43 protein-coding genes (1 of these 43 only partly in view) are annotated in these 54,368 nt (G+C 45.9%); 20 read left to right on the forward strand and 23 right to left on the reverse strand.

Translation table 11 applies throughout. From position 1 onward, the window contains the following. From LZZ85_RS23945 to LZZ85_RS23960, 4 genes are all read left to right on the forward strand, one after another. Positions 1-268: the 3' portion of a head GIN domain-containing protein gene (locus LZZ85_RS23945; RefSeq protein ID WP_237876072.1), read on the forward strand. Its footprint begins 440 nt before the window's first position; only the last 268 of its 708 coding nucleotides appear in the window; its start codon lies beyond the left edge, outside the window; it ends in the stop codon at positions 266-268. Between the two features lie 163 nt (positions 269-431). After that, complete coding sequence (locus LZZ85_RS23950; RefSeq protein WP_237876074.1) at positions 432-1,274, forward strand: dienelactone hydrolase family protein; 843 nt, start codon at positions 432-434, stop codon at positions 1,272-1,274. Positions 1,275-1,359: 85 nt separating this feature from the next. After that, complete coding sequence (locus LZZ85_RS23955) at positions 1,360-1,920, forward strand: LemA family protein (RefSeq protein ID WP_237876076.1); 561 nt, start codon at positions 1,360-1,362, stop codon at positions 1,918-1,920. A 68-nt stretch (positions 1,921-1,988) separates the two neighbouring features. Further along, on the forward strand, positions 1,989-2,903 hold the full coding sequence (locus LZZ85_RS23960) for a M48 family metallopeptidase (protein ID WP_237876078.1): 915 nt from the start codon (positions 1,989-1,991) through the stop codon (positions 2,901-2,903). A gap of 78 nt (positions 2,904-2,981) precedes the next feature. Here the strand turns inward: LZZ85_RS23960 and LZZ85_RS23965 are convergent, their stop codons facing one another. Beyond that, positions 2,982-4,226: a T9SS type A sorting domain-containing protein gene (locus LZZ85_RS23965; RefSeq protein ID WP_237876080.1), complete on the reverse strand. Its 1,245-nt coding sequence runs from the start codon at positions 4,224-4,226 to the stop codon at positions 2,982-2,984. 691 nt (positions 4,227-4,917) lie between these two features. Here LZZ85_RS23965 and LZZ85_RS23970 point away from each other — a divergent pair. Next, positions 4,918-5,733: a glutaminyl-peptide cyclotransferase gene (locus tag LZZ85_RS23970; RefSeq protein WP_237876082.1), complete on the forward strand. Its 816-nt coding sequence runs from the start codon at positions 4,918-4,920 to the stop codon at positions 5,731-5,733. 188 nt (positions 5,734-5,921) lie between these two features. On the opposite strand, the gene LZZ85_RS23975 is transcribed toward LZZ85_RS23970, so the two are convergent. The 4 genes from LZZ85_RS23975 to LZZ85_RS23990 all read right to left on the reverse strand — a co-directional run bounded on the left by LZZ85_RS23975 (position 5,922) and on the right by LZZ85_RS23990 (position 12,311). Further along, complete coding sequence (locus tag LZZ85_RS23975) at positions 5,922-6,827, reverse strand: class I SAM-dependent methyltransferase (RefSeq protein ID WP_237876085.1); 906 nt, start codon at positions 6,825-6,827, stop codon at positions 5,922-5,924. A gap of 127 nt (positions 6,828-6,954) precedes the next feature. After that, positions 6,955-7,596, reverse strand: coding sequence for a hypothetical protein (locus tag LZZ85_RS23980; protein WP_237876086.1), 642 nt, complete (start codon positions 7,594-7,596; stop codon positions 6,955-6,957). 12 nt (positions 7,597-7,608) lie between these two features. Next, a complete protein-coding gene (locus LZZ85_RS23985) occupies positions 7,609-9,252 on the reverse strand; it encodes a TonB-dependent receptor (protein WP_237876088.1) in 1,644 nt (547 codons plus the stop codon). A gap of 20 nt (positions 9,253-9,272) precedes the next feature. Continuing rightward, a complete protein-coding gene (locus LZZ85_RS23990; protein WP_237876090.1) occupies positions 9,273-12,311 on the reverse strand; it encodes a tetratricopeptide repeat protein in 3,039 nt (1,012 codons plus the stop codon). A 382-nt stretch (positions 12,312-12,693) separates the two neighbouring features. Between LZZ85_RS23990 and LZZ85_RS23995 the strand changes: the two genes are divergently transcribed. Genes LZZ85_RS23995 through LZZ85_RS24005 form a run of 3 tightly spaced genes read left to right on the forward strand, consistent with a single transcriptional unit; the run spans position 12,694 to position 14,539 of the window. Continuing rightward, positions 12,694-13,101 carry a DoxX family protein gene (locus LZZ85_RS23995; RefSeq protein ID WP_237876092.1) on the forward strand — a complete coding sequence of 136 codons (408 nt, stop codon included), beginning with the start codon at positions 12,694-12,696 and terminating at the stop codon, positions 13,099-13,101. Positions 13,102-13,108: 7 nt separating this feature from the next. Next, positions 13,109-13,519, forward strand: coding sequence for an acyl-CoA thioesterase (locus tag LZZ85_RS24000; protein WP_237876094.1), 411 nt, complete (start codon positions 13,109-13,111; stop codon positions 13,517-13,519). A 9-nt stretch (positions 13,520-13,528) separates the two neighbouring features. After that, the gene (locus tag LZZ85_RS24005; RefSeq protein WP_237876095.1) at positions 13,529-14,539 is read left to right on the forward strand and encodes a site-2 protease family protein; all 1,011 of its coding nucleotides are present in this window, start codon (positions 13,529-13,531) and stop codon (positions 14,537-14,539) included. Between the two features lie 4 nt (positions 14,540-14,543). Here the strand turns inward: LZZ85_RS24005 and dacB are convergent, their stop codons facing one another. Next, entirely contained in the window at positions 14,544-15,926 is a 1,383-nt protein-coding gene (dacB, locus tag LZZ85_RS24010; protein WP_237876150.1) for a D-alanyl-D-alanine carboxypeptidase/D-alanyl-D-alanine endopeptidase, read from the reverse strand. Between the two features lie 510 nt (positions 15,927-16,436). Here dacB and LZZ85_RS24015 point away from each other — a divergent pair. From LZZ85_RS24015 to LZZ85_RS24030, 4 genes are all read left to right on the forward strand, one after another. Next, on the forward strand, positions 16,437-17,702 hold the full coding sequence (locus LZZ85_RS24015; protein WP_237876097.1) for a competence/damage-inducible protein A: 1,266 nt from the start codon (positions 16,437-16,439) through the stop codon (positions 17,700-17,702). Between the two features lie 108 nt (positions 17,703-17,810). Next, a complete protein-coding gene (locus LZZ85_RS24020) occupies positions 17,811-19,160 on the forward strand; it encodes a dihydrolipoamide acetyltransferase family protein (protein ID WP_237876098.1) in 1,350 nt (449 codons plus the stop codon). A gap of 153 nt (positions 19,161-19,313) precedes the next feature. Continuing rightward, complete coding sequence (locus tag LZZ85_RS24025) at positions 19,314-20,024, forward strand: DUF2490 domain-containing protein (protein ID WP_237876100.1); 711 nt, start codon at positions 19,314-19,316, stop codon at positions 20,022-20,024. 325 nt (positions 20,025-20,349) lie between these two features. After that, positions 20,350-21,069, forward strand: coding sequence for a hypothetical protein (locus LZZ85_RS24030; protein WP_237876102.1), 720 nt, complete (start codon positions 20,350-20,352; stop codon positions 21,067-21,069). A gap of 115 nt (positions 21,070-21,184) precedes the next feature. Here LZZ85_RS24030 and LZZ85_RS24035 read toward each other — a convergent pair whose 3' ends face one another. The 15 genes from LZZ85_RS24035 to hisG form a co-directional block, all read right to left on the reverse strand. Continuing rightward, positions 21,185-24,118: an alpha/beta hydrolase family protein gene (locus LZZ85_RS24035; protein WP_237876104.1), complete on the reverse strand. Its 2,934-nt coding sequence runs from the start codon at positions 24,116-24,118 to the stop codon at positions 21,185-21,187. 59 nt (positions 24,119-24,177) lie between these two features. Continuing rightward, entirely contained in the window at positions 24,178-25,149 is a 972-nt protein-coding gene (locus LZZ85_RS24040) for a DMT family transporter (RefSeq protein WP_237876106.1), read from the reverse strand. Positions 25,150-25,210: 61 nt separating this feature from the next. Next, a complete protein-coding gene (locus tag LZZ85_RS24045) occupies positions 25,211-26,002 on the reverse strand; it encodes a polyprenol monophosphomannose synthase (RefSeq protein WP_237876108.1) in 792 nt (263 codons plus the stop codon). 82 nt (positions 26,003-26,084) lie between these two features. Beyond that, positions 26,085-26,852, reverse strand: coding sequence for a 3'-5' exonuclease (locus tag LZZ85_RS24050; protein ID WP_237876110.1), 768 nt, complete (start codon positions 26,850-26,852; stop codon positions 26,085-26,087). 465 nt (positions 26,853-27,317) lie between these two features. After that, positions 27,318-27,953, reverse strand: coding sequence for a response regulator (locus LZZ85_RS24055; protein WP_237876112.1), 636 nt, complete (start codon positions 27,951-27,953; stop codon positions 27,318-27,320). Between the two features lie 163 nt (positions 27,954-28,116). Next, positions 28,117-30,033 (reverse strand): TonB-dependent receptor plug domain-containing protein, encoded by a 1,917-nt coding sequence (locus LZZ85_RS24060; protein WP_284698433.1) that lies wholly within the window; start codon positions 30,031-30,033, stop codon positions 28,117-28,119. Between the two features lie 136 nt (positions 30,034-30,169). Then, positions 30,170-30,760, reverse strand: coding sequence for a bifunctional phosphoribosyl-AMP cyclohydrolase/phosphoribosyl-ATP diphosphatase HisIE (gene hisIE, locus LZZ85_RS24065; RefSeq protein ID WP_237876114.1), 591 nt, complete (start codon positions 30,758-30,760; stop codon positions 30,170-30,172). A gap of 4 nt (positions 30,761-30,764) precedes the next feature. Continuing rightward, positions 30,765-31,523, reverse strand: coding sequence for an imidazole glycerol phosphate synthase subunit HisF (hisF, locus tag LZZ85_RS24070; protein WP_237876116.1), 759 nt, complete (start codon positions 31,521-31,523; stop codon positions 30,765-30,767). A 1-nt stretch (position 31,524) separates the two neighbouring features. After that, the gene (gene hisA, locus LZZ85_RS24075) at positions 31,525-32,241 is read right to left on the reverse strand and encodes a 1-(5-phosphoribosyl)-5-[(5-phosphoribosylamino)methylideneamino]imidazole-4-carboxamide isomerase (protein ID WP_237876118.1); all 717 of its coding nucleotides are present in this window, start codon (positions 32,239-32,241) and stop codon (positions 31,525-31,527) included. After that, positions 32,241-32,648, reverse strand: coding sequence for a GNAT family N-acetyltransferase (locus LZZ85_RS24080; protein ID WP_237876121.1), 408 nt, complete (start codon positions 32,646-32,648; stop codon positions 32,241-32,243). The genes hisA and LZZ85_RS24080 overlap by 1 nt, the downstream gene beginning before the upstream one ends. Positions 32,649-32,650: 2 nt before the next feature. Further along, positions 32,651-33,232: an imidazole glycerol phosphate synthase subunit HisH gene (gene hisH, locus LZZ85_RS24085; RefSeq protein WP_237876122.1), complete on the reverse strand. Its 582-nt coding sequence runs from the start codon at positions 33,230-33,232 to the stop codon at positions 32,651-32,653. 67 nt (positions 33,233-33,299) lie between these two features. Next, positions 33,300-34,433, reverse strand: coding sequence for a bifunctional histidinol-phosphatase/imidazoleglycerol-phosphate dehydratase HisB (gene hisB / locus LZZ85_RS24090; RefSeq protein ID WP_237876124.1), 1,134 nt, complete (start codon positions 34,431-34,433; stop codon positions 33,300-33,302). 19 nt (positions 34,434-34,452) lie between these two features. Next, entirely contained in the window at positions 34,453-35,523 is a 1,071-nt protein-coding gene (gene hisC / locus LZZ85_RS24095; RefSeq protein ID WP_237876126.1) for a histidinol-phosphate transaminase, read from the reverse strand. A gap of 105 nt (positions 35,524-35,628) precedes the next feature. After that, positions 35,629-36,903, reverse strand: a complete 1,275-nt coding sequence (gene hisD, locus LZZ85_RS24100; protein WP_237876128.1) for a histidinol dehydrogenase — start codon at positions 36,901-36,903, stop codon at positions 35,629-35,631. Positions 36,904-36,920: 17 nt separating this feature from the next. Further along, complete coding sequence (gene hisG / locus LZZ85_RS24105; RefSeq protein WP_237876129.1) at positions 36,921-37,772, reverse strand: ATP phosphoribosyltransferase; 852 nt, start codon at positions 37,770-37,772, stop codon at positions 36,921-36,923. A 1,161-nt stretch (positions 37,773-38,933) separates the two neighbouring features. Between hisG and susR the strand changes: the two genes are divergently transcribed. From susR to LZZ85_RS24135, 6 genes are all read left to right on the forward strand, one after another. Then, a complete protein-coding gene (susR, locus tag LZZ85_RS24110; RefSeq protein WP_237876131.1) occupies positions 38,934-40,550 on the forward strand; it encodes a SusR family glycan utilization regulator in 1,617 nt (538 codons plus the stop codon). Between the two features lie 764 nt (positions 40,551-41,314). Further along, on the forward strand, positions 41,315-44,401 hold the full coding sequence (locus tag LZZ85_RS24115; RefSeq protein ID WP_237876133.1) for a SusC/RagA family TonB-linked outer membrane protein: 3,087 nt from the start codon (positions 41,315-41,317) through the stop codon (positions 44,399-44,401). A 23-nt stretch (positions 44,402-44,424) separates the two neighbouring features. Next, positions 44,425-46,236 (forward strand): RagB/SusD family nutrient uptake outer membrane protein, encoded by a 1,812-nt coding sequence (locus LZZ85_RS24120; protein WP_237876135.1) that lies wholly within the window; start codon positions 44,425-44,427, stop codon positions 46,234-46,236. 141 nt (positions 46,237-46,377) lie between these two features. Next, complete coding sequence (locus tag LZZ85_RS24125; RefSeq protein ID WP_237876138.1) at positions 46,378-48,045, forward strand: endo-1,3-alpha-glucanase family glycosylhydrolase; 1,668 nt, start codon at positions 46,378-46,380, stop codon at positions 48,043-48,045. A 17-nt stretch (positions 48,046-48,062) separates the two neighbouring features. Continuing rightward, positions 48,063-50,210: a glycoside hydrolase family 97 protein gene (locus LZZ85_RS24130; RefSeq protein WP_237876140.1), complete on the forward strand. Its 2,148-nt coding sequence runs from the start codon at positions 48,063-48,065 to the stop codon at positions 50,208-50,210. A 63-nt stretch (positions 50,211-50,273) separates the two neighbouring features. Continuing rightward, a complete protein-coding gene (locus tag LZZ85_RS24135; protein WP_237876142.1) occupies positions 50,274-50,819 on the forward strand; it encodes an RNA 2'-phosphotransferase in 546 nt (181 codons plus the stop codon). 74 nt (positions 50,820-50,893) lie between these two features. Here LZZ85_RS24135 and LZZ85_RS24140 read toward each other — a convergent pair whose 3' ends face one another. Beyond that, on the reverse strand, positions 50,894-51,874 hold the full coding sequence (locus LZZ85_RS24140; RefSeq protein WP_237876143.1) for an ABC transporter ATP-binding protein: 981 nt from the start codon (positions 51,872-51,874) through the stop codon (positions 50,894-50,896). Positions 51,875-51,877: 3 nt separating this feature from the next. Between LZZ85_RS24140 and LZZ85_RS28525 the strand changes: the two genes are divergently transcribed. Next, the gene (locus LZZ85_RS28525) at positions 51,878-52,000 is read left to right on the forward strand and encodes a hypothetical protein (protein ID WP_255724244.1); all 123 of its coding nucleotides are present in this window, start codon (positions 51,878-51,880) and stop codon (positions 51,998-52,000) included. Here LZZ85_RS28525 and LZZ85_RS24145 read toward each other — a convergent pair. After that, positions 51,997-52,365 (reverse strand): response regulator, encoded by a 369-nt coding sequence (locus tag LZZ85_RS24145; RefSeq protein WP_237876145.1) that lies wholly within the window; start codon positions 52,363-52,365, stop codon positions 51,997-51,999. The two genes, LZZ85_RS28525 and LZZ85_RS24145, sit on opposite strands and share 4 nt — an antisense overlap. A 157-nt stretch (positions 52,366-52,522) precedes the next feature. On the opposite strand from LZZ85_RS24145, the gene LZZ85_RS24150 reads away from it, so the two are divergent. Next, positions 52,523-54,112: a sensor histidine kinase gene (locus LZZ85_RS24150; protein WP_237876147.1), complete on the forward strand. Its 1,590-nt coding sequence runs from the start codon at positions 52,523-52,525 to the stop codon at positions 54,110-54,112. Positions 54,113-54,368: the final 256 nt, after the last annotated feature.

Below are 54,368 nucleotides of genomic sequence, written 5' to 3' on the forward strand. Positions count from 1 at the left end.
GTTTGATATTTCAGGCGCAAGTAAGTTATTACTGAAAGGAGCAACGGAGACGCTTAAAGGATTTGCATCCGGAGCGAGCGTCCTGAATGCCTTTGATGCCCCCGCAGACGATATCGACATCGCAGTTTCGGGAGCCAGCAAAGCGAATATACACGCCACCCGTCTGCTTACTGCTGACGCAAGTGGTGCCAGCCAGATAATTTACAGGGGAAATCCTGTTCAGAAAGATCTGTCCACAAGCGGTGGAGGCAAGATCTCAAAAGAATAATCAGGCTACGATTTTTAGCAGGTGCAGTTAAGGTTGAAGTAAGCGAGCAGTCCCCGTTGATAATGTCAGACATTTTCGGCGCGGGACTGACCGCATAAAAATAATCCCATCTCACCAAAACTTTCCGGAACTTTACCAGATCATTTATTCAAAATCATCTCAAATGAACCGGAAACATATTTTTTACACCGCGATCTTTGCCGCGGGTTTTTCTCTCACTGCATGTAACAACGAAGACAAAAAACCTGAAGTCCAAACGGAGAACGTTACAAAAGAACCAAAGATCAAAGAAGAGAACATCTCTTATACGGGCGATGGTATTTCAATGAATGGCTTTGTTGCCTATGATGAGAACAAGGAGGGAGTCCGTCCGGCAGTGATCGTTATACCGGAATGGTGGGGCCTGAACGACTATCCCAAACACAGGGCAAAGCAGCTGGCAGAACTTGGTTATATCGCGATAGCCATCGACATGTATGGAAACGGCAAAACAGCGGACAACCCTGACTCTGCCGGTAAATATGCCACTCCATTTTACCAGGATCCCCAGATGGCAAAAAGAAGGTTTGACGCCGCACTGCAAAAGCTGAAGTCTTACAGCCAGACTGATACGGGCAGGATCGCTGCGATCGGTTATTGCTTTGGTGGTGCGCAGGTGCTGAACATGGCGCGTCTTGGTGAAAACCTCAAAGGCGTGGTCAGTTTTCATGGCAACCTGATGGGCGTACCTGCCGACAAGAATACGCTGAAAGCGGCAATCCTCATTTGCCACGGCGCCGCTGATTCATTCGTTCCCGCAAAAGAAGTAGAGCTGTTCAAAAAAGAAATGGAAAAAGTGGGTGGAAACTACACTTTCAAAGCATATGACAGCGCTACTCACGCATTTACAAACCCTGACGCAACCGAAGCCGGAAAGAAATTCAAACTCCCTATCGCCTATAACGCTGCTGCAGATTCAGCGTCCTGGCAGGATATGAAAGCCTTCTTTGGCAAGATCTTCCAGTAAACGACTCAATAATTCTACTGTATACAAACCAGGAAAGTCAATTCCTGGTTTTTTTATTAATTTCAGTTATCCTAAAACCTGCTATATGTATATTGCTCTTATTGTGCTGGTCGTTATTATCGTCTGGCTTATCTCCTTATACAACTCTCTCGTTAAGCTACGTAACCGCCGCCAAAATGCGTTTGCCGATATAGATGTTCAGCTTCGTCAACGGCATGATCTTGTACCTCAACTTGTGCAAACAGTGAAAGGTTATGCATCTCACGAAAGCGATGTACTGCTGCAAATAACAGCGGCGAGATCAGCTGCGGTCAATGCCAAAACCATCGATGAAAAGATCGTTGCAGAGCAACAACTGTCTGGTGCTTTGCAGGGTTTGAAAGTACAGGTGGAAGCTTACCCTGATCTTAAGGCAAACCAGAACTTCCTTCAGTTACAGGAAGAACTAAGCGATATCGAAAACAAACTTGCCGCGTCAAGACGATTCTTTAACGGCGCTACAACAGAATACAACAATACAGTTGAATCATTCCCGGGAAATCTTGTTGCCCGAAACTTCGGCTTTAAACGTGAACTATTTTTTGATCTTGGGAATGATTTCAGGAGGCAACTTGAAGAACCGCCGAAAATCGATTTCAAATCATAAGAAACCAAACATCTCACCCTTTTCAAACATCTACTATTATCAGCCAGGGCTCCTCTCCATACATTGGGTTGCATTCGCAGATCACGCGAAACAATCGCTATTCTATTTTACTGCTGCTGGCATTCCCGGCCCTGCTGCTGGCATTGTGCTATGCGATCATTCTTTATTCAACCAATGCAGAAATAGAATCCGCTAATATCTCCTTCATGGAGATCCTTCCATATGTACTGATGGTCACCGGTAGCTGGTTCCTGATCGCCTGGCTTGGACATTCAACGATGATCAGGCTTGCGACGGGAGCAAAATCGCTGGACCGTGCAACCAATAAGCGCGTGTATAATCTGCTGGAGAACCTCTGCATATCCGTTGGCATGAAAATGCCAAAGCTGTATATCATTCCAGATGATTCATTGAACGCATTCGCAAGTGGCATCAGCGAAAGAAGCTATTCCATTTCGTTGTCTTCAGGCATCATAGAAAAGCTGAATGATGAAGAACTGGAAGGTGTGATCGCGCATGAGTTAAGCCATATCCGCAACAGGGACGTCCGGCTGCTGATCGTCTCCATTATATTCGTTGGGATCTTTTCCTTTCTTGCGGAGCTTGCGTTCAGGGGCCTTCGCTTTACCGGAAGAAAAAGTGATAAAGACAGTAAAGGAGGAGGCGCCATAATCCTGTTTGCGATCGTGATAACCGCTATCGCCTACCTGATCTCCATCCTGCTCCGTTTTGGGATCAGTCGCAAGCGGGAATACCTCGCCGATGCCGGCGCCGCAGACCTTACAAAGAAACCTTATGCCCTTGCGTCCGCACTTCGCAAAATATCAGGCGATCCACTGATAGAAGCTGTCGAAAGCCGTGATGTGGCCCAGCTATTCATTGATAACCCAAAACCCTCTATCCACAAATCTGCTTGCTGGGATAACCTGTTTGCAACGCATCCTCCGATTGAAAAAAGAATAGCCCTTCTGTCCCAATACTAGCCACAGTATAAAAAGTAAAAGGAGGTCTCCTGAACGGAAACCTCCTTTTACTTATACGCTCTATACTCTTTGCCTTCGTTAATCTCCCAGCCTGAGGAATTTCTTTTTGATAACAGCTCCGTCTTCCCTTTTACCCAGGATGAAATACATGCCTGGAGGGAGTTTGCTGATATCTATTTTCTGTACCGTTGCTTTGATGGATTGCTGCATAACAACCAGTCCCTGTGAATTCGCGATATTGATCACTTTACCGATCCATTGCTGGTCATTACCCAGATCTATCGTTATATCCTGGCGGGCAGGGTTTGGATAGACAAGAGCCTGTGTTTGTTCTTCCTTTACAGGTTCCACCGGATCTACTGGTAAGGGGATTTCGGTGTAAAGCGGTTCGTCCAGGCCTTTGGATGCAAATAATGAGTAACGGACGCCTCCGGGTTGAAACAGTGCGAGCATCCGTTTCTTCTGGCCAAGGGTGAACATATTTACGCAGGCATCCTGTGTCTGGTCCATATAGTTCATATACATATCGCCATCCGGGCCATTATTACAAGACGGGCGGATCCCGGAGGGGCAACCTGGCGTTCCGGTAGCCTGCTGCGGCGTGTCGGCAACGCCATCATCCCCGCAGTACTGATCGCCCCAGATATGCTTAAGCCCAAGCCAGTGCCCTACTTCATGAACGATTGCTTTGCCTAATGCCCCGGTTGCGAGTACAATACCATCATTTACCGCGGCATCTCCGGGAACACTGGAATACCCTGAAATGAAACGGACATTACAGATCCAGATGTTGAGATAACTGGATGGATCCCAGGCGTCATCACCAGACTGGCTGGATAATTTCATCTTATCATCCATATCCCACTGAGTTCTGGCGGAATATTTCCTGACGATCCCATTCGTGGCCCGTTTCTGCGGATCAGAGCTCGCGAGCTGGAATTCAATTTCCGTATCAGCCGATAATTTCCAGAACCGGGCAGGCGTTTTTATCGTATCTGGATGCAGTCTGCGGAAACACAGGTTCAGTGTTTCGATCATGTTCTTAATTGCTTGCTCGCTAACATTCTCATTCTGTTTGTTATACAGAACGTGTACGACTACAGGTATGGTAATAACAGGCTTTCCCCGTGACGTGGTCTGGGTTGGAAAAGCAGCTTCTCCCTGAGTTTGTATGAATTGTTCTACCTGTTGGACAACATCCGATAAGACCGGGTTTGCCCGCAAGGCATCCTGCCGGTAATCAAACGAATAGCAGGTCGGTTGCGCAATTACAGGGCTCATTGCCACCAATAGCAGCATGATTCCTATAAATAAATTCCGCATGAGTGAACATTAAACATTGGCGCATAGCAATAAGCTACCACCAGCATTCACTGGATCTGGAAAACAATAAAAAGGATTTGGGAAATAAGGTATTCGAAGGGATATGATTTCGAAGGGTTGAGATTCTGGTCCAATGACCTCGGGTCAAATATATAATCTAAACCTGAAAGTTTTTAGAAAATCCCCTTCGTATTTCTACCCATATTGAGTCTTTCTTTTGTCCTTTTCTCATTGACTAACACTTTCCTCATACCTGGAACGTGAAAACACGTAGAATTACTAGCGCTAAAATCGTCGCATGTGGGTCTGGGACGGTCGTTTACCGGGTTTTGCTGCCGGTCAGGAGTGCTTTGCTGGTCAGCCGAAAGCTTATTTTTGGTGCCATCCTCCGTTCATCCTTCGCTGTTCTTCCCCGGCTGCCGGATAGCCAAAGAGGAGGTTTCGGGGAGGCAAAGAGGAGGCAAAGAGGAGGATCCGGGGAGGAATGACCGATTACCATGACTTTTCGGGCAGGTGGCCCCCGTGTTTGAGCGTTTCACCCACCATTTCACCGTTCTTTTTAAGAGACCCGGACAGACACATACCAGGGCAACGCCGGTAACAGCGGGAATACTAACGTTTTTTTGCTTTTAAGCATCCGGATTACAACGTAATTTCGCGGCACTTCAGGCCTCATTAACAGACGACAATTATGAAAAAAATCTTCTTTTTTACCACTATCGTTGCTCTCTTTTCAGCATGTACCAACGGTGATCAAAACGCAGGTGATGGCGGCAGCAAAACGGCCGACCCCGCTCCGCAGCGCAATTCACCAAAATCCATCAGCTACTCGATCCTGAATACCTATCCCCACGATACCTCTTCCTTTACCCAGGGGCTCGTTGTATATAATGGCGACCTGTATGAGGGTACCGGAGAGTACGGTCACTCCCATTTGCTAAAAACAGATATTACAACCGGTAAGATCCTGAAAAAGACCCCACTCGATGCTAAGTATTTCGGTGAGGGCATCACGATCCTCCATGACACGATCTACCAGCTCACCTGGCAGGAAAAAGTGGTATTTGCCTATACATTGAAAGACTTTAAAAAAGTTAAGGAATTCAGCATCAATACGCAGGGCTGGGGCATTACCACCGATGGGAAAGACCTTCTTGTGAGTGACGGCAGCAGCAATATCTATTATTATAACCCTTCCACGTTCCAGTTACAGCGTACCCAAACGATCACCGAGAACGGTAGCTTATCCTTCAATCTGAATGAGCTGGAATATATCGATGGCTTTTTGTACGCCAACCAGTGGCAGGCTCCTTATATCCTGAAGATCGAACCCGGCAGCGGGTCCATCGTCGGCAAAATCGACCTTACCAATATCTGGAACCGCGTCAAAGCAAATGACCCTGCTGCCGACGTCCCTAACGGGATCGCCTTCGACAGCACCACCAAAAAGATCTACATCACCGGAAAGAGATGGCCGGAGTTGTATGAGGTGCAGTTGGGAGAGTAAGGAGTGATCGTTGTCCGTTGTCCGTTGTCCGTTGTCCGTTGTCCGTTGTCCGTTGTCCGTTGTCCGTTGTCCGACACAAATTAAAAGAAGGGGGGTATCGTTTTTAAACGATACCCCCCTTCTTTTAATTTGTATACGAAGATGCAATTCTATTCCACCTCCCTTGAACTCCGGACAACGGTCAACGGTCAACGATCCCCCTTCCCTATTACATAAATCACCGAACTGCACTTCTTCACGTCACCTAAGGCTTTCAGGTTCGAAGTGAACCCGCTCCAGGCAGCGCCGGGCCAGTTGGTCTGGCCATTCTTGTACTTGCTGCTGAGAAGTGAAATATAAAAGCTGTCGTACCACATGGGTTTATGTTCAATTACTTTCAACCCGTTCTTCTGCATCAGCACCTGTATCGAAGCAGGAGAGAAATGATAGAGATGGCGGGGCACATCGAAGGCGGCCCAGTACTCTTTATAATCCTGTGCGTCTTTTGAAGTATAGTTAGGAACTGCGATAAAAAGGCGGCCTTTATCGGTGAGCAGATTTCTTAATTGCTGCACGTATGCATGCAGATCATGAACATGTTCCAGCACATGCCAGAGTGTAATGGCATCGAATTTACCTGCAGGCAGTTGATAGAATTCATTGATATCGGTGAGCTGCAGCTTGTAGTCGCTCAAAGCCACTGCTCTTGCATCAGCATCCGGTTCGAGGCCGGTGACCTGCCAGCCATGTTGCTTCATTTCGTGAACAAATGCGCCCGTACCACTGCCTACATCCAGCAGGTTACCCTGTTGTTTGCCAGTGGCAGAGATGATCAGTTTTCGCTTGGCGGCGAGGGTTCTTTTTCTTACGGCATGATAAATACTGTTCACAAGGCCCCTGGACGTGTTGGAATGGGAAATATAATTCTCCGACTTATAATAAGGACCTATGCTTTCCGTATCCGGAACATCCTGTGTAAACGCCAGTGTGCACGAAGTGCAGGCCACGATATCGAATAACTCACCGCTTACCGTATAATCTTTCGCCTTCCATAAGCTCCTGAAATCAGCAGCACCACAGACAGGGCATGTTGTATAATGGATCGTTGTTGCCATAAAGCATGCAAAATACTGAATGCTCGCTAATGAATGCTTGCTAATGGCCGGATGTTTATAAGCTCCCGTTCAAAAAAAAATCCTCCTTCAATAATGAAGGAGGATCGTATAATCAGGTCGATCGTCGTCAAAGACGGGTTTCAGTAAAAACAGCCCCCTGCTGCGTCTGTACTCTCTGCTGGTTGCCGGTGGAACTACCCAGTCCTGTTTGCATAAAATGCCAAACCAGGAAAGCGAGCGCGAGTATGGCAACGATCAGAGTAATGATCCATTCGTAAGATCGTTTCTTTTCTGCAGGCTGAAGGAATTCGATCATTTCCTCCGAAGTCTTTTCCTGCTCTCCCACCCTTACGGTATGTGCGGCTTTCTCACGTAATACTTTGGCTGCGGGAACCGGTTCTCCTGCGGGGCTATCTTTCAATTCGGCCTCAAAACGGATCTCGCCGGCAAGTCCTTTTGAAAGCGTACCGATGCCGGCCCATTGCATCTTTTTACCATTGACGATCTCGTTTTTCAGCTGGGCTGTAAACCTGCTGATCGTATCAGCAGCCTCAGCTCCGGGAATGCCGAGGAGATCTGCAAACCAGTTGAGCTGTTTCGCGGGAATGCCTTCATTTCCATGATGCAGTGCTACCGTATAGGAAGGTGGCTGGATCATCTTATTGGCAAAATCAAGGTCTGCAGGCTTGCGTTCAAGCTGGAACACACCCACTCCCGGGAGGCTTACCTGCCGGTGCAACACCAGATACTGATACAATTCATTGAACATGTTCTGCCTTTTTTAATCGAACGAATATATGATACCGCCGACAAAATTAAAGCCGTATACACGATATTGATTCCAACGCTGGTATTCTTTGTTGAAAATATTATTGAATTGTGTCCAGAGATTTACATTTTTGGTGATCCGGAACTCCAGCCCGGCATTCAGATCGAATGCACCACCCATTACCCCGTCAGTGCCATCCTTTTTGAGGTATCGTGGCCCCTTCCAGGCAAAGAGGTCAGTTTTGATCCAGAGGTCTTTGATCACCTGTAAACGCATCGCGGTGTTGAATTCAACCGGGATCATTCCCCAGGCTTTCTGCTGACCGCGGATGCCGGTGAACTGATTGAAGTTCAGACTTGCCAGCACGGAGAATTTCTCCTCCACATTGTACCCCAGTTCGCCACCAAGATTGAGTACGTTGACACGGTCAGCATACACTACATTGAACGATTTTCCATCGCCGGCTGCCGTTGTATCGTTGATGAATAGAGACTGGTGATTGAGCTTATTGAAGGCCACTTTTGCGCTGTAGGTAAAATGATCACCCAACGATCCTTTGAATCCCGCATAACGCTCCTCTATCCAGGTGTTACGCTGGTCAGTAGGCAGCCACAACCATGGGTTCTGTGAAGCAAGTGTCTGATAATTTGTTTTGCGCAGGTAACCGGTCCATCCCGCCTGGAAAGTGAAGCGCTGGTCATCGGTCCCAACTTCCGCCAGGATATTCGGGAACATCTTGAATTCGCCGTTATCCCATGATGGACGGATCCCACCCTGAAGGCGTAAGGTGGATGTGTGATACAGGACTGCCGGAGAAATATACCACATGTTATTGTTCACCCTTTCTATATTCTTATTATCAGGAGACAACCGGGTAAGATCGAAGGTCAAACCAAGGTTGATCGACACCTGGTCGCCAAGATTCTTTTGCAATGGCAAATCCACCACCGCATTGCTTTCATGATTCTTCAGCTTGTCGTTGAAAAAGCTCAGTGAAATAGTGGGCGAATAATCCAGACCGAATGCAGTACGATTGATATTATGCATGTTCACCCTGGCTGTAAGTGTTTGATAACTCACACGAAGTGAGTCATTCGGGTAAGACTGGGGCTTGGGTTCAAAGCCATACTTATAGGTCTTATCCTGCTTCATACCCAGGCTTGCATTCCATTCCAGGTTATTAGCGGATTTATAATAACCGCTCAGTTTTACGTCTGTATTGCTGAAGTCCTTGAACTCTTCTTTGCCCTGGGAAGAAACGTGTTTCGCATAGATATTCAATCCGGCATTTGTGCCGTCTCCAAAGGAGAACCCACCCTGTATGTACGGAGTGCGCAGGCTACCGAAGCCAGCTTTGATATAATTGCTGTTATTGAATTTGCCAATGGAATCGATCTGCAAAGCCAGTGGCTTCAATGATCCCGGCTGATAGGCAAACAGTAGGTTTGGGTTAGGTATATCATATTGCAGGCGCGGCTTTGCGGTATCGGCCACAGGCGGCGCAGCATTGAAATTGATCTTGGCCGAAGCCTTTAATTCAGGTTTGAAAGCGGAGGTGATATCCACCGATTTATTCCTGATCGTATCTCTCTGGGCTGCTGCAAAGATTGCAGGCAGCATTGCATTCACCAATAATATAATCCGGACGTGTTTCATCTTCATTTTTTATTGATTGATCATTGTCCTCCTATCTTGCTGCTTTTGCTTTCCTCGTCTATGGCCTGGCTGAGTTTTGACTGAGCTTCCGCTTTGAGGTTTGGCTCCACAGTATTATCTACTACGCTCTGGAATGTTGCTTTCGCATTAAAGTAATCTTTCTGTTTGAAGTAAATATCGCCCAGCAGGATATATGCTTTTGTGATCCAGAAATCATACGAACCGGATTTATTGATCACTTCAAATGCAGCTTTTTCAGCGTCGCTAAGTTTATTCAACTGGAACCATCCATTGGCAACGCCATAGCGCGCCTCAGCGGCGAGTGCTGATTTTGTCAGCTGTATCACAGATTTGAAACTGGCAATTGCCTGATCATATTGTTTGCTTAATTCGTAAGATTTTGCGATAGCCATATTGGCAAGTGCCTTATCATCTGTGCTTGCGTTTTTCTGCGTCGTCAGCTCTTTCGCATTGGCGGCAGCTTCAGTCCATTTTTGTAACTGATACTGGCTACGCAGTAATCCGCGCATTGCTTCCAGGCGGTTCTGCTGGCTGCTTGCCTCTTGTGCGAGTTGCCCGTAGTATTTCTCTGCCAGCTGATAATTCTTCATTTCGAAAAATTGAATGCGTGCGGCTTCGAGGATCGCGCGTTCAGCATATTTGTTTGGTGCCTGCGCTGCTACAGGTTCATAGCCCGCGAGTGCGTTCTTCCAGTCTTTCTTATCATTATAGATCTCTGCGCGGTAGAAATTCGCATCGATCGCATACGCGCCATTCGGGAACTTCGCGAGATAGTTGTTCAGGGACGTTAAGGCGGCAGAAGTATTATTGTTGCTCAGCTGTGTCTCTGCAGCTGTATACAGTAATGAATCCTCTGCGCTCACACTGATCGGCTTACCTGCCTGGCGCATGAAGTTCGAATATTCATCTGTATTGCCTGCCTGGATGTAAATAGTTTTTACATTATCCAACGCATCTTCTGCTTCCTGTGAATTGGGATATTGTGAAACCAGTGTTTTGTATTGTGCTAATGCCGCAGTATTGTTGTTCAGGTTGTAGTAAGCCGTACCGAGCTTCAGATAAGCCTGTGGTTTCAGACTTGCATTACCGGAACCTTTGATCACGTTATTGAGGAAAGGGATCGCCTCATTGAACTTTTCATCAGACATATAAGTATTCGCGATCTCCATATTGGCATCTGTCACCAGTGCTGAAGAAGGGAATTTCCTGTTCATCGTATTCAGCAGGCTGATCTTGTCTTTAGGGCTTTTGATACCCGAGATCATGGAGCTTTGGAACGTCGCATAATCTTCCGAAGGCCATGAATATCTGATCACGTTATCATACATCGTTTTTGCCTTTGCATAATTACGCTCCATATAGTAGCAGTCTGCCGTACGCAGATAGGCGTCCTGCGTCAATTCATCTGAACTGATACTTGCAGTTCTGGATAATGGCTCAAAGAAGTCCCTTGATGCGGCATAGTTTTCTTTTCTGAGGTAGCAGTATCCGAGGTTATAGCGGGCGTGGGTCAGGTTTGCTTCGCCGCTGGAAGGTGCGCCTCCGCTTACATAGGCGTTGTAGAATTTAATGGCATCATCCAGTTTATTCTGACGGTAGGCGATCTCTCCTTTCCAGAAATTGATCAGTGGCAGTACGCTGCCATTGCTGGGATCTTTCAGTGCTTTATCAAGCAGGGTATTTGCCTCGGGAAGCTGACCATCATTGATCAGTTCGGTTGCGCGGCCATACAGAATTCTCGGATAAAGACGCTTCGCATTGGGCGTCGGGTCTTTCATACCGTCCAGCAGTGTAATTGCTTCGCGATAGTTATTTGTATTCGCCAATACCGCCACCAGCAGGTCTTTTGCTTCGGTGATATAGGTAGAATTGGGATAATCTGTAACGAATGTTTTGAAGCCGTTCAATGCTTCATCGGGGAAGCCCAGTTCATAGGAAAGTTTTGCAAACTGGAACCGGGAGATCTCCTGCTGCTTTTTATCGCTGCTGTTGGATGCGCAGAACAGGAATGCGTTCCGTGCATTGGTCTTCTGACCTGTTTTCAGGTATGCATCTCCTAAAAGATACATGGCGTGCTGACTAAGTGTATCCTGTTTTCCGCTCAGCTGCCTGAAGCCTTCGATGGCTTTGGGAAGCTGATTCACCTGGTAGTAGCAATAAGAAAGCTCGTACAGGTCTTCGCGGCGGACCTTCTCCGATCTTTTCACATAATCCTCCAGGTAAGGAAGAGCTTTTGCATATTCCCTGGCTTCAAAGTAGGCATGCCCGATCATCTGTTTCATTTCAAGATCGTAGTACTGTGACTGGCCGGTCTTGATCTTTGATTCGGCATATTTCAGTGCTTCGTCCTTTTTCCCCTGTATATAATAGATCTGGGCGATATAATACGGAACGACTGTTGCGTAGTTCTTTTCATTCTCCACGATCCGGAAGCTTTGTAAGGCATCATTATACTGGCGGTCCCGGAAAGCGAGAAAGCCATAATAATAATTTGCATCAAGATAATTAGGATCGTCCTTGATGCTGCGGATGGTATTGAAAAGAGGTTTGGCCTGGGCGAATTGCTGGAGTGTGAAATAAGAATATGCCTGATGGAATTTCATCGTGGCGATCTCCTTATTGCTCAGGTTGGCGATATTCGCTGTTTCATAGCGGCTGATCGCTTTCTGAAACTCCTTGCGGCGGAAATAGTATTCTGCCAGCTGGTAGTTCATCATCTGAACACGGGCTGTATTCTTTTCCTGGGCGATATAGGCGATCGCCTGCGTTTCGGAGCTGCCTTCATCCTGCTTCAAACCACAGGCGATTGCGTAGTAGTTGATCTCCTGAACCGTCACAGGGTGATTGGCTATATCCGTCTCCTTCACCGATTGTTTTAACTCTTTCAGCAACGGATAAGCAAGGCTGTATTGTTCCCGCTGGAAATACTCCTTAGCTTCTTTGAATTTGGTGTCGGGGTCAGTGTAATAAGCTGTTTGTTGCGCAAACACTGCTCCGCCACAGATAGTGGCCAGGGCCAGTAAAATAGATTGCTTCATGAAGGATATCCTTTAAAAACCGTTGTTGACTAAACGTTGCAATATTCAAAATTATTTCAAGTTTTGATCCAAGATCATCTCAACAGGTGTGGAAAAGTCTGTTTATGAGAGATGTTTAACATTTTATTGTTGGTCAACTACTGGAATCGTTGTCCGTTGACCGTTGTCCGTTATCCGTTGTCCGTTGTCCGTTATCCGTTGTCCGTTATCCGTTGTCCGTTATCCGTTGACCGGGTTTAGCGGATACAATAAAGTTTATCGATCACGTTTGCAGACACCACGGTCAACGGACAACGGTGAACGGTGAACGGTCAACGGTCACCGATAATTCGTCACAACATTTTGCATAAATTGCACCCGACACCAAAATCAATCGTTCTTTATGAAAAAACTATTCAGCACAAACTATTCTGATGGGGCGTTCAACTTCTCTTTGCTGTTGCTTCGGGTGGCTGCCGGTGCCATGATGATACCGCACGGGTATGGGAAATTGATGAAGTTTAGCAAAATGTCTGCAAAGTTTTCAGATCCCTTTCATATTGGTAGCACGCTTTCGCTGTCCCTGACAATTTTTGCGGAGTTTTTTTGTGCAGCACTGATCATTTTAGGGCTGCTGACGCGCTTTGCCTGTATTCCCCTGATCATTGCGATGTCAGTAGCTGTATTTATAGCACATAAGGGACAAATATTCGGTGACGGAGAAACAGCGGCATTATACCTGACGATCTTCGTGGGAATTCTTTTTGTTGGCCCGGGCCGCTTTAGTGTTGATGCGATGATCGGAAAATAATTGTAAAATGTTTGTTACAGAATCAAAGGTCAGGGTTCGCTACGCCGAGACAGACCAGATGGGCGTGGTTTATCACGGTCATTATTTCCAGTATTTTGAAGTAGCCCGTGCGGAAGCGATCCGCGAACTGGGTTTCACTTACGCAGATATGGAGAAAATGGGCACGATCATGCCTGTGATCGAAGTACAGTGCCGGTATTTGCGGCCGGCATTGTATGACGACCTGCTGACGGTCAGGGTTATACTGAAAGAATTGCCTGCCCATCATAAAATAGAATTCCACCAGGAAGTGTACAATGAAAAAGGCGAATTGCTCGTTACGGGTAAAGTGATCCTATATTTTATGGAAGCGAAGACGATGAAACGGTCGTCCATGCCGGAAAAATTACAGGAAAAACTTCAGCCTTTTTTTTACTAATTTTAAGCGATGGAGCATAATCCAATATCCACCCACGGAATTCCTGAAGAACAACCGATCGCTTCTGCTGCGGCTGAAGTAACTTATCCGCCAAAATTTACGCGGGAGAAAAAGCCGGTCAATGTCTGGCTGCAATCCGCCGTAAGCCTGGCCGCCTATCTCGTTCTCGGTTATTACATTTTCAATAGCTACAAAATGCTGCTCGTGGTCACGGGTATTGTGCTCATGCATGAGCTCGGGCATTTTTTTGCGATGAAATATTACCGTTACCGGGATCTTGGCATTTTCTTTATTCCTCTGCTCGGCGCATATGTATCGGGATCAAAAAGAGAGGTTTCGCAAAAGCAATCGGCGGTGATATTACTGGCGGGTCCATTACCCGGTATGATCCTCGGCATCGGTTTTTTATTGCTGGAACAGTACACACAGCAATCTTACTTTCCGTTCAATGTAGCACTTTCACAGATCGCGGCATTCCTCATTTTCCTGAACCTGATCAACCTGTTGCCCATTTATCCGCTCGACGGAGGGCAATTGCTTAACCGGGTCTTCCTGGATGAGGATGGCATTTTAAGCAAGATCTTTGTCTTCGTTTCGATCGCCCTGATGTGCCTTGCCGCATGGAAGATCCATTACATTCTTCTGATTTTCCCGGTAATGATGCTTTTACGGTTGAGGGGAGATTCGCAAATGAATACGCTCGACAAGCGGATCGATGAATCTGATATCAATGCAGATGTTTCCTACGAAGAAATGTCTGATAGAGACTATTGGGAAATGCGTAAGATCCTGATCGAGGAACACGCGGATTTTAAAAATCTGAACCCCGGGCCTCCATATCAATACAGCGAAAGAGAAGAAAAAGTAATGACCACGATACAGAGTCTGCTGCACCGCCACCTGATCCAGGACGTATCGATCGCGGGCAAGATCTTTATCTTCCTTATATGGGTGGCCGCACTGGCTTCTCCCTGGCTGATCGAAATGGACCTGAGCGCCTTCAGCAAGTTTGGCTTTTAGCAGATCATTTCAGTACGTCCAGCACTTTATACATTTTATTCACCAGCGATGATGCTGTGCCGCTGTAGTTGTTCACCAGGAAAGAAAAGATGTATTCATTGCCATCCTTTGCTTTGTGATAACCGCAGAAGCCTTTCGCCCCGCTGATGGTTCCGCTTTTCATCTTCATGGCGTTGTATTCCGGTAGCGCAGCATAGAAAGAGGGATACCATGATCTTGCTTTCGCATAGTGGAGAATAGTCACCTGTGCGTGAGTGGTTACCCGGTTCAACGGAGAGAGCCCGGAACCATCCACCATATTCAGCTCTTCATCGTCAAGTCCCTTTTCTTTCCAGAATGAACGAAGGATCTTAATTCCTTCACGCGTATATCCTTTCTTATTCTTCTCGAAACCGATCGTTTTGATGAGTGCTTCACCATAGAGATTGATACTTTTCTTATTGAACCAGTAAATGATGGAGTCAAGTGGCGGAGAAACTTCCTCATGGAGATAAACCACACCTGTGCCGGGTTTGGCAATAAAATCTTCAAGACCTGCTGCTTCATATCCGTTCTTAGTCGTACGAAAAAACAAACTTTTGAATTCACTGAAAGGGTTTAACATCGACCCTGAGATCCTGAATGCTGATTCTCCGGCGGGAATGGTTCCTTTCACCACAGAGCCGGCAATCGTTCCATATTTTGCATAGCGTTCACCGGGTTTGTAGATGTAGGCATTATCACCTGATCCTTTAGGGCCGGCAGTTGCCATAGAGAAGACCGTATCTGCGTAAAGCCTGGGTTCGGTTTTCACTACTTCAACGGGATCGCCGGTATTGGGGCCTGCTTTTAGTATAAGATCATACTGATTCTCCCGCCAGTTCAAACTACCCGCACCGGCACCGTAATAGTTACCGATATCCTGCCAGATCCAGCCGTCCGGAGTACCTGTATCGCTCCAACCTGTTGTATCAAAGCGGACATTGCGTATGGTTGATGCATTCACCCCGATAGCTTTCTTTATCCGGTTTGTCACTTGCTCTTCTTTGGTGTTTTCCCAGCGCCAGCTACCAAGGGTTGGATCGCCTGAACCTTTCACATACAACACCTGTCCTTCAGGTACGACAGTGACACCAAAATTTGTTTTATACCGGTAATCTTTCCCAAGTAGCTCAAATGCCGTAACGCTGGTAATGATCTTCTGTGTGGACGCCGGAGCGAGCCCAATCTGACTATTCCTGTCGAATACAACCTTTCCGGTTTTTGCATCTATGACATACAATGAAACCAATGCGTGTTTCACCTGATCATCTGATTCAAATTGCCGGAAAGCATCCTGTACATGCGTTGTTGTGTTTTGCCCAAAAACTGTTGAGGAAATCATCAGCAAACTCATGTAGAAAAACATCCTTTTCACGTTGGAACACATTTGATGGATCATGGTTTATAACTAGGTTTGAAATACAATGCCGTTTAGTTAAGATATCTTTCTACAGTAGCTCGATGGCCGATGACTGATGGCCGATTGCAGCATTTGTATGGAAGCTATTGCTGCTAGTTGGTATGGGGTATCTCGATTAATAGGTATATGTTTTTTGATATCGGCCATCGAATAAACTTTCGGGAAATTCCGTAACTAAACCACATTAGAATGAAATATGGAAAATGAAGTTAAAGAACCGCCGCCAATATACAACAGGATGAAGCCGATGAATACCTGGCGAGGGAGCGCGCCGCGGAAACAAAGCATCTGCCGAGAGTTGCTGCCGGAAAATGAGAAATTTGACACATTATTAAACCCGTCATTGCTTTTTGAAATACTGTCTCCGTCGGCACGAAAGGCTGATAAAGATAACAGCCGCAAAATGACCTGATTTCTTTATCAAACCCCTGTAACTTTGCCACAAAATCATCTCACTTGGGTAATACAATCAATGCATCTATTATCACGATAGGCGATGAATTGCTGATCGGGCAAACAATAGACACGAATAGCGCCTTCATCGGGCAGGAATTAAACAAAATAGGCATCTGGGTGCGCCGCCGCGTTGCCGTTGGTGATGTATGGGACGATATCGTAAATGCGCTGGATGAAGAAAGCCGGATATCGAAACTGATCATCATCACCGGCGGACTTGGACCGACTGCGGATGATATCACCAAGCCCTTACTGGCGGAATATTTCGGAGGCAAGCTTGTGGTCGATGAAAACGTGCTGGCCCATGTAAAATATTTGTTTGAAAAAGTTTACCGCCGCCCCGGTCCGATCCTGGAACGAAACCTGAAACAGGCGGAAGTTCCGGACGTGGCAACGGTCCTGCACAATACCTGGGGCTCGGCGCCCGGCATGCTGTTCAAAAAGAATGATGCCATCTTTATTTCGCTCCCTGGCGTACCTCATGAGATGAAAGGGCTGATGCAGGAACAGGTGATCCCCTACCTCCTTCAGCACATGGTGCTACAGGCGATCGTACATCGCACCGCGTTTACTTTCGGACAGGGAGAATCCATGATCGCAGAAAAACTGGTCGATTTTGAAGCCAGCCTTCCGGCACATATCAAACTGGCATACCTGCCGGGTTATGGAATGGTAAAATTGAGACTGACCTCCAAAGGGCCTGATAAGGAACTGGTTGAAAAAGAGCTACTACCCTATTTCGAAGAGCTCAAAACAAGGGTGAGCGAATTTCTTGTTTCCGGTGAAGATGAGCCACTGGAAGTAGTAATAGGTAAAATCCTGTCGGAGCGCAATCAGACCGTTGCAACTGCCGAAAGTTGTACGGGAGGTTATATCGCACATCTTATTACAAGTGTAGCGGGTTCCTCCGCGCATTACAAAGGAAGTGTTGTTAGCTATGCCAATGCCGTTAAACAGGATCTTCTTCATGTAAACGAAGAAACGCTTAGACAATTTGGCGCTGTAAGTCAGGAAACGGTAAAGGAAATGGCTGCCGGAGCTTTACAGGAATTGAAAACAGACTATGCACTGGCCATTTCCGGGATCATGGGCCCCGGCGGGGGAAGTGAGGAAAAGCCTGTCGGCACCGTTTGGATCGCTGTGGCGGGCAGGGGAAATGTTATCACCCACAAGCTGAACCTGCGGTTCGACCGGCAGCGGAACATCATGATGGCAACCGCTAACGCATTGAACCTGCTGCGGAAATTTATTCTGACTAACACCTGATCGGTTGATTATTTTCAATTCATTACCTTTGGCCGGTCATCATTGCTTGCCTGTTTTACCTGCTGCTGAAAAGCACACATACCAGGCTGAATATCAAATAAAAAAACTATGGCTTTAGTGGATCTTATAATGCCAAAACTGGGAGAAAGCATCATGGAAGCGACTATCCTGAAATGGCATAAACAAACTGGTGATCATGTAGGTATGGATGAAACCGTACTTGAGATCGCTACCGACAAGGTAGATAGCGAGGTACCCAGTACGGCGGAAGGCACGATCGAAGAGCTTCTTTATAAAGTGAACGATGTGGTGCCTATCGGCGCTGTGATCGCACGTATCAAAACAGGCGCTGCAGAAACCGCCTCTTCCGCTCCCGCTACGCCACCCCCTGCAACCTCGGTACCTCAGGAAAAAGAGGCCCCGGCGGTTGTCAGCCAGAAAGCAGTGGTGACGCAGCCTGCAGCGGCTGCTAAACCAGCCGCCACAAATGGACATATCAACCGCTTCTACTCCCCGCTGGTATTGAATATTGCAGCCAACGAAGGAGTCGGCATGACTGAACTGGAAAACATTCCGGGATCAGGCAACGAAGGCAGGGTAACCAAAAAAGATATCCTGGAGTATATTCAAAACAGAACAAATGCTCCGCAAACCCACACAGCGGTCAGTCAGCCGCAGCAACAACAGGCCGCTCAGTTACCGGCACAGGTGAAAACAGAAACTTCAGCACCTTCGGTAAGCTATGGCGGAAATGTTGAGATCATTGAAATGGATCGCATGCGCAAGCTGATTGCAGACCATATGGTCCGCAGCAAACACACCAGCCCGCACGTGACAAGCTTTACCGAAGCCGATGTAACGAACCTGGTACTCTGGCGCGATAAAGTGAAAAAAGAATTTGAAAAAAGAGAAGGCACCAAGATCACTTTTACCCCTCTCTTTATTGAAGCGGTGGTAAAATGCATCAAGAAATTTCCGCTGATCAATAGTATGCTGGATGGTGATAAGATCATCGTTAAAAAGGATATTCATATTGGTATGGCAACCGCGCTGCCGACCGGCAACCTGATCGTTCCTGTGATCAAGAACGCAGACCAGCTAAACCTGGTAGGCCTTTCCAAACAGGTGAACACGCTCGCCGAAAATGCACGTAATGGCAAGCTTAAAGCAGATGATACCCAGGGCGGTACCTTTACCCTGACAAACGTTGGAACTTTCGGAAGCCTGATGGGTACTCCTATCATCAACCAGCCACAGGTAGCCATCCTGGCTGTTGGCGCCATTAAGAAAAGACCGGTTGTAGTGGAAAGTCCGCATGGTGACAGTATCGCTATCCGCCACATGATGTACCTCTCCATGAGCTACGACCATCGCATAGTTGACGGAAGCCTCGGCGCAACATTCCTGACAGCTGTGGCGAAAGAACTCGAAAACTTCAACTCCGACCGCGAAGTCTAGTAGTTAAGAGATAAAAAGAGCAAAAGGGGCAAAAAGAGTAGCTTATTCTTTCTGCCCCTTTTGCTTTTGAAAAAAAATCTATCCCCCTCCTTCCCCTCCTGTCAACTCTTAGCTTAGTTTTGCACCGCGACTTTTTAAAACTGCAAAATCACGATGCGTATCTGGCTGCTGACAATCCTGGCATTGTCTACGGGAAGTTTATGTGCTCAACGGTCACATTTTGGATCATGGAATGTGATCACAACAAGAGTAACACTATCTGAGAAATGGGGGTTTTACAACGAATTGCAACTTCGTTCCCAATCCTTTTACAACGATCACTTTTATCATGAAGTGAAAGGCGGCGTATCTTATGCGCTTAATAAAAACTTCGTAGTATTACTGGGCCTGGGAGATTATCAAACCTATTCTGATGGAGGAAATTTTGTAAAGCCCATCTCTGCCCATGAAACACGTTTATGGCAACAACTGACCATGAACCATTACCTGGAAAGAATTAAGTTCGAGCATCGCTACCGGATCGAACAGCGCTGGTTTACGACGGGTTTCCGCCAGCGATACCGTTACAGGCTGAATACCGCAGTACCGATAAACAACACCAAGATAGGTCCTAAGACATTCTTTTTAGGATCCTTTAATGAACTGTTCCTGACGAATAAAGCACCTTACTTTGAACGCAACCGCTTTTTCGTGGGCGGCGGATACCAGATAAGCAAACACTTCACTATTCAACCTGGCTATGTTTATCAATATGACTACCGCAATAATGCGGGTCTGGGTAAACATTTCTTCCAGTTAACACTCACGATCGATGTTAACGCAGATAAGAGCCCGAATGAAAGGATACCAGGTAATCTTGACTAATGTTTTTACGGTCTTCATTTTATCGCTGCTGAGAACTTAATAACAGAGGAGATCTCCTGACATCGGCAGATACATAAACCTTTATTCTCACTGTCCATCCGCATTACCGTCTTTACGGGCAGGAAGGATGGAAGAATAAAGATCATCCAATCCACCTGTGTAAAAATGCTGAAGATCCCACCTGCGGCCAAACAACCGGAGCGGAACTTTAACAATCTTCGTTCAAACCTGCTTTCTTTTCCGAAGTCTTTTTTGTAAATTGGAATACGCAGTGCAGTGACCCGCGGGTAACTGCACTGAGGAATGAACCTGTAAATGTCCCTTTATGAAAAAACTATCCGAAACCTGGTTTGCCGAAGGCTATATTGACTTCGAGCTAAAAAAGTATACCCTACTCGCCTATCTGCAGGAAGTGAATAAGTACTTTGATCAGAACAAGCTTTACCCTCAGCTTGCTGATGTTGTTTTTCATTATAACAATCTTGTTGCCTTCAGGGAGAACAAGCGTTATCTGCAGGAACATTTTCCCAAGAAACTGACCGGCATACAAATGCAAAAATTGCAATTACTGTATGAGCAAATGATAGAAGATTCGGAATTGATGCAAGAGCTGGAAGATATCATCCAGTATGCCGCAGATTCATTGAAATCAACCCTTCAAACAGGTGCGGGTATCTATGAATTTGTTGAGGACAAGATCAATATCAGCCCCGTTGGATTGATCCCCCTGGATACACAGGAAGGTTATTTCTTCCTGAGTACAACGGATACAAAAAGTACATTGATCTACCATTATCGTCTTTCCATTTTCGAAAAGCATGATGAAAAGTTCAGAAGTATGAGGACGTCCTTTCTCGAAGAATGGCGAAGAGGGATTGCATTTACCTATGAGCACATGAAATCGGAACTGATAAAGAGCAGGGTCGAGCTGCCCAATCCTGCAGTGTATTGTATTGAAGCCGGACTGAAGTTCCCGGTTGATGAAACCCTGCTGCCTGTAGCAAAAAGATGTTTGGTGAAGTTTATCAGTACGAAGGCCGAGTAAAAGCAAAAAGTTTAATAGTTTAAGGGGTTAATAGTTACAAGCTTCTGCGATGCTATTAAACTATTAACCCCTTAAACTATTAAACTTTTAAACTCTTTTCTCTTAAACCTTCAACTCAGTTAACAACATCCAACCCCCAATCCTTTCCTTTCTTCACCGCAGGAACTCCCTCTACGATCCATTTTGCAGGCTTATCGCCTTTCAGCAGCCAGTCGAAATATTGCTGCTCACGGATCTGGATATCCTTTCTGTTCTTACGCTGGACGAGATTATGAGCTTCTCCGTTGTAGTTCAGCATCCATACCTGTTTGCCGAGACGACGCATGCCTGTAAACAGCTCGATACCCTGGTACCAGGGCACTGCACCATCCGCATCATTTGCCATGATAACCAGCGGCGTTTTTACTTTTGGCAAATGGAATAATGGGGAGCTTTCAATATACAACTCAGGCTTTTCCCAAAGCGTGGCTCCGATACGGCTTTGCGTTCTTTCATACTGGAACTGGCGGTTTGAACCGCTCTCCCATCTGATGCCACCGTATGCGCTGGTCATATTCGCAACAGGGGCGCCAGCCCAGGCTGCTTTGAACATATCGGTCATTGTAACCAATTGTGCTACCTGTATACCACCCCAGCTTTGACCCTGAATACCCATGTTCTTGCTGTCAACCCATTTGTGCCTGGACAGGTCTTTTGCAACACTCACGATATAATCGTAAGCACTTTTTGCCGGATGCCCGATCGTATAGCTGATATCGGGAGCAAACACAAGATAGCCGCGGCTTACAAAGAAAGAAATATTCAGGCGGCTTGGTGTTGGCGAGGGCGCCTGGTAGCCATATAACCCATCTGAAAGCTTTTCATAGAAATAGAACAGTACAGGATACTTTTTTGTAGAATCGAAATTCTCCGGCTTATACAAAATACCTTCCGATGTTTTACCCAGGAAAGTTTTCCATTTGTACAGCTCTGCGGTACCCCAATTATAGGATGCCTGCTGCGGGTTGATCGATGACAGTTTTTTTGCAGCGCCATAATCCACTACAGTATACAGGTCAGGAGAATTCGTATAAGATTCTTTACTGAACACATATGCACTCGCCTCTTTTGCTTTCGCAACCTGACCAATGCTTACGGTGGAATCTTTGCTTAAGGCCAGTAATTTATACTTTCCATTCTCGATCTTGTATTCCCAAAGCCCTGCTTTTTTGGTCAGGTCACTGAAGGTTCTGAACAACATCGTCTGACCATCTTCAATTGCCCGTTCGTCCCTGTCAACCTGCTGATAACGATAATTCGTTCTGGTTGATCGTCCGCCGATCAGGATCGTTGGCGCAAACGCATTCTTCGGACTTACTTTCCAGACACTGTACCTGTCATAGATATAGATCGCGCTTTCATCTTTATGCCAGCGCATGATACCATAAGGAGATGGATCTGTCGGTGAATCATTTTCCTCATTTGCGAGTGATGTTTTGATCTTAGCAGTGATGTTGCGTGTAGAATCACCATCATACGCGAAATAATGCCTGGTTTTGTTGTCGTACCAAACAATGGTTTTTCCTGTAGGAGAAACATACGCAGGCGTGAGACTTCCATCAAACTCTTTTTTGATCAGCTTCCTCGAACCGTCTGCCGGGTTGATCGCATACACATCTTTTACAGTACCGCCTGTCCACTGACTTTCGATCCTTCTGCCAACATCGCTTGTTCCAACGAAAACATCTCCATCACCCTGGCCGCTCTGGAACACGGTTGGGATCTCTTCAGTTGCCAGTTGATTTACTTTTTTTGAAGCCAGATCGTATACCGCCATGTAATTCTGTTGCAGGTCACGCTGAAGCCTTGACAACTGAACCGTTTGCAGATAATCATCTTTGTAATGCCATACATCAAGCTTTACCAGATCCATCTCCACAAGCGTTGTATCTTTTGGCGGAGCAATGGGCGCTGTTGCAAAAAAGAGGCGCTTGCCGGAATTGCTGAAACTGACCGCTCCATATTCACTGACAGTGAAGCCGCTTTTTATACCGGCTGTTGCTTTATCGACCAGCACAACAGCTGAATCCATTCCACTTTTATAATACCAGAGCTTATAGAACTTCTGCAGGTCTTTTGGTTTGGCATCGCGTTCTGCAAGAAATGCCAGTTGCTCACCATCATCAGACAATGCAAAATTTTTAAAATCGTTCCCGCTGGTCGCGATTGTGTCCAGCTTATTCCTGGTTAGATCATACAACAACACATGTGGCTTGCTCGTTGAATCTTTCGGATTACGCGCCTGCTCCATCACGAGTTTTGTTCCCTTTTCATTGAACTGATATTCAAGTATGAACCGAAAGGTCTTCTGCTCATTGTTTTTGAGATTACGAACAACAAGATCGCTGCCCGCATCAGCAGAGGAAGGAGTTACTTCATCTCCATCAGCATCGGTCATTAAAAACTCCTCACTGAAATCATCATCTTTGTTGCTTTTCTTTTTCGGCATTGCGGAGATCACGTTCTTCAGTGAATCGATAACATGTGTAAGGCTGTCGGTGATCCTTTTCTCATTGCCGGCAGGTCTTGCATTACGTGATGGAGCTTCGATTGCTTTTTCCAGATGATACGCCAGCCAGCCTGATGCTTTATCAGGTGTTTTGAAAGATTTAACGCGGGCCATCTTCCAAATGCTATCCTTGCCTAATTCAAGAATTGCCAGAGAATCTTTCGGGCTCTCGTCAGCTTTTTTCTTTTTGATGCGGGCCTCTCTTGCCTCTTTGAAAGGTGCAGAGATCCTGAAGATCACAAACCTGTTATCTTCGGTAATAGTGGCATCAGCGCCACGGGCGATCGTTTTCCTGTACGACGCATCTGCGGATTGAATAACAAGCTCGTTATCGCCCTCCTGTACATTCACGTTATACACGACCCATTTGCCATCATTGCTGATCGAGCGCTGACCAATATTTTGCCAGCCATCATACACCGTATGATCAAGTGGTTTTTTTTGTGCCAGTGCGAAATGAACCGGCAGTAAGAACAAAAGAAATAAAGTCGTTCTGATCATCTTTCAGAAAGTTTTGGTTAAAAAATAAAACCCCGGATTCCCGGCAGTTAGACATACAGCTACAATGTTATCTTCTCATCAGGATGCAGTTCTTCTTGAAGGGCCTTGGCACGCTTTTCAGATCGGATAACCAGAAACACGTGAAAGGCCAACACGCCTATTATGACGGCAAAACCAAGATAAAACCAGCGACTCAGGTACTGATTTTCATTGTACACCATAAACGCCAGCAAAATGCCATATACAGGTTCAAGATTGTAGGTAAGATTGACGGTAAATGCGGATAGATGTTTTAGTGCATTCGCTGTTAGCCTGAATGCAAGTACAGAACAGATCCATGAAAGCACCAGCAGCCACAAAAGATCCTCCCAACCGGGAAGGAACCGGCTGACGGGAAATTGCTGCAGATAGAATGGGAGCAATACGGACAGCGTAATAAATCCCCCGGTGATCTGCCAGGTAAGAACCGTTTCAACATTGATCCTTTGGAGAAACCGCCTGTTGAAGATAGGGAACAGACATCCAAGAAATGCTGAAATGATCCCCAGTATAATACCCGTTTTATATTCAGTATCAAAATGAAAAATGATATAGATCCCGCCGATAGTGATCAGCCCGAGAAGAAGCTCCGTCCGGTTGATCTTTTTACGCAGGATCAGCGGCTCTGCAAGCGCTGTAAAAAAGCCCACTGCAGAAAAGCAGACCAGCCCAACGGATATGTTTGCATATTTGATCGCACCATAGAAGGTCACCCAATGCATCGCTGCGGTAAAACCCACCGCGCTGATCTTGAGTATATCCTGCCAGGAGATCTTTTGCAGGCGTTTGGAGAATACGGCATACAATACCCACATGCTCAAGGCGGTGATCAGCAGACGGTACCAGACCATCATCCCTTCATTGAGAGTGATCAGCCGGCCAAGGATCCCCGTGAATCCGGCAAGAAAGACAGAAATATGAAGTTGAAAAAAAGCTTTTTTCATTTGCAGTGAAGCGATGTCTATGTAACGTTGAATATACAGAAACGTCATTTCACCTGATGAAATAAATGGTCATCATCAGCAGAATCAGGAAAAAATGTGTATGAGATTATTAATCGGCGATCATTTCGTTCTTACGAACCTGGGAGATCCCGATATCCGCCGTATTCTGTACGCGTTTACGGTAGTTCGTGAACAGGCTATGCCAGCGAAGTTTCAATACCCCAAGTATACCTTCTTTAACAATGCCCTTATTCATTTTCGATACGCCGAAAGTACGATCCTGGAAAATGATCGGCACTTCCTTTAATTTGAAGTCGAGCTTCCATGTCGCAAATTTCATTTCGATCTGGAAAGCGTAACCAGTGAAGCGGATCTCATCGAGGTTGATCGTTTCCAGTACGCGGCGGCGATAACAAACGAAACCGGCGGTAGGATCTTTGACCGGCATCCAGGTGATCATTCGTGTATAGATCGATGCCCCTTTGGAAAGGGCAATCCGATTTGCTGGCCAGTTCACCACACCGCCTCCCTGCACATAACGGGATCCTATTGCAAGATCAGCCCCTTCAGATTTACAAGCCATGTAAAGGCGGGAAAGATCATTAGGGTTGTGCGAAAAGTCAGCATCCATCTCGAAGATGAATTCATACTTATTAGCGATCGCCCATTTGAAACCATAAATGTATGCGGTACCGAGTCCCAGCTTTCCTTTACGTTCAGCGATAAATAATTGACCGGGGAATTTTGACTGAAGTTCTTTAACGATCTGCGCTGTTCCATCCGGAGAACCATCATCGATCACCAATACATGAAAACCTTCATTGAGATTGAAGATGGCATGCAAGATCTTACTGATATTCTCGCGCTCGTTATAAGTCGGTATAATGACAATTTTTTCCACTATAATCAATGCCTGAAGTAGCGAATTTACGGAAATCGATAAAGATTACGTGTTAAAAATTGTACACAAGTCGTTAACGTTCTTATGCTTTCTTAAGCATAGTCCGGGTATAGATCTCGGTAAGTTTTTGCTTGGTATGTTGGGGGAAATCGCCCTTCATCATCCAGTCATAATACTGCGGTTCTGCTTTCAATACTTCAGAAACAGCGCGGCCTTTGAATTTTCCGAAGTTGAATACTTCCACACCATTTTCCATGGTGAAGCGGCGTGCGAAATCAACGATGACTTCTTCTCCGATGCATTTGAGGATAGAATCCACGGTCTGACCCAGGGCGGGGTATTTTTCTAATTGAGCCTCAAGTACTTCATGGGTTGCACTTGCATCCACTTCCGCACCATGTGCTCCTTCGAGGTTTTTATTGCAATAGAATTTATAAGCAGCGCTAAGGGTGCGTTGCTCCATCTGATGGAAGATCTTCTGCACGTCCACGAGTTTACGGCTTTTGAGATCAAAATCAACCTGCACACGAAGAAATTCTTCTACCAGGAGGGGCACATCAAAGCGGTTGCTGTTATAGCCCGCAATATCGCAGCCGTCCAGCACCTGCTTTAACTCATTGGCTACCTGTTTGAAACTGGGTGCATCTTTGACCATTTCATCTGTGATCCCGTGTATATCGGAAGACCCTTTGGAAATAGGCATTTCCGGGTTGATAAGCTTTCTTTTCACACTACGGGTGCCATCCGGAAGGATTTTGACGATGGCAATTTCAACGATACGATCTGTTCCGAGGTTTGTACCTGTAGTTTCAAGATCGATAAAGGCAAGCGGTTTTGTCAGCTTCAACATCAGTTCTGAGTTTCTCTTAAAAAAATTCTGGCGGTAAAGGTAGGGGTTTCGTTTTGAATTGTTCGCCGGCCGGATATGGATGCCCGATGTTCGAGGGCCGGTGAACGAAGAACCCTGTGAAGACCTTTGGGTCACTTCGTTAAAATACTGAAAACCCTTTGTAAAACAATCAGTTAAATATACAAGCCGGCTATCGGGAAAGGGTTGTCGGCCCTTGAATCTCTACCCGCCCTCTTGCATCTCTCAAAATGGGCTTTATATTTGCATAATAAATAACGTCTGCCAGACGTTTATACCTCAGATGAAATACCCAACAATGAAAATGAAAACCTTATTTGCCGCCGTTTCCCTTTTAGTATTAGTTGTAGCTTCTACATCATGCGCCTCTTCACGTAAGTATGGCTGCCCAATGAACGTCTCAACCAAACAAGTTGTAAAAGACAAACAAATCGGCTAAACGCATTCTTACAAGCCCTTGATATTAATGAAATTAACAAGGGCTGCTGTATTCTTCAGCTTTAATTTCTTGAGAATATTGTAGCGGTGTACTTCCACCGTTTTGAGGGATATATCCAGCTCCAGCGCGATTTGCTTGGAGGACATACCTTCCTTGATCAATTTTATGATATCTATCTCCCTGCGGGATAGGTTATTCATGTCTCCCTGCGCAGCTGTTTCATCAAGCTCCTGCTGGGCCAGGATATTTTTGACTTCTTCGCAGATGTATTTTTTGCCTTCGCTTACTTCAATGATCGCAGCGATCATTTCTTCCTTTGAAGAGTTTTTCGTGACATAGCCCATCGCACCCAACTGTAACATTCGTTTAGCGTATGCGGGCATGGTATGCATTGATACACCGATAACTTTAGATTCAGGTGAGATCTTTTGGATCTGTTTCGTAGCATCGAAACCGTTCACCGGGCTCATATTCACGTCCATTAAAATAATGTCAGGTGTTTTCTGAGCGGCAATTTGTATAGCTTCCTCCCCCGAACTCGTTTCTGCGATTACAATGAAACGCGGATCACTGTTCAGAATAAAAGACCAGGAATCTCTGATCAGTTTGTGGTCGTCAACTAGTAGGATGGTCACTTTTTCCATGGATGGATATGAGCTTGTAATATTTTCAGATAAGGCTTTCTCCAAAGAGTTAATAAGTTACATAAAAAAAATCAATTCTACGTTTTCAAAACAATTCTAATAAATATTAGAATGCTTCTGTTGACAAATATCAAGTATTACTGTTTAAGATCTACCCGATATATCAGCGTGAAAACGCAAAGCTAACTCCCCCTGTCAACCAACGTCCCGGCATTTGTGCGCCTAATAAATCGCTATACCTGGTGTTGGTAATATTATCAACTCGTACAAATATATTCATTTTCTGCTCCCATGTATAAAATGCAGCCCTCGCATTGAAAACAAAATAATCTTTTTCTACTACAGCATGAATTGCCGGTGCATCTTGTGTTGCTCTGTTCTTATAAATTCCATTCACACTGATTAAGAACCTGTGATATGTATATTCAACAAAAAAGTTACTCATAAAACGAGCATGTGATGATACATAAAATGATGGCGTGAGCTCACTGCTTTTGCTGTTCAACCACACCAATCCGGCTCCCGCGTAAAGATTGCTATTCTTCTGAAACTTGCGCTGGTACTGGATATCCAGCTCCGCACCTGTGGTGTTCACCTTCGCAATATTCTTTGCCAGTGCATATGTACCACCTGCTACAAGATTATCTTTTCTTGGCATATCTGCATAGGGTGTGGTGACATAATCTATCAGCTTTCTATGATATCGCTGGAAAAAAGTAGCCCCGATCTTTAATGCAGCACCAACGAAATAATCCGCACCTGCTTCATAACTAAAAGAACGTTCCGCCGCAAGATCAGGATTACCTATACGCCCACTGGCAACTGAAGGTTTATTATAATTATTAAACCGCTCTGTAAAATCAGCATCACGGATCGTTTTACCTGCACTTCCCCTGAAGCGAATTGAATTATAACGATAAGCCATGCTGATTTGAGGAATCAGTTCTGTCCCTGAACGTTCATTCCAATCAAGTCTCAATGCAGGATTAATGGTAAACCCTTGTAAAAAAGAATGGTTTATCAGTATAAATGCTCCGCCTTGTGGCACCTGATGATCTCCGCGATCATTTGAACTGATCTCTTTATTGATAAACTGTACACCACTGACCATCGATGTTTGTTGTGAGAGCTTCCATTCGTCTGTTGCAATTACCTGGAACATCCGGCTTGTACTGGCATTCGCAATGGATACCTTATTATATGCATAGTCGTCTTTAACATCTTTGTAGCCCGCATCGATGTTTACTTTGTGATCAACGCCGGAGTAAGAAACCCGAAGCTGCGTCCATACAGTACGGACTTCCTCGCGGGCTGTATCACTTAGAAAAGTGGTGTAAAAATTCTGGGCTGAAAAATCCCGGTTATCGTAAGCTACGCGGGCAGCTACCTGCCATTGCTCGTTAATAAAATGGTTGGCCGACAGCGACGCTGTATTGGCATGTACATACCCTCTTGTACCCCGCTGAAGCTGACCATCAGTATTATTACTAAGGAAACCTCCGCTGATCGCGGTATTGCCGGATTGATACAAGCCGCCAACATTCCCAGAAAAGAGATCATACTCCCCACCTGAGACCTGACCCTGCAACTGCAGTTTCTGCTGCTTGCGTCTTGCCGCAAAACTTTTGGTAATGATATGAACCACGCCACCTACAGCTTCTGAGCCGTAGATCGCGGAAGAAGCGCCTTTAAGTACTTCGATACGTTCGATCTCGGCCGGAGCAATGGGGATATAACTACTGAAATGCCCCGTATTCGGATCATTGATCCTAACCCCATCCAGCATAATCAACACCTGCTGAAAGGTTCCACCACGCAATACTATATCACTTTGAGAGCCCATCGGGCCGCGCATTTGCATTTCGACACCAGGGAGGTATCTCAGCAGCTCATCTACAGAATGTACGGGAAGATTATTAAAAGAAGAGCCCTTGAACGTTATAATGTTCCGTCCTGTTTGAGAAACCGGCTTCGGCTGAACAGACGCGGTGATAGTTACAGGATCGAGTTCCAATTCGCTTTGCTGGGCCATTGCAAATGAAGCAGCGCCCAGTGCACACACAGTTAGAATGGTTTTCATGCAGCAAACTTAAGAGAACTAACTGGAATAATACACATGTAGTGACCAGTGGTCAACAAAACAGACAGTTGTCAACCATGACCAAAACTTCACTAAAAGCGACTCCTTCCCGATCTAACCAGCAGGCACATCACTGTTACTTATGCCGTGTTTCAAGTACATGCAATACATCGTCAATCGAAAAACCCTTTGCACGAAGTAATACCATGTAATGAAACAAAAGGTCAGACGCTTCATTCAGGAAACGGTCATCGTCATTATCTTTTGCTTCTATGACCAGTTCAACAGCCTCCTCTCCCACTTTCTGTGCTACTTTATTGATCCCCCTATCAAATAAACCTGAGGTATAGGATTTATCACTTCTGTCTTCAAAACGATTACGGATCGTATCGCTTAAGACCTGGAGAAATGCGGGTTTGTTTGTTTCATTAAAACAGGTATCCGCACCGGTATGGCAAACCGGCCCCACCGGCTTTGCTTTGACCAGCAGCGTATCCTGGTCGCAATCAACAGCAATGCTTTCAAGCAAAAGAAAATTGCCGCTCTCTTCTCCCTTGGTCCACAAACGCTGCTTACTGCGGCTAAAGAACGTCACCTTCCTTATCTCCTGGGTTTTGGCCAATGCTTCTTCATTCATGAACCCAAGCATCAGTACTTTTGCCGTTCGACTGTCCTGGATTATTACAGGCACCAGCCCGTCACTGTATTTCGAAAAATCAATTTTCATATACTTATTTTCTTATGGAAATATCCTGATCACTCAGATAATTTTTAAGATCCGGAATACTGATCTCTTTAAAATGAAAAATGCTTGCAGCAAGCGCCGCATCCGCTGAAGCTTCTTTGAATACGTCCACAAAATGCTGCATCGTACCACCACCGCCACTGGCAATGACCGGTACAGGCAATGAGGTTGACAATCGTTTGGTGATGGACAATGCAAATCCCGACTTTGTTCCGTCATGATTCATTGACGTCAGCAAGATCTCCCCCGCACCAAGATCCACGGCTTTCCGCGCCCAGTCAACACACCTGATATTTGTTTTAGTACGACCACCCGTGAGATATACATACCACTCCCCGTCGTCTTCCAGTTTTGTATCGATCGCCAGCACTACACACTGACTGCCGAATTCTTTCGCCAGTTCATTGATAAGCGCAGGATTTTTCACAGCTGCAGTGTTCACTGATATTTTATCAGCACCATTTTGCAGCAGTATTCTTACATCCTCAACCGTGCTGATCCCGCCGCCAACGGTAAACGGGATATTGATCTGCCGGGCCACTTTATTCACAAGATCAGCGAGCGTCTTCCTCCTTTCATGAGTAGCAGTGATATCCAGGAACACGAGTTCATCTGCTCCCTGGCTTGCGTACATGGCAGCAAGCTCTATAGGATCTCCCGCATCTTTCAACTGAACGAAGTTTGTCCCTTTTACCGTTCTGCCGTCTTTTATATCCAAACAGGGAATGATTCTCTTTGTTAACATACTATGCAAACGCTTTTAATTGTTCGAGGCTTATACGATTCTCATAGATAGCCTTACCGACGATCGCACCGCGGCAGCCTATTCCCTTCAACTCTTCAAGATCTTCCACAGACGAAACCCCACCGCTTGCGATAAACCAAAGCGAGGGAAAGGCGGCTAATATCTCTTTATAAAGATCAATGGAAGGCCCTTCGAGTTTCCCATCCTTGCTTACATCGGTACAAAAAACATTCGTGACGCCTTTGGCGATATATTTTCTGATAAAATCGAACACAGTGATACCAGCTGTTTCCATCCATCCGTGAATGGCGATGAGTCCATCTTTTACATCCGCACCAAGCATGAACTTATCTGCGCCAAAATCATCGAACCAGTGCTGGAGCTCTTCTTCATTCTTCACCGCAATGCTGCCAACAGTTGCCCATTTAGCACCGGACTCCAGGACAAGCTTTACATCTTCCCGCGTGCTGATGCCACCTCCAAAATCAACTTCAAGGGCGGTTCTCCCTGCTATGCTCTCCAGCACTTTCCAGTTTTGTACAGATTTCTTCCGGGCTCCGTCCAGGTCAACAAGATGAAGGCGATGGAGCCCGGCATCTTCAAAACGTTTGGCCATTTCCAACGGATCATTGTGATACGTTGTTTGCTGATTGTAATCGCCCTGCGTCAGGCGAACACATTTTCCGTCAATAATATCTATGGCAGGAATGATCTGCATCAGTTAAATTGTTTTTCCATTTTTACAAATTCAATATCTTTTGTCCACCATGTTCCGCCGGTTGTATACATGCCGAACTTTTCGTAGAAACCACTGGCAGCTACACGGGCATTACACCATATCGATTTACGGCCTTCGGCAACACCAAGATCCATCACGTATTGCAGCAGATCTGATCCATACCCCTTACCCTGCTCTCTGGTCAATGTTGCAAATTTCCTGAACTGAAGATCATCTCCTCTCTCGAAAAGTGATACGATCGATACGAGGACATCGCCGGCATATAATCCGAGGTGTCTGCCAGATCCATCATCCGGTAATTGTACATAATTTAGTTCTTCAGCCGGGTACATTACTTCCTGCCTGATCTTCCAGATCGTTTCTAGGTCAACGGAACGGATATCCATGATCATAGTTTTAAGAAGTTTTCAAGTAGTATTTGTCCGGCTTCAGCACTTTTTTCCGGGTGAAACTGTACTCCGTAAAAATTCTTCTTTTGCAAAGCACTGCTGAAGGAAAGGCCATATTCCGTTGTAGCGGCAGTTTCATCACAGACTCCTGCATAGTAACTGTGAACAAAATAGAAATAAGGATCCTCATCAAAACCGGCGAACAGCTCCGGTCTTTTTTGCTTTGCCTGATTCCAACCGATCTGAGGCGTTTTTAATCCCTGATCAAACTTTTTCACCTGTGTATCAAATATGCCAAGACAGGTTGTGTCTCCTTCATCACTGTGCGTACACATCAGCTGCATACCCAGGCATATCCCCAATACAGGCTGCTCAAGACTTTTGATCACTTCATCCAATCTTCTCTCACGAAGATATTGCATGGCGGAGCTTGCTTCGCCCACTCCCGGAAAGATCACTTTATCTGCTTCACGGATCAGCGCGGGATCATCTGTTACCACAGCGGGCGCATTCAATCGTTCTAACGCAAAAAGAACTGACTGAATATTGCCTGCGTTATATTTTATTATTGCTGTATTCATAATTTCAAAGTCAAAAAAACGCCCATAAACAGAAGTATCTGATTAAAAAGAACTTTTACTTTTTATTTTACAAAACCCCTTTCGTACTGGGCAGATAGTTACTGAATGGATCTTTTTTCACGGCCATGCGAATAGCCTTTGCAAAAGCTTTGAAGATCGCTTCTATCTTATGATGTTCGTTGTCTCCTCTGCAACTGATATTAAGATTACATTTAGCCGCATCACTGAATGACTTAAAGAAATGGAAGAACATTTCCGTAGGCATCTCTCCTATCTTCTCGCGCTTGAACTCCGCATCCCAAACGATCCATGGGCGCCCGCCGAAATCGATCAGCACTTTTGCTTCTGCGTCATCCATCGGCAATGCAAAGCCATATCTTTCAAGACCGGTTTTATCTGCCAGTGCTTTTGCAAAGGCTTCACCAAGTGCAAGCCCGGTATCCTCGATGGTATGATGTTCATCTATGTGCAGATCTCCTTTGCATTCAATGGTGAGATCCAGCTTGCCATGCCTTGCTATCTGATCAAGCATATGATCAAAAAAACCAAGACCGGTATGAATATTAGCTTTGCCGGACCCATCCGCATTCAGTTCAACAGCGATCTTTGTTTCGTTCGTATTCCTTTCATGACGCACTTTCCTCAGGCCATTTTTCAGGAACGCGTAGATCTCATTCCAATCATCTGTTGCAAGAGCGATCACATCACTGTATTCCTCCTCCTGTTCTGGTGTTAATGGAAGAAAAGGAGATCTTATCAGTATGCCACGCACACCAAGGTTTCGCGCCAGCTGCATATCCGTCCACCTGTCACCAACCATAAATGAATTGGCCAGATCATATTTTTCTGTATCGAAAAAATGCGTCAGCAAACCCGTACCCGGCTTACGCGTCGGGGCATTTTCATGCTCGAATGTTTTATCAATATGCACTTCATCAAAAACAAATCCTTCCCCTTCCAGTGTGCGGATCATCAGATCCTGGTAAGGCCAAAACGTGTTTTCCGGAAAAATATCCGTACCAAGACCATCCTGGTTTGAGATAAGCACTTTGTAATAATCCAGCGAACCTGCAATACGTGACAGGTTGGTGATTACCCCTTTCATAAAATGAATTTTCTCCAGCTTGTCCAGTTGATAATCCGGTGGCTGCTCTTTCAATATCACGCCATCTCTGTCCAGGAATAAAACCCGCTTTTGCATATAAGAAGTTTTGAGTTGTTTAGTTTGCAGGAACTGATGTTTTCATGTAGTCGATCATTGCATCTACCAGCAATGTATTTTCAGCTTCCGTTCCGATAGTTATGCGAAGGCATCCTTCACATAACTGAACTTTGCTTCTATCGCGAACAACGATCCCTTTCGATAGCAGGTATTGATACACTGTTGCAGCTTCGCGTACTTTCACCAATAAAAAATTTGCATCAGACGGATAAACATGCTGCACGAGCGGCATCCTGTAGAAAACGTTAGCCAGCTCTTCACGCATTGCCACGATCTCACGGATCATATCATTGACCTGGCCTGTCTCTTCCAGCGCCTTTAATCCAAGTTCCTGCGTTGCCTGGTTAATATTATACGGAGGTTTGATCTTGTTCAGCCATTCAACGATCTCCGGCGACGCAAATGCCATCCCAAGACGCAACGCTGCCAGGCCCCACGCCTTGCTGAATGTTTGAAGTATCACCAGGTTTGGATATTCATCGATCTCCGCAAGCAACGAACGCTGACGCGAGAAATTGATGTATGCTTCATCCACCACTACCAGTCCTTCAAAATTATTCAGCAGCATCGCAATATCTTCATATCTCAAGCTATTACCCGTTGGGTTATTCGGCGAGCAAATCCAGATGATCTTTGTGTTACTATCCACCAAAGATTCTATCGCTCCGAGATCCAGTTGAAACTCCGGTGTAAGCGGCGCTTTCCTGAGCCCGATATCATTAATGGAAGCACTCACTTCATACATCCCATAGGTGGGCGGGCAGATGATCACATTATCTTTCCGGGGCTCACAAAAACATCGGTAGAGCAGATCTATACATTCATCGCTTCCATTGCCAAGAAAGATATGCTCCGCAGAAATAGATTTCACCTTACTGATCGCCTCTTTTACTTTATGCTGATATGGATCAGGATAGCGGTTATACCACTTTGTAGTGGGAGACCCCAGGCTGTTCTCATTTGCATCAAGAAAAACTTTTGCCTCACCGCTGAATTCATCACGTGCGGAAGAATAGGGCTTTACATTTCTTATGTTGTTACGGACAAGTTTTGTTATTCTGTCGCTCATCAAAAAAAGTTTAAAAATTTAATGTTCAAGCGTTCAAAAGTTTGATAGTTGAAGCGTCTTCAGGTTTGTAACCTTAAACATTAAAACTATTAAACTGGAAAACGATCACTTCAGCCTGACACGAACGGCGTTGGCATGCGCGTCGAGCCCTTCAGCAATGGCCATTTCTTCGATCACCGGAGCAAGTTGCTGAAGACCTTCCCTGGTAAGTTGCTGATAGGTGATCTTCTTCACAAAGCTATCTACACTCACACCGCTGTAAGCAGCAGCAAAACCATTGGTTGGCAAAGTGTGATTGGTTCCGCTTGCATAATCCCCCGCACTTTCCGGCGAATAATTACCCAGGAAAACCGAGCCGGCATTGATCACCCGGTCTCCTAACGACATTTCGTTTTCGCAGGCAATAATGAGGTGTTCCGCGGCATATTGATTTACCAGATCAATTGCATCATCGATTGAGGATAATACAACCGCGCGGCTGTTCGTGAGTGATTGCTGCGCGAAGGCTTCACGCGGAAGAAGGCTTACCTGGCTGGCAATTTCTTTTTTTACCGCTTCAGCGAACGGGGCCGAAGTGGTGACCAGCAAGACCTGGCTGTCAGGACCATGTTCTGCCTGGGATAAAAGGTCAGCTGCAACAAATGCAGCATTGGCAGAGTCATCGGCAAGCACACATACTTCACTTGGACCAGCCGGCATATCGATCGCCGTATTATCAGCCTGCACCAATTGTTTTGCACCGTTTACATACTGATTACCCGGCCCGAAGATCTTAGATACTTTCGGCACACTCTCTGTGCCATAGGCCATTGCAGCGATCGCCTGCGAGCCTCCCACTTTGAAGATCTTTGTAATTCCTGCGAGTTGCGCAGCAAACAGGATCGCCGGATGAACAGTACCATCCTTTTGCGGTGGAGTACATAAAATGATCTCTTTGCATCCGGCAAGTTTAGCAGGTACCCCCAGCATCAGGACGGTCGAAAACAAAGGAGCCGTCCCTCCGGGAATATAAAGACCGACCTTTTCGATCCCTACTGATCGGCGCCAGCATTTCACACCTGGCATTACTGCCACTGCCGGTTCTTCCGTCATCTGAAAAGAATGAAATGTCTCGATGTTCTTTTTTGCGGTCCCGATGGCCTGCTTTAAAGCATCGCTGATCAGGGAGCCCGCAGTGCTTATTTCCTGCTCAGTTACTTCCAGTTGCCCGATCGACACTCCGTCAAACTGCTGAGTAAATTGACGGAGGGCTTCATCTCCATTCTCTTTCACTTTATTTAATACCTGGCGGATCGCTTTTTCGAGTTGAGCCGGATCCTGCGTTGGCCGTGCAAGTATGGCTGGCCATTGAGTGCGCTCCGGGTGAATGATCAATTGCATATTATCAATTGTAGATCTTATAAAATCATTTTTTCGATCGGTACGACCAGGATTCCCTGGGCACCCGCAGCCTTCAGCTGCTCGATCAGGTTCCAGAAATCATTCTCATCGATCACGCTGTGAACGCTGCACCACCCGGAGGTTGCCAGTGGCAACACCGTTGGGCTTTTCATCCCCGGGAGCAATCCGATGATCTCGTCCAGCTTGTCGTTCGGCGCATTCAGGAGGATGTATTTATTATTGCGGGCCTGTTTTACGGAGCGGATGCGGAACAGGAGTCGCTGAAGGATCTGCTCCTGCTCAGCGCTCAGGCTCTGATTTCTGATCAGCACCGCCTGGGACTGCAGAATGGTCTCCACCTCTTTCAAACCATTGGTGAGCAGGGTCGATCCGCTGCTTACCAGGTCGCAGATCGCTTCTGCAAGACCAATGCCCGGCGCGATCTCCACACTTCCGCTGATCTCGTGGATTTCCGCACTTATATTATGTTTATCGAGATACTCCTGCAGTATTACCGGATAGCTTGTGGCAATTCGCTTACCCGCCAGGAACTGCCGGTCATAAGTCTCATTCCGGGTCACGGCGATCGAGAGGCGGCATTTTCCAAACCCCAGCTGCTCAAGCACTTCTACCTGCTTTTTCTTCTCGTACACAACGTTCTCTCCTACAATCCCAAGATCAGCCACCCCATCTTCAACGTATTGAGGGATATCATCATCCCGCAAAAAATAAACTTCAAGCGGAAAGTTGGAGGCGGTTGACTTCAGTTTGTTCCCTCCATTGGAAATATCGATTCCGCATTCTTTGAATAAACGCACCGAATCATCGTGTAAACGGCCGGACTTTTGAATTGCAATCTTGATTTTCATATACTTACAAATAAAAAAGGCTTACCAGTTCTGGTAAGCCTTTCAACGATTAATTATGTTTTAGTCTACATAATACCATCCCAGCTTACCGTTTGGCAAGATGATGATGATGAATATGGAGAATTACTGTCATGTTTATTGGTAGCGCAAAATTAGGAAGCATACGGAAACAGCAAAATTTTATTTCTTAAGAGTTAACCATTAAGAAAAATAGAAAATACCCTAAGGAATAGTTGGCGATGTCAAAAATTAGATTTAATATTGTCTCGGTTTTTCATAGGATATTGGATTTTAAAAACGGGGCTGGATTTTTATCCTGGCCCCATTTTTTTTACCAATGTTCGGGGTCGGTTTTTAAAACATCTTCTTTGAAAAATCTGCGCGTCATGCTTACATGAGCAAGTGCGTTCCAGATACGGTCTCAGCCCAGAGGCTTTCTATTATCCCCAAACAAATTGCAAATAATACTCTTTTAAAGCTTGGCCATCGGCCTTCCCGCATCGAACATCGATATCCCGGATCACGTGCAACAGTTATGGATGAGTTCATCAGCTTATGTTATCGATCGTCTATTCACCGCTACACTTCCGTTATTTTCCCGGGAGAACTTGTGTTTTTCCCATGGATTCCCTTTGACCTAAAGCGATATTTACAACAGAGAAATTTCTTAGTCACCGTCATTTTCAGGACTGGTGGAGGAGGGCAGTCCTGAAAAGGGCGGTGCGTTTTTTTTATTGCATCTATGATCAAAAAAAGGAAGAATGAGATAGGAAATGTGGAATGATACAATTGAAAAGTGGGCGACGACAGTCAAACGCAGCAATGCGGTTGCTGTCGTATACCCATTTCTGCCCTGCGCGCGCGGCGAATGAATTGCGCGCGGCGATGCATGGATCGTAACTCTCGAAGGTGTATGGATCCTGGCGCGCCACGGGAATATTACCCCGCGGGAAGGTATAGAGCCCCCGTGGACTTTACTAAACCTTTCCGAGATATCAACCTATGGAATCCCTCAAACCTTCCGTACCCACCAACCCTTTTTGCGAAATATCAACCTATGGAACCTCTGAGACCTCCGAAACTTTTAAAACAACATCAACCATCGAACACCAATACCCCGACATCAAACTTTTCCCGTAATTTGGCCTACTGACGATTTTTATGAGGCCATTACTTACTGCTTTGCTACTATGCATGTTCTTTGACGCCCGGAGCCAGAAGAATGCATCAACCTTACTGGAAGAGCTGAACAGGGCGATTAAGGACGCTCCTGTGATTGATATGAAAAAACAGGCGGCGATCACCCATATCAAGCAAGAATTCAGGGAGAGTAAAGATCCCCTTTCGCAATACAATACCTGCCTTCAACTGTACGAAGAGTATAAATCTTTCAAATACGACTCAGCCTATCATTATGCAACAACGCTTCGCGAAATGGCGGCCGTGCTTGATGACCAGGTCAGGATCGGTCAGGCAAAACTGAAGATCGGCTTCTCACTCGTCTCTGCCGGCCTTTTCAAAGAAGCAGCTGATTCTTTGAATCAGGTCCAGGTAACACGACTGCCCGACAGCCTGAAGATGGAGTATTACCAGGTGATCGGGCGGTTCTATTATGACCTTGCCGACTTTGGCAATGACAGCTATCACTCACCCGACTATGTCCGAAAAGGAAATGCCTACCTCGATTCAGCTCTTCGTTTTTTTAAACCAGGTTCTTTTCCAGACCGCTATTTCCGCGGATTAAAAGACATCCGCTCAGGCGACAACCTCAGTGCATTGGCGGTATACCGTCAATTGATGGAAGACCCTTCACTCACGCATCATGAAATTGCACTAACGGCTTCCACGCTTAGCGATATTTACATTCAAAAAGGAGAGAACGACACAGCCATTCTCCTGCTGATCAAAGCAGCTATTGCAGATATTCATTCTTCCACCAAAGAAACCGCCGCAGCGTTCAACCTGGCCAATCTTCTTTACAAGAAGGGAGATGTAAAAAATGCATCGCTTTGCATACAACTGGCTATCTCTGACGCAACGTTCTATGGCGCGCGCCAGCGAAAAGTAAAAGTAAGTGATATACTTCCGCTGATCGAGAGTGAGAAGCTTAGCCTCGTTGAAAAACAAAAGAAAACACTGATCACCTATGCGATCATCGTAACACTGCTCCTGGTAGGCGTCATTGTACTGATCATCGTTGTTCTACGGCAGGTAAAAAAGCTCGAAGCCGCGAAGAAACTGATCATGGAAGCTCATTTGCGCGACCAGGAGATCAACCAGCGGTTGTCTGAAGTCAACAACCGGCTATCGGAAGCCAATAAGATCAAGGAAGAATATATCGGCTATTTCTTCAACGTCAACTCCGAATTCTTCGATAAGATAGAACGGTTCAAAAAATCGCTGGAGCAAAAAGTAACAGACCGCAAGCTGGACGAGATCAAGTTCCTCGTGAATAATATCAATCTCCGGATGGAAAAAGAATACCTGCTGCAAAACTTTGACAGGGTATTCCTGAAACTCTTCCCCAATTTCGTTGCCGAATTCAACGCCTTCTTCACCCCGGATAACCAACTCGAACTAAAAGACGGCGAACTGCTTAATACAGACCTCCGCATCTTTGCCCTGATCCGGATGGGAATCCATGACAATGAAAAGATCGCCAGGATCCTCCAGTACTCCGTTCATACCATTAATACATACAAGACCAAGATCAAGAACCGGTCTTTTGTGAACAATGACGAGTTTGAAAAGAAGATCATGCAGATCAAAGGCCAGTAACCACTCCCCTCCGGAGATCATACACAAAAACGCTTCAGCTTCATTTTACCATGTTTTCATAGCTGTTTTCGGTCATTTTGTTCCGTAACGGGAGCTTATCTGATCGGCATTTGATGCGCCATCCTCCGTTCATCCTCCGTTAATCCTCCGTTAATCCTCCGTTGTTCTTCCGTTCATCTGCCATTAAATAACGGAAGATGAACGGAAGAATAACGGTACATGCACGGACGGTCATTGGACAAAGGCTGAGCGAAGCTTAGACTAAGACCGGATCAGGAGCGCCTAAAGAAGAGAATGCTCCGCCAGTGCTTCTTCCCGCAAAACCGGGTTACTACCCGGGTTCATTTTCACGCGTAAGACATAAGATGTGGCCTTTCTGGCATCATTGAATAGCCGAGATCTAAGACCAATACAGGTACACAGGCATTATATATAATTTATTTAAATATAAATTCAACTATCTGATAATCAGATTATATAAAATTGCGCAGTATCGTAAACATCTAATATTTTCTATAGTGCCAGCATAAAACTTGTTCTACCCTTCTCATTTTTTTTGTTTTGATTCAGAAACTGGTCAACCTGTTCCCGACCATTTCCAATCAAAATAATTGCTTGCATATGAAGTCGGTCCGGTCAATTTTTGCCCTGCTCCGTGGCGTACAAAATGCCCGGAAACCTGTTTATTCCTCACTCAGCCAGCCCGGCTTTTACTCCAGGCAATCATCCTTTCAAACCTTTTCAAACCTCAAAACAACTGTTCTATGATCAGAAAGCGATTGCTGTTCCAGTCTCTTATGGGTTTACTGTTGCTGCTATGCCAGCAATGGGTGCATGCCCAGAATAAAACCATTACCGGGGTGGTCAGATCCGATGGCGGAACTCCCCTGCAGGGTGCGTCTGTAATGGCAAAAGGTCAATCGGCCGGTGTTACAACAGACGACCTGGGCGCCTTCCGGATCACTGTCGGCACCGATGTAAAGGCGCTGATCGTTTCCTATGTTGGCTATGCCGACCAGGAAGTGACTACCGGATCAGAGACCTCTTTCAACATTACCTTACAACCGGGAACAAAAGGTGCTCTGGATGAAGTGGTAGTTGTCGGCTATGGCACACAGCGCAAGAAAGATGTTACGGGAGCGATCGGTTCGGTAAAAGGTGACGCGATCAAAAACCTGCCCGTCACCAACGTTGCAGAAGCGCTCCAGGGAAGGGTTGCCGGCGTTGAGGTCATCAAGTCGACAGGTGAGCCTGGCGCACCAACGCAGATCACGATCCGCGGCGTATCCAGTCTTAATCAGCCTCAGCCTCTTTATATTGTTGACGGGATCCGTCAGTCTGGTGATAACATCAACGTTCAGGATATTGCCACGATCGATATCATGAAAGATGCGAGCGCAGCGTCCATCTATGGATCTGCCGCCGCCGGTGGAGTGATCATCATCACCACCAAAAAAGGAACCGGAGGAAAGCCTGTAGTAAACTTTAACGCCCGTTACGGACTCACAACCCCACGCGTGATGAAATTACTGGGACGTGATGACTTTGTAAAGATCAAACAGCTTACACTGGATGGGAACTATGTCGGCCGCCAGCAGATCGACACGCTTCCTGATACGGACTGGGTGGATGAGATCTTCCGCAACGGCACGGAATCCAACTACAATCTTTCAGTATCAGGCTCCTCTCCCGCTGTAAATTATTTTGTGTCCGGCTTCTATAATAACCAGAAAGGCGTTTATCTCGATAACAAATCTTCTCTGGCCGGAGCACGTGTCAATACCGATATCAAACTCAGCAATAACATCAAGGTAGGCGAACAGATCTATGCATGGCAGCGTACAACTGCGCCGATTGCCATCTCTCCGATCAGTCCGCCTTTCCGTTCTGTTCCGATCATGCCTGTATATAGCGGCAGACCTGAAAATCCATGGGGGCAACAACCTCCCGGATTCGTCGGACCCAACCTCGTTGCACAGATCATGACAGCGGATAAAGATTTCAAACAAAGCAATTTCCAGGGAAATGTATTCGCGGAGATCAAGCTGCCACTATACCTGACATTCAGGACCAATCTTGGGTATACATACTATAACGAAGAAGATAATTATTACCAGGCTTCATACAGCACCGGTCCGGTCTCTGTTCCCGCCAATAGTTTATCTAAAAGGACCGGCTCCACAAGAACAACGTTCTATAACTACACGCTTTCCTTTGATCATACTTATGGCAAACATACCATCAATGCCCTGGCCGGGTATGAACAGTTCTCTTCTGTATTCAACGGCATCATTTCAAGCTCGACCTTTGTTGGAAGTTCATCCTACGCCTATCTCGTCACATCCGAGTCTGTGCTAAACCTTAGCAATGGCGGCTACGATCCGAATGGACTGGTCAAATCAATGTTCGGCAGGGTGAATTATGATTTCGGAAAGAAATACTTTGGAACCTTCTCAATCCGTCGCGACGGAAATTTCACTGTATTCGGTCCGGGTAATCAGTATGGCGTATTCCCGGCCGGATCCGTCGGCTGGAGACTCAGCGAAGAACCTTTCATCAAATCAGCATTACCCTCCTTTAATCTCCTGAAATTACGCGGCAGCTATGGCGTGCTGGGTAACAGTAATATCGAACCTTACCTGTTCCTGTCTGCCTATGATTATGCCAATGCGCAGAATTTCAACCCCGGAGGAAGTCCGACGCTCAACTACTCCCAAAACAATATTGCCAACCCGAATATCAAATGGGAGAGCATGTACGAAACCAATATCGGTCTCGATGGCGAAGTGCTGAATGGAAAACTATTCTTCAGTCTCGACTGGTATAATAAAACAACTAAAGACATGCTCTATGGTCTGCCTATTCCGCCAAGCGTGGGTATGCCGGGAGGTATTTTCAAAACGAATATCGGCTCTGTCAGAAACCGCGGATGGGAATTTGTTGCAGGATATAAAAACACTACAAAAGACTTCAGCTATTCAGTAAGTGTGAATGGGGCTTTCAATAAGAACAAAGTGCTGAACCTTGATAACATCAATGACAACCCGATCCTCGGGGGTGATAATAATTATGGTAATGCCACCTTTGGCATCATGGTAAATCAGCCGCTTACCTATACAAAAGCTGGTGCAGCATTCGGACAGTTCTATGGTTATAAAGTAGAAGGGATCTATAAAAGTGCTGAAGAAATTGCAGGACACCCGCAGCAGGATGGTTATACCGCGAACATCGGAGATCTGATCTATGCTGACATGAACAAAGACGGAAAGATCAATGACCAGGACCGTACGGTGATCGGCAACCCCTATCCCAAATTTGTCTATGGTGCAAATATCAACCTCAACTGGAAAGGATTTGACCTCGCCTTATTGTTCAATGGAGTGGCAGGTGTGGATATATTCAATGGCGTTGCCCCGTATGCAATGTCCCTGTTCAGCGACGGAAACACCACATCAAAAGTATTCAACGCATCATTTCTTGGCGAGAATGGTTTAACAGATCAACCGCGTATCGGTGTAGTGAACGGGAACTCCTTTACAGCAGATCCTAACCATAACTACTCTTACGCCAGCAGCTATTTTGTGGAAAGCGGCAGTTACCTGAAACTTAAAAACCTCCAGCTTGGCTACAACTTCTCCGGCAACTGGCTGAAGAAAGCAGCTATTCAGAATGCACGATTATACTTCATGTCCAATAACCTGTTCGTGATCACCAAATACAGCGGTATCGATCCGGAATTGGGAAGCCAGAACATCAACCTGAACGGCGGTGTGAATACGAGGGGCATCGATGCTCCGTGGAGATATCCCAATGCACGCATTTATTCAATCGGACTTGACCTTAGTTTTTAATTGCTGACTTCAAACTGAATCCCATGTTTAAAAAACTCATCATTATAACGATAGCATCCATTTGTATCATCGGATGCTCGAAAGACCCGAAAGATATTTCTCAAAAAGACAAATACAGCAGCGGGGAATACCCGAAAAGTCTTGCTGACCTCACTGGTATTCTCGGTGCTGCTTACGGAAACTACCGTTCATCAGAGCTGGCAGGGTTTCAGCTGAATTGCAAAATATTCGTCAACAGCGAACATGCGGCTGACCTCGCATACGGCGGCGATGCAGGATGGACAGAACTCGCCTTCAATAAACTGAGCGTATCTAACGGTAATGCCCAGGATCTCTGGAGAGGCCTTTATGTAGGTGTAAAACAAACCAATGCCTTCCTGGAAAGAGCAACTTTCTATGAGAAGAACTTTATGGCACCATCAGAACAGCAGATGGTCAACTACATGCGTGGAGAAGCTTATTTCCTGCGCGCATACTATTACTTCCTGCTCGAATGTTTCTTTGGAGAAACATATATCCGGAATGGCCAGGGTGGTGACAAACTGGGGGTACCTATCTATACAGAAATCCCAAAGACGCTTGCCGAAACACAACAAGGAAGGAAAACTGTCCGCGAGGTATGGGATTTCATCATCAATGATCTGAAGCAGTCCGCTTCGCTGCTTGATGGTGCTGTCTGGAGCGGATCAAGCAAAGGACGCGCGAGTAAGTGGTCAGCAAAAGCATTGTTAGGAAAGGCGTATGTATTCACACAGGACTGGCCGAATGCAAAGACCACACTTTTGGAAGTGATCAATGGCAGCGGAAAAACATTGATGCCATTTGCAAAATACAAAGACGCATTCAATGGCAACGCCGCAAATGAATTCAATGAAGAATCATTATTTGAGATCAATGTGGACCGTGTTGCAGCAGGCTATGGAATATTCGGAGACTTCCCGAACAAGAACCTTACAACAACGCAGGGAGTGATTTGGGCACCCAGTTGCGTTGGCACGGGTGGCACGGAAGATGGCGGCGACAATACACTGGGTTACTCGAATGAATTTGTACATGATAAAAATCTGCTGAGATTTGGATTCAACCTCCCGATCTATACGCTGGTTGCAAACCCTAACTACAACCCGGCAGTGCCGGCAAGCCCAACCAATACTCCACAGGTAATGGACCCGGTTACGATGAATGCATCAAAAGCTATGCGGGCGAACAAAACGGTTGACCCAAGACTGTACGTAAATGCATTGCAACCTTGGGTGGATACAGTCAAAATGGGCGGCGTGCTAAGACCTGTTGCCAAATGTTCCAATATCGGGGGCGGGATCAGGCAGTTCTTCCAGGGATGGAGTTTCAAGAAATATCAGACGATCGATGACAACGTGCACGCATACAACGCAGCTGACGCATCAAACCTGTACATTCTTCGGCTGGCAGATGTCTACCTGCTTTATGCAGAAGCCTGTATGAATTCAGGAGATAACCCTACAGCACTTGAGTACATCAACAAAGTAAAACGCCGCGCGTATGACTACCCGGTGAACACTGCATCACCTATCGACTATACCAGCCTTACCGCAGCAACGAAGGCAACTGATGCAAATCTTGCCAACAATCCTTTGCGATATGAACGTTATGCAGAATTATTCGCCGAAGGTCATTGGTGGTTTGATGTTGGCAGATGGCGCATTGGCGCAGGTGAAGCAGCTTACTTCAATGTGTTGCTACCAACAGGCGGCGCATCCCAATGGTCGGAAGCCCGTTCGTATTCCTTCCCTATTCCTTTTAGTGAAATGAGTACCAACGCACAACTGACTGGTCAGCAAAACCCGGGATACTGATAACTAATTGAAACAACCCGCTTAATTAAAAAATCAAACGTAAAAAGTAAAAAAGCTTCGCGATCTGATATATTCGCTACGATCAGCCACTTTTCTATTTTTTACGTTTGATCTTCTAATTGGTATAACACAACATCTTGCATGTACAATCTCATATATCGCACAGGCATCCTGTCTGTGGTGATCCTTTTTCTGGTTTGCGGAGATTCTCCACTCCCTGCCACTGACCGTACAGGAAAAGACATGTTGAAGAACAGGGATGAGCTCAGTTTGCCGGTTACCGGTAAGAAACTCGTGATCGCTCATTGTATGACCAATATCATCCGGTACAAAGGGCATAAGATGGAAGACAGCTGTAATCCTGAATTCTATCCTCCTTATGGAAATATAAGCGCATCGCTGGGTGGCCTAACGCAGGTGATACCATTGTCCGATTCATTCCTGGCGGAAGCATCGCTGGATGAAGCAGTGGAGTTTGAAATGAAAGCGGCAAAGCAAAGCGGGATCGACGGATTTCAATTTTATTATACACTCGGCAATGATAGTTGGGATGAGATCATCCGCGCTTACCTGCGGGTTGCAAAAAAGAAGAATATCGATTTCAAATTCACGTTCTGCATTTCACATCCCTCCGGAGGCACCGAAGATCTCCGGGTGGATGCATTCGGTCATCGCATTAAAAAGATCATGGACGAAGCCGGACATGATGATCCGCACTGGCTCCGAACACCCGACGGTCGGCTGATTTTATACACCTGGTACGGAGAGAGTCTCGCAGATATCCCCGAAGACCTTAAGGGCAAATCAGCTGCCTATTACATCGCCAATGCCTACAATAAACTGGAAAAGATCACACAGGAGAAATTCGCCTGTATCATTTCGATCAATGAGCAGATCTCGCAACAAAAACTGGATCAATACCTGGACTACTTTCCCGCCGTCTGGTTGTGGACACTTCCTTACACTGAAAAGTATATCGGGAACATGGTAGCAAAACAATGTAAAAAAAGAAAGCGCACGTTCACCGGCTCCGCGTTCTCCGGCTTCTATACCTCAAAGCTGCTAAAAAAAGGCACCTGGGATATGTTTCATTTCGCTGCCGATGCCGCAATAGCAGGGATCAGCAAAACAGAACGAAAATACATCGCAACAGGACTTTCGTATAATTTCCGTAAACAATGGGAATTTGGTATTCAGCAAGATGTTCCCTTATTCAATATCATCACCTGGAATGATTATCCCGAAGGGCATCATCTTGCTCCTGAAATCAATCATAATGATGGCTTTTCCATTTTACTCAATCACTATAAAGAAAAATGGAAGAACGGATCGTCACTTGTCACAGACAAAGATGTGATCATCGCTTTTTATAAAAAATATCATCAAAATGACAAACCCTCTCCTTTTAATATCCCTGTTGTTGAAATAGAAAAACGGGGCATCGATCTGAATGTAGAGGATTCAATTGAAGTTGTTACGATCCTCAAAGAAAACGGTGAGATCAACCTGAAAAATAGCACCAAGCCGGCACCGGCAGGGCTTCATGTAACTAGGTTTGCAGGCGAAGCAGGCGCTGTACTGATAACCCTTACCCGGAACAACAAAACGATCCGGCAACTGAACTGCCCTGAATGGATCACCAAACAGCCGTATCGCACAGACAGGCTCACCTACTCGTTCAGCACAGAATCCCTGAACACATTGCGAAATCTTTTCGGCACGGACAAACTTCCCCAATCGACGGAATACAATCCAACAATACCGGAAAATCATCTCCAATATTATAAATCTACTAATCCTGCTCAATAGAAAAACGATTCCCGGATATGAAAATAAACGCACTACAGATCATCACCCTTGTATACTTTTTCATTTGGAGTTTGTCAGCCAGTGCCCAGCAGACGCAATCAATTAAAAAAGACAACGTTCAGCTTAAATTCCGGCTGGATGATCAGGGATCACCCAGGTATAGTGTTCTATTTAAAGACAGGGACGTGATCAAAGAATCACAGTTGGGTTTTTCAATTGATACAGACAGCAGTTTTTATAAAGACTTCCATCTTGTGTCTGTTGAACAGAGGCAGGCTGACGGAACCTGGCAGCCGGTATGGGGGGAAGAAAAAAACATCAGGAACAACTATGAAGAGCTAACAATACACCTGAAGCACAAAAACGGTAAACTTCTCACTATTATTTTCCGTGCCTTTGCAGATGGTTTGGGGTTCAAGTATGAATTTCCCAAACAATCTTCTTTGAAATACTTTGTAGTGAAAGAAGAGTTGACGGAATTTAACCTGGCCGGAGACCACACGGCTTTCTGGATCCCTGGTGATTTCGACAGCAATGAGTACCGGTACACGACAGGCAAACTCAGTGCGATCGATAACCGGCCTGTTGTTGCAGCAGCAACAGATATCGCTGTTAAAACGGTTCCTGACCCTTTTGCTGTTCAAACACCGCTGATGATGAAATCCGCCGACGGATTATACATCAACATTCATGAAGCCGCACTGCTGAACTATCCTGCCATGCAATTGCATGTCAATAAAACCAATTATCAGTTGTCTGCCCGGCTGGTGCCCGACACATATAACAATAAAGCTTACCTCCACGCACCTGCGCAAACGCCCTGGCGGACGGTGCTGGTAAGTGATAAAGCAGCAGACATCCTTGCTTCCAGAACCATTCTTAACCTGAATGAACCCTCCAAAGCTGAAAATACGTCCTGGATCAAACCAATGAAGTTTGTTGGCGTATGGTGGGAATACCAGACTGGTAAAAGCACCTGGAGCTATTCAGATTATGCGGACAGCACTGACAGTAAAAAACAACTGATCCCTAATGGGCGCCATGGAGCTAACACCGCAAATGTAAACCGGTACATCGATTTTGCAGCAGCTAACGGAATGCAGGGTGTGCTGGTGGAAGGATGGAATACCGGCTGGGAAGACTGGTTCGGCAACTGGAAAGAAAACGTTTTTGATTTTGTAACCCCCTACCCCGACTTTGATGTTAACGCCATCACTTCGTATGCAAAACAAAAAGGCATCAGCATGATCATGCATAATGAAACCTCAGGGTCGGCTACTAACTATGAACGGCAACTGGACACGGCTTTCCGGTTTATGAACCAGTTTGGCTACCCTTCCGTAAAAACCGGTTATGTCGGAAAGATCATTCCTCGGGGAGAATATCATGACGGGCAATGGATGGTAAACCACTATGAAAGAGTTCTGCAAAAAGGAATGCAGCACAGGGTAACGATCGACGCTCATGAGCCGCCGAGACCGACAGGCCTTCACCGTACCTATCCCAATTTTATGGCATCAGAAGCAGGGCGTGGAAATGAATATAATGCCTTCAGCACGGGAAGTGCGCCTGAACATGAAACCATTCTGCCCTTTACACGGTTGATGGGCGGACCGATGGATTACACTCCCGGAATCTTCAAACTCAGGAATTATGCGGACGGTGCACCCGGGCGGCAGATGCATTCAACACTCGCAAAGCAGCTGGCACTGTACGTGACCATTTACAGCCCCGTGCAAATGGTGGCTGACCTTCCGGAAAACTATGAAGCAAAACCTGATGCATTTCAATTTATCAAAGACGTCGCAGTTGACTGGGATGACACAAAGATCATCGAAGCAGAACCCGGTGACTATATCACCATCGCACGGAAAGAAAAACAAAAGCCAAACTGGTTCATTGGAGCAGTGACGGATGAGCATAGCAGAACAGCTACTGTGCCGCTAAACTTTCTCGACAAGAATTTAGTCTACATTGCCACTATCTATCGTGACGCAACAGATGCTAACTGGAAAAATAACCCCGAAGCTTATACGATCGAAACATTCCGGGTGGATGCCAGCAACCTGCTAAAGATCAAACTGGCGGAAGGTGGAGGAGCTGCTATCAGTATACGACCCATCAACATGAGTGACGATCTGAAAAAGATCAGAAAATATAAATAGGAACTGCTTCAATATTGGTTTACTCCAAAAACCGTATCATTGGTGTTCTTTTATTGAACACCAATGAGCGACAACACAAAAAATATAAGCAAATTTCTAAGCCTCGTTCTGCGTCATAAACCTGAACAGATCGGTTTAACACTTGATCAGAACGGCTGGGCTTCCGTGACCGAACTTCTGGCGAAGCTGCATGCAAACGGCTCTCCCGTTTCAATGGAATTACTGGAAGAAATAGTAGATAGCAACAACAAGAAGCGCTTTGCTTTTAATAATGACAAAACACAGATCCGGGCCAGCCAGGGACATAGTATTGAAATCGATCTTGACATCAAAGCCTGCGAACCTCCTGCCCTTCTTTTTCACGGGACCGCAGAGAAGAACCTGGAAAGTATTCTTGCATCCGGTTTGAAAAAACAAAACCGGCAGCATGTTCATTTGAGTGATAACACAGATACGGCAAAAAATGTTGGTGCCCGCCATGGCAGACCGGTCGTGCTCCAGGTAAATGCAGGGCAAATGCAGAAAGATGGATTTACCTTTTATTTATCGGCAAATAATGTGTGGCTGACGGATGAAGTACCTGCAGTATACCTCGGCCTTCCGTTATGAACAGTGATAAATTGTTCAATATTGACGATGGGTCTCGGGTGTATAAAAAAGATAAGGTCAGCTTACCGGCGATCCTACCAATACCAGAACTGATCTGTATCAAACGATACGGCGATCACATCGCCCGCTTTCACTCCATGATGCATTGCCCGCGCAGTGAATGTGAAAGTATCTGCCCGCAAGGTAAGTTCGTCATAAGCGCCCATGAAGGCAATCGCCTCGACGGTAGCATCTATCGTATCAGCGCCGGCGCTCACGATTCTAACATCTTCTGGGCGAAAGAAAATAGTCTTTTCTTCCTGAACGCCGGATAGCTGGCGGAGCTGGGTTCCCTTCGCTGCGGGGATCAGGTTGAAAGAACCAAATAAACCGGCAACATAGGCATCTGAAGGTTGTCGGTAAACTTCGAGGGGAGATCCCTTCTGTACGATCCTTCCGGCTTGTATCACTACGATCTCATCAGCCCAGGAAAGTGTATCCATAGGATCATGGGATGCAAGCATGCAGGTGGTTCCCAGTTTTTCGCCGATATCTTTGATCACATTCTTCAGGATATTTTTATGGATCGGGTCGAGATTGGAAAAAGGTTCATCCAGCAAAAGCAGCTTAGGGCTTTTCGTAAGAAGCCGCGCAAGCGCGATGCGTTGTTTTTCTCCACCAGATAATTGATTGGTGCGTCTTTTCAGCAAATGATCAATTCTGCAGGTTCTGTAGAGCAAAGATGCTTCGCCGGGAGGAAGATCGTCTGCGTATTCCAGCACTTCATGCACCCACATATTATTGGGTAGTTCATATTGCTGGGATAGATAAGCAATGCCGGGATGACCGGGGATCAGTTTCTCCCAAAGCCCTTTTACCCTTACCCCTTCAAACCTCACCTCTCCCTGATCTGCCTGGGCAAAACCTGAGATTATCTTCAGCAAAGTGCTTTTTCCGGAACCGGTTTCGCCGGCGATGGCCACCTGGTGATGCAAAGGAACAGTCAGATCAATGCCGTTGATCACTGTATAATCATTCTCCTTTTTGCTGATGCCCGTAACTTTCAAAAAATCCATACTGTGCGAAAGTACTGTGAAACCTGGTCAGATGATCAACAAAAGATCATTCATACGATATTCCGGAAATTCCGGAATTATGTAGCGAAGACAGCTTACGAGCGGTATTTACAGGATCACTGCTAGCCGACCCTCCCGGGCACCTGTTCATTGATTCGTTTGAGAAGGTTGGAAATATCAAAAGGTTTTTGAAGAAATCCGTTTGCATGGCAGTCTTCGATAGACGCAGCCGATATATGCCCTGCTGAGTAAAGCAGTACAGGAACCTTGCTGAACTGATCCATTGCCTTCATTTCGCGGCAAAGTTCACGTCCGTCTGCCTCCTGAAGATATATGTCGAGTATAATAAGATCCGGACGATACCGATTTAGCACCGGGAAAAATTCAGTATGATCGTTCACACTGACCACCTCCATTCCATGGGTTCGCAGTACCAGTGTCACCATCTCCAACAGATCAAGGTCGTCATCTAATACCAGCACTTTGAGCATTTCGGTTATGTTTATTCAGTTCTTCTCAGCGTTGTTATTCTATTGGCTACAAAATCACAGCCAAAAATTAATATCGGACATCTGGGAAACGAATGGGCATTGGTTTACCTAAATTTGGGTAATATTTAAGAAGTCCCGGAAAATCAAAGAAATCCGCATGCATATCGAAAACCTTGATGAAAAGCAGGCTATGCTTGCAGCCATTATTGAGAATTCTGAAGATGCGATTATCAGCAAGAATCTTGACGGCCGCATCACCAGTTGGAACAGGTCTGCCGAACGGATGTTCGGTTATACGGAAAATGACGCTTTGGGGCAATTGATCTACATTATCATTCCCCAGGACAGGCACCAAGAGGAAGCGATGATCATCTCGAAGCTGAAGAAGGGAGAGCGGGTGGAACACTTTGAAACTGTCCGTAGAGCCAAGAACGGGAAGCTGATCCATGTTGCCATCTCAGTCTCCCCGATCAAAAATGGACAGGGACAGATCGTTGGTGCGTCAAAGATCGCCCGTGACATTACGCAGCAAAAACAATACGAAGAACGCCTTCAACTGATGCACTCTATCGGTAAAGTGATCTCTGCTCAACTTGATGTCAGTACCATTCTTCAGAAGGTTACCGATGCCACCACACTGATCGCCGGAGCAGCATTTGGAGCATTCTTTTATAATAAAACTGATTCTAAAGGCGAAGCTTATACCTTATATGCCCTGTCTGGTGCAAAGCGGGAAGATTTTGACAAATTTGGTATGCCGAGAAATACCGCCGTATTCAAAGCTACTTTTGAAGGCGAAGGTATTGTTCGCTCAGACGATATCACTAAAGATCCCAGGTATGGGAAGAACGCGCCGCACCAGGGAATGCCCCAGGGACATCTGCCCGTGGTGAGTTACCTGGCCGTTCCCGTTCTGTCACAAGGAGGGCTTCCCATCGGCGGACTTTTTTTCGGACATCCGGAAGCTGGGGTCTTCAATGAAGAACATGAGACTCTTGTTGCGTCTATTGCATCACAGGCGGCGATCGCACTGGACAATGCAAAGTTGTATGAAGAAGTTAATATCTTAAGCAATAAGAAAGATACTTTCATCGGCTTTGCCAGCCATGAACTAAAGACGCCGCTTACAACGATCAAAGGATATCTTCAGCTTGCGGAAGCATCCGAAATATCGGCGAAAGAGATCCTGCCGAAGGTCTCCAAACAATTGGCAAGGCTTGAAGGCATCATTGCAGACCTGCTGGATATCTCCAAGATACAGGCAGGCAAGCTTGATCTCCATTTCAACAAGTCAAGCCTGAAAGAGATCCTGGTTGAAAGTATTGAATCAGTTGATTTCACCGATCACATGATCGAACTTGATCACCCATCGGAGGATGTGGAATTGTTTGCTGACCAGCAAAAGATCACGCAGGTATTGGTAAACCTGCTCTCCAATGCAGTGAAATATTCACCAGCGGAAACGCGCATCACTGTTTCTGCACTCCTCATGGGCGATGAAGTGCAGATCAGCGTCAGTGATGAAGGCGAAGGAATTTCAAAAGAACATCTCACCAGTATCTTTAACCAGTACTACCGGGTTTCTTCCGGCAAAAAAACACCCAAAGGCATGGGGCTTGGTCTTTATATTTCGAAAGAGATCATTGAAGGACACCTGGGAAAGATCTGGGCAGAAAGTGAACAGGGAAAAGGATCCTCTTTTCATATCCGTTTTCCGGTCGAACGTCCCCGGTATCTCAACAGTTAACCTCTCAGCATCATAAAAACTGCGTATAGAAACGCCGGCACGCCCAGCAAGATCACCGCTATTACTAGTACGCATCCGCTTCCCGTAATGCTGTTTTTCCAGGATGTCTGCCTTTTTAAAACAGGCAGCTCACCCGGCTCTCCTACTTTAATATCAATTTCGTTTAGTTTAACAGGCACGGCGTACCTCAATACACGTCAACTTAAGGTTTGGCTGGTGTATAAGTAACGCGGCGGGCGCGGCGATACGCGGCGGA

Origin of the sequence: Terrimonas ginsenosidimutans (genome assembly GCF_022012415.1) — a bacterium.
Lineage (GTDB): Bacteria > Bacteroidota > Bacteroidia > Chitinophagales > Chitinophagaceae > Terrimonas_A > Terrimonas_A ginsenosidimutans.

What these genes read in the sequence shown, in the direction of transcription:
- LZZ85_RS24060 (WP_284698433.1), bottom strand. Translation starts at nt 30,033, where the DNA reads ATGAAAACCATTCTAACTGTGTGTGCACTGGGCGCTGCTTCATTTGCA.
- LZZ85_RS24020 (WP_237876098.1), top strand. Translation starts at nt 17,811, where the DNA reads ATGGCTTTAGTGGATCTTATAATGCCAAAACTGGGAGAAAGCATCATG.
- hisG (WP_237876129.1), bottom strand. Translation starts at nt 37,772, where the DNA reads ATGAAAATCAAGATTGCAATTCAAAAGTCCGGCCGTTTACACGATGAT.
- LZZ85_RS24035 (WP_237876104.1), bottom strand. Translation starts at nt 24,118, where the DNA reads ATGATCAGAACGACTTTATTTCTTTTGTTCTTACTGCCGGTTCATTTC.
- LZZ85_RS23990 (WP_237876090.1), bottom strand. Translation starts at nt 12,311, where the DNA reads ATGAAGCAATCTATTTTACTGGCCCTGGCCACTATCTGTGGCGGAGCA.
- LZZ85_RS24055 (WP_237876112.1), bottom strand. Translation starts at nt 27,953, where the DNA reads ATGGAAAAAGTGACCATCCTACTAGTTGACGACCACAAACTGATCAGA.
- LZZ85_RS24125 (WP_237876138.1), top strand. Translation starts at nt 46,378, where the DNA reads ATGTACAATCTCATATATCGCACAGGCATCCTGTCTGTGGTGATCCTT.
- LZZ85_RS23975 (WP_237876085.1), bottom strand. Translation starts at nt 6,827, where the DNA reads ATGGCAACAACGATCCATTATACAACATGCCCTGTCTGTGGTGCTGCT.
- LZZ85_RS23950 (WP_237876074.1), top strand. Translation starts at nt 432, where the DNA reads ATGAACCGGAAACATATTTTTTACACCGCGATCTTTGCCGCGGGTTTT.
- hisC (WP_237876126.1), bottom strand. Translation starts at nt 35,523, where the DNA reads ATGAGCGACAGAATAACAAAACTTGTCCGTAACAACATAAGAAATGTA.
- hisA (WP_237876118.1), bottom strand. Translation starts at nt 32,241, where the DNA reads ATGCAGATCATTCCTGCCATAGATATTATTGACGGAAAATGTGTTCGC.
- LZZ85_RS24115 (WP_237876133.1), top strand. Translation starts at nt 41,315, where the DNA reads ATGATCAGAAAGCGATTGCTGTTCCAGTCTCTTATGGGTTTACTGTTG.
- susR (WP_237876131.1), top strand. Translation starts at nt 38,934, where the DNA reads ATGAGGCCATTACTTACTGCTTTGCTACTATGCATGTTCTTTGACGCC.
- LZZ85_RS23980 (WP_237876086.1), bottom strand. Translation starts at nt 7,596, where the DNA reads ATGTTCAATGAATTGTATCAGTATCTGGTGTTGCACCGGCAGGTAAGC.
- LZZ85_RS23955 (WP_237876076.1), top strand. Translation starts at nt 1,360, where the DNA reads ATGTATATTGCTCTTATTGTGCTGGTCGTTATTATCGTCTGGCTTATC.
- LZZ85_RS24145 (WP_237876145.1), bottom strand. Translation starts at nt 52,365, where the DNA reads ATGCTCAAAGTGCTGGTATTAGATGACGACCTTGATCTGTTGGAGATG.
- LZZ85_RS24120 (WP_237876135.1), top strand. Translation starts at nt 44,425, where the DNA reads ATGTTTAAAAAACTCATCATTATAACGATAGCATCCATTTGTATCATC.
- LZZ85_RS23985 (WP_237876088.1), bottom strand. Translation starts at nt 9,252, where the DNA reads ATGAAACACGTCCGGATTATATTATTGGTGAATGCAATGCTGCCTGCA.
- hisB (WP_237876124.1), bottom strand. Translation starts at nt 34,433, where the DNA reads ATGCAAAAGCGGGTTTTATTCCTGGACAGAGATGGCGTGATATTGAAA.
- LZZ85_RS24140 (WP_237876143.1), bottom strand. Translation starts at nt 51,874, where the DNA reads ATGGATTTTTTGAAAGTTACGGGCATCAGCAAAAAGGAGAATGATTAT.
- LZZ85_RS24025 (WP_237876100.1), top strand. Translation starts at nt 19,314, where the DNA reads ATGCGTATCTGGCTGCTGACAATCCTGGCATTGTCTACGGGAAGTTTA.
- LZZ85_RS23995 (WP_237876092.1), top strand. Translation starts at nt 12,694, where the DNA reads ATGAAAAAACTATTCAGCACAAACTATTCTGATGGGGCGTTCAACTTC.
- LZZ85_RS24080 (WP_237876121.1), bottom strand. Translation starts at nt 32,648, where the DNA reads ATGGATATCCGTTCCGTTGACCTAGAAACGATCTGGAAGATCAGGCAG.
- hisF (WP_237876116.1), bottom strand. Translation starts at nt 31,523, where the DNA reads ATGTTAACAAAGAGAATCATTCCCTGTTTGGATATAAAAGACGGCAGA.
- LZZ85_RS23970 (WP_237876082.1), top strand. Translation starts at nt 4,918, where the DNA reads ATGAAAAAAATCTTCTTTTTTACCACTATCGTTGCTCTCTTTTCAGCA.
- hisD (WP_237876128.1), bottom strand. Translation starts at nt 36,903, where the DNA reads ATGCAATTGATCATTCACCCGGAGCGCACTCAATGGCCAGCCATACTT.
- LZZ85_RS24000 (WP_237876094.1), top strand. Translation starts at nt 13,109, where the DNA reads ATGTTTGTTACAGAATCAAAGGTCAGGGTTCGCTACGCCGAGACAGAC.
- LZZ85_RS24135 (WP_237876142.1), top strand. Translation starts at nt 50,274, where the DNA reads ATGAGCGACAACACAAAAAATATAAGCAAATTTCTAAGCCTCGTTCTG.
- LZZ85_RS24030 (WP_237876102.1), top strand. Translation starts at nt 20,350, where the DNA reads ATGAAAAAACTATCCGAAACCTGGTTTGCCGAAGGCTATATTGACTTC.
- LZZ85_RS24005 (WP_237876095.1), top strand. Translation starts at nt 13,529, where the DNA reads ATGGAGCATAATCCAATATCCACCCACGGAATTCCTGAAGAACAACCG.
- hisIE (WP_237876114.1), bottom strand. Translation starts at nt 30,760, where the DNA reads ATGAAAATTGATTTTTCGAAATACAGTGACGGGCTGGTGCCTGTAATA.
- LZZ85_RS24040 (WP_237876106.1), bottom strand. Translation starts at nt 25,149, where the DNA reads ATGACGTTTCTGTATATTCAACGTTACATAGACATCGCTTCACTGCAA.
- LZZ85_RS24130 (WP_237876140.1), top strand. Translation starts at nt 48,063, where the DNA reads ATGAAAATAAACGCACTACAGATCATCACCCTTGTATACTTTTTCATT.
- LZZ85_RS24050 (WP_237876110.1), bottom strand. Translation starts at nt 26,852, where the DNA reads ATGTTGAAGCTGACAAAACCGCTTGCCTTTATCGATCTTGAAACTACA.
- dacB (WP_237876150.1), bottom strand. Translation starts at nt 15,926, where the DNA reads ATGTTTTTCTACATGAGTTTGCTGATGATTTCCTCAACAGTTTTTGGG.
- LZZ85_RS24150 (WP_237876147.1), top strand. Translation starts at nt 52,523, where the DNA reads ATGCATATCGAAAACCTTGATGAAAAGCAGGCTATGCTTGCAGCCATT.
- hisH (WP_237876122.1), bottom strand. Translation starts at nt 33,232, where the DNA reads ATGAATACAGCAATAATAAAATATAACGCAGGCAATATTCAGTCAGTT.
- LZZ85_RS23965 (WP_237876080.1), bottom strand. Translation starts at nt 4,226, where the DNA reads ATGCGGAATTTATTTATAGGAATCATGCTGCTATTGGTGGCAATGAGC.